The following is a 56,402-nucleotide window of genomic DNA, read 5'->3' on the forward strand; positions in this document are numbered from 1 at the left end:
TTTATCGCGGCTATGCCTGGGCGCTGCGGCTGGACAAACGTCCGCGTTAGTCTTGCCAAGCGTCGCGCGGTCTGCTCCTTTCGCGCGGGAGGCGCGATGACCGATATGATCTTGCCGGCAGGGCCTGCCGAACTGCCATCGATCATCGAAACGCTGGCGCAAGCGTTCCAGACCGACCCCGCGCTGTCGTGGATCTTGCCCGACCCGGATCATCGCGCCCGCGCGCTCCGCAGCCTGTTTCGGGTTCTCGCCCCCGCCGATGCCCGTGCCGGGGTGGCGCTCCGCTCGCCGGGCGACGAGGCGGCGGCGCTATGGCGTGCTCCGGGGCAGGCGCATAGCGGCACGCTCGAATTTCTGCGCACCGTCATCCCGCTCGTCGCGACCTTCGGCACCGCCTTGCCGCGCGGCTTGAAGGTGCAGGGCAGCATCGACGCGCACCGCCCCAAAGGGCGTTTCTGGTATCTCCATTATGTCGGCGTGCGCCGGGAACATCAGGGCAAGGGGCATGGCGGTCGGATTATCCGGGCGCAGACCGCCGTCGCGGATGCCGAAGGGCTGCCTTGCTGGCTCGAGACCGCGACGCCCGAGAATGTTCCGCTCTACGAGCGGCTGGGATTTGTTACGCAAGTCGGGTGGGACGTACCCGGCGGCCCGCATTTCTGGGGCATGATGCGCCCATCTTCCTGATCGATCAGGACGCCGGGCGCGTGGCGTTGAAGGAAAAGGCGACATCCACCGCGGCGGCGATCGCGTCGGTTGCGGCCCATTCGCCTTGGCCAACGCCAAAGACGGTGCGGTCGATGCGCGCGGTTCCGGCAACGCGCGCGCGGTCGCCGTCGATGCGCAGCGTGAAGCGCAGCGTCGCGGGCTTGCCGGCGCCGCGCAGGTCGAGCGTGCCGCGCGCCTCATATCTGTCCCCGCCGAGGTGGCGGATGTCGCGCGCGGTAAAGACCGCGCTCGGATGCGCGCCAACATCGAAGAAATCGCTGCTCTTCAATGAATCGTCGCGCTGTCCGTCGCCAGTGTCGGCCGAGGCAAGGTCGACCGTGACGCGAATGGCCGACTTGGCGAGCTCGTCGGGACTGAACCGGATCGCGGCGCGCCAGCGATCGAACCGGCCATCGACCGCCTCGCCGTTCCAGCGCGCGGTGAAGCCGAGCCGCCCGCCGGATGCCACCGTCCAGTCGGCGAGCGGCTGGGCCGTATCTTCGGGCGCTTCCTCGGTCGCGTCGATAGCCGTTCTTTCGTCATCCTTCGCCGCGGGAATGATGGCCGCCGTGGTCGGCGCGGCGACCGGAGGCGGCGAAGCTTTTTCCGCACTGGGCCGGGGCCGTTCGGGATAGATCGTCTGGCCCGCGACAAAGGCTGCGCCGACGAGGGCCAGCGCGCCGATAGCGACTCCCGCCGCCTTGCCGCGCGCAAAGGGGATCATCCGTTGGAGTTCGGGTTTGCCGAGCAGCCACTGGTGACGAAGCGCGCCGGCGATATGGAGGGCGAACAGTCCGATCGCGAGCCACGCCATCGCGCCGTGGATCGATTCCGCGGGCTCATGCCAGCTCCGGCCAACGGGCAGGTGCGGCCAGGGGATGAGGCCGTAGAGCAGCGTAGGGACCTGAACGCGTGCGGTCGAAACGAGGAGCCAGCCGGTGATTGGCCCCAGGATCATCACGAGATAAAAAAGCCAGTGCACCGTGCTAGCGAGCGCGCGCGTCCATGCCGGGCCGTCGGACACGGGCGGACGCGGTGTGAACAGGCGAGCGGCAAGGCGGGCGAGACTGAGCAGCAGGATCGTGATGCCGATCGACTTGTGCAGCTGATACCGCGCGAACAATTCGGGGCTGTTGTTTCCTTCGAGCGCCCAGCCGAGCGCGATCTGGAAAGCGAGCAGCAGCGCGATGAGCCAGTGAAGCGTGATCGCGGTATAGCTATAACGCTGTGTTGGCATGACAATCTTTCGTGACCGGGGAGGGGATTCGCCAACGATCCTATCGGATCGTGCCGACCTTGTCGAAGGCGTCAACGTTTTCTGCCATATCCCCAATATAGTGCTTGATCTCTATTTGTTCTTTTTGTAACTTCGGCAGTTCAACCGAAAGGAACCAAGTATGGGAATAAAGGCGGGAGATGTTGTGCAGCTGAAGTCAGGCAGCGAGTTTATGACGGCGAAGTGGGTAGAAGGAATCGAAGCATACTGCGAGTGGATGGTTAAGGGTGAAATGAAGGGCCATGCTTTTGCGCTTGCCCAATTGGAACTTGTCAAAGACTAAACGGCCGTTCCAACCACATTTGCGCGGCTTCAATCCTCGAAACCGACGAAGCGCACCGCGTCATCGACGCTCTTGCGGTTCGATACCACCGAATTGGCCGGAAAATCGACGTCGGGCCAGCCCATCGCGACGCAGATCATGATGACCTGATCGTCGGGGATGCACGCATGTTCGCGCACGACGGGGCTTTGCATGATCCCTTGGCTGTTGATGACACAGCCGAGCCCGCGCGACCATGCGGCGTTGACCAGCGCGTTGGTCACCGCGCCGCAATCGAACGGCGCGATGTCGCTGCCGAGCAGCACACGGTCATAGGTGACAACGACGCTGACCGGCGCATCGAATTGACGGAAACCGCGAAGCACCCAGTCCTGCCGTCCATCCTTGTCGTCGCGCGCGATGCCCATCGCGCCGAAAAGCTGCTTGGCAATCTCGATCTGGCGGCCGCGATGATCGTCGGCGATGCCATCGAAGCGGCGGAATTCGCGACTGTCAGGCTTGCCCGCGAGGATGCCGTCGGTGTTGCCCCGGCGGATCGCGGCAAGCGGCTCACCGCTGATGACCGAGAAGTTCCAGCACTGATTGTTGAACGACGAAGGCGCACGCATCGCGACCTCGAGTATCTCGGCGATCAGCGATTCGGTACGGGCTTGTCGAGGAAGCCGCGGATCGAGCGGCGTCCGACGACGACGTCATCGAAACCGGGTGCGCCCGTCACGCCGCCTTCTGAAGCTGCAGTTCGAGCCGGTCCCAGATTTCGACGAGCGCCTCTGTCAACTCGCGCATCATCGCCTCGTCATGCGCCGGACCCGGGGTGAAGCGCAGGCGTTCGGTGCCGCGCGGCACGGTCGGGAAATTGATCGGCTGCACATAGACGCCATATTCGGCGAGCAGGATGTCGCTGATCTTCTTCGCACGAACCGGGTCGCCGACCATCAGCGGGACGATATGCGTCGTCGAATCCATCACCGGCAGGCCCGCATCGCGGAAACATTGCTTGAGATAAGCGGCGGCTTCCTGTTGCGCCTCGCGCTCGACGCTCGATGCTTTCAGGTGACGCACGCTGGCGAGCACACCCGCGACGAGCACCGGCGACAGGCTGGTCGTAAAGATGAAGCCCGGCGCATAGCTGCGGATCACGTCGATGATATTCTTGTCGGCGGCGATATAGCCGCCCATCACGCCGAACGCCTTGCCCAGCGTACCCTCGATGATGGTGAGGCGATCGGCCGCCTCGTCGCGGTCCGAAATGCCGCCGCCGCGCGGGCCGTACATGCCGACGGCATGGACTTCGTCGCAATAGGTCAGCGCGTTATATTTGTCCGCAAGATCGCAGATCGCATGGATCGGGGCGACGTCGCCGTCCATCGAATAGACGCTTTCGAACGCGATCAGCTTCGCCGCGTCGGGGTCGTCGGCGGCGAGCAGTTCCTCGAGATGCGCAAGATCATTGTGGCGCCACACGCGCTTTTCGCAGCCAGAATTGCGGATGCCCGCGATCATCGAGGCGTGGTTGAGTTCGTCCGAATAGATGATGCAGTTCGGCAGCAGCTTGCCGAGCGTGCCGAGCGTCGCCTCGTTCGAAATATAGCCCGAGGTGAAGAGCAGCGCGCCATCCTTGCCGTGCAGGTCGGCGAGCTCATGCTCGAGATCGATGTGATAGTGGGTGTTGCCGCCGATGTTGCGCGTACCGCCCGAACCCGCGCCGACGTCGTGCAGCGCGCTTTCCATCGCCTCGATCACCTTGGGATGCTGGCCCATCGCGAGATAGTCGTTCGAGCACCAGACGGTAATCGGCTTCGGCCCGTTGTGGCCCGCAAAGCACCGCGCATTGGGGAACGAACCCCGATTGCGCAGGATGTCGATGAAGACGCGGTAGCGCCCTTCTTCATGCAGCCGGTCGATTGCCCGAGCGAAAATATCGTTATAGTTCACGTTTCAGCCCCGCAGTCAGGTGCTAGTGCAGCTCTGGAGCCGCTCCCTCCGGCGGCATTAACAGGCGGGCCAATAACGCCGAATCCGGCTGAAATCCAGTGCGAACGATTCGCAATTCACGGGACAAATTGTCCTATCAGATCGTCTCGATCGACCCGATGCCATAGGGCGCCAGCGCGGCCAGCGGCGGCGGCGGACGGTCTTCGCTGCGCGTGAAGACCGCAATGCCGGGGGCGGCCACGGCGGGCCAAGGCTGGCCTTGGGTCAGATGGGCGATGCGCCGGGCGATACCCGCGGCGCCGTCGATCAGCATCACTCCCGGGCCCGCCGCAGCCTGCAATTCGTCCTGCAATAACGGAAAATGCGTGCAGGCGAGGACGATCACGTCGATCCGGTCGCCGCTGCGCTGGTCGCGCAGGCCCGCGATCGCACGTGTGATGGTGTCGGGATCGATCGCCTCGCCGCGCAGCTTCGCCTCGGCCCCGGTAACCAGACCCGGGCTGCCGTGGCGCAGCACAATCTTGCCGCCCGCGAACTTTGCGCCGAGGTCGTCAACATAGGGCTGGCGGACCGTCGCCTCGGTGCCGAGCACGCCGATCACGCCGCTTTTGGTCAGCTCGGCGGCGGGCTTGATTGCCGGCACCGTCCCGACAATCGGCAGGTCGAGCGCGGCGCGGACGTGGGCCAATGCGATCGTCGAGGCGGTGTTGCACGCGATGACCGCGAGCCGCGGCTGGTAGCGTTCGACAAGGCGGCCGAGTAGCGCGGGGACCCGCGCGGCGAGTTCCTCGTTGCTCTTCTTGCCATAGGGCAGCCCGGCATAGTCGGCGGCGTAGACGATCGGCGCGGTCGGCAGCAGCGCGCGCGTCGGCCCGAGCACGGTCAGCCCGCCGAGGCCGCTGTCGAAGAAGAGAATGGGGGCATCGGGCGCGGGAGCGTTCATGGGCTTTCGCCTAGCAGCGACGGCATGGGCACTCAATGGTCGCCGAGTTCGTCCAATTCGGTTGCCACTCTTGCCGAATCCATTGATTGATTTCGGTAACGGCGCCACATTGATCCAAAGCGAGCGGGGAGCGTCATGACTTTATATTTGCTGATTGCCGCGGGGTATCTGTTGGGATCGATCCCGTTCGGCGTGATCCTCACGCGCATGTTCGGCGCGGGCGACCTGCGCCAGATCGGGTCGGGCAACATCGGCGCGACCAATGTGCTGCGTACCGGGCGCAGGGGGCTGGCGGCGGCAACGCTGATCCTCGACGCGGCAAAGGGCGCGGTAGCGGTGCTGCTCGCGCGGCATTTCGTTCCCGAACTCGGCGACCACGCCGCGATGATTGCGGGCGCCGCGGCGATGATTGGTCATTGCTATCCGGTTTGGCTGAAATTTCGCGGCGGCAAGGGCGTTGCGACCTTGCTCGGCCTCGCACTCGCGCTCGCCTGGCCGATCGGGCTGGTGTTCGCCATTGTGTGGCTCGGCACCGTCTTGCTGCTCCGCATCTCGTCGCTTGGCGGGATGCTCGGCGCGGTGTCGGCGCCGCTCGTCGCTCTCGCGCTGGGTCATCAGATCTATGCCATCGGCCTCGCGGGCCTCGCGGTGATCGTGCTGTGGCGCCACCGCGAAAATATCGCGCGACTGCGTGCCGGGACCGAGCCGCGCGTCGGCGGAAAGAAAGACACCCCTGAAGGAGCCGGCGGAGCGTGACCCATGCCGAGCGGCTGGCGCGGCTGCGGCTGATCCGCACGCCGCACGTCGGCCCGGTGAGCTGGCACCAGCTCATGCAGCGCTTCGGATCGGGCGAAGCCGCGCTCGATGCGTTGCCCGACCTCGTTCTGCGCGGCGGGGCGGGGAAGGCGCGCATCGCACCGGTCGAGATCGCCGAGCGTGAGATCGAGCGCGTGGCTCAATTGGGCGCACGCCATATTTTCAGCGACCAGGACGACTATTCGCCGATGCTGAGCGAGGTCGAGGGCGCGCCGCCCGTCGTCGTGGTGCGCGGCGATACCGCGATGCTGCGGCGCCCATGCGTCGCGATCGTCGGCGCGCGCAATGCCTCGGCGATCGCATGCCGCTTCGCGCGCCAACTCGCAGCCGATCTGGCGGCGCGCGACGTGACGGTGGTCAGCGGGCTGGCGCGCGGGGTCGACACCGCGGCGCATATCGGCGCGCTCGGCGGCGCGACGGTGGGCGTGATCGCCAGCGGGATCGACATCGCCTTTCCGCCGGAAAACGCAGCGCTGCAGGAAAAGATTGCGAGCGACCAGCTGCTGATCGCCGAACAGCCGCCGGGGACCGAACCGCTTGCGCGTCACTTCCCGTCGCGCAACCGCATCATCGCCGGGATCGCGCACGGGACGGTGGTGATCGAGGCGGCGCCGAAATCGGGGTCGCTGATCACCGCGCGGCGTGCCGGCGACTATGGCCGCGAAGTAATGGCGGTGCCGGGCTCGCCGCTCGACCCGCGCGCGCAAGGCTGCAACCTGCTGATCCGTGAAGGCGCGACACTGATCCAGACGGTCGACGACGTGCTCGAAGCGGTCGGACCGATCGACGCGCGAATGGTGCGCGAACCGGTGCAACGCTATGCCGCCGCTCCCGCGCCGGTGGACGCGGGCGACGGCGAACGCCGGTCGCTGATCGACCTGCTCGGCCCGACGCCCGTCGCGGTCGATGAATTGGTGCGGCAGTCCGGGCACGACGCCTCGACGGTGCAACTCGTCCTGCTCGAACTCGAGCTTGCGGGGCGCGTCGAGCGCCATGCCGGGGCAAAAATTTCGCTCGTGTGACCGCCCGCACAGCCGGCCTACTTTCGACAATCCAACGCCTCGTCGCGGTTCAGCCACGGTTCAGCGGTCCGACCGCAGGATGATGATATTACATCACATGGCGGGGGAATTTGTTGATGCGAAGCCGGTTTCTGACGGGTGTCACGATGATTGCAGTGCTGGCTTCGGCGCCCGCCCCGATCCCGCTTGCCATGGCGCATTCCAGACGCGCGCCCGACCAGGGCTTCTGCCGCAACGCCGCGCCTTTGCCACAGCTCGATCCCGAGGTACGGCTGCAGCCGCAGCAAGTGAATGGCAGCATCAAGACACGGGGGAGCGAGAAACGCGATCGCGAAGAGGCGATGGCCGTCGAGGCCGCCCCGCCGCCTCCGCCGCCTCCTCCGCCTCCGCCCCCTCCGCCAATGGCTCCGCCACCGCCGTCCTATGCCGGCGATGCTGCCGAAGTGCTCGTGACCGGATCGCGAGCGGGCGCCGGCTCCAGCGACGCCTCGGCCGAGGCGCTTCCGCCGCCGCCCGCTTCGGGCGCGCCGACCACAGGCTCATCGTCTGACTTCTCGCGCGTCGGCCCGGGCATCGTGCCTCCGCGGCCCTATCCGCGCCCGCAACCGCAACCGCAATCGGGGATATTGACCGCGGGCGAGCATGACGATCTGCTCAACCCCGAACTTTACGCCTCCTATGTCAACCGCAGCAGCGATCTGGGGCAGGAGGTGCGGAACCTGCCGCGCGTCGACACGACGCGCGTCGTGACGGTGAAGATCAACGACCGCAGCGGCCAGCCGGTGCCGTTCGCCGACGTGATCGTGACGTGCAGCGACGGCAACAGCATCACCATGGCAACACAGGCCGACGGCAGCGCGGTCTTCTTTCCCGGGCTCGACCGGCTGAGCGAGCGGATCACGGTTTCGGCGCGAAAGGCAGGTCGCACGATCGCCGACGCGCGGCCGGTACTGGTCGCCAACGCCTCGGGCGGGCAGCTCATTGGCCTGACCGCGAACCAGGCGACAACGAAAGCCACCAAGCTCGACCTGATGCTCGTCGTCGACACGACGGGCAGCATGGGCGACGAGATCAACTATTTGCAGGCCGAACTCCGCTCGATCATCAGCGCGATCGCCGCGAAGCACCGCGACCTCGACATCCGCATCGGCTTTGTCTTCTACCGCGATCTCGGCGACGATTATGTCACGCGCACTGTCGCCTTCGACCGCGACATCGGGCGCGTGCAGGGCGCGCTGGCGCGGCAGGACGCGAACGGCGGCGGCGACTATCCCGAGGCGATGGATCAGGCGATGGTCCGCGCGGTGGGGCAGGACTGGCGCCCCGATGCGGTCAAGTCGCTGCTGCTCGTCGCCGACGCGCCGCCGCACGACGACAAGTTTGGGCGCACGTGGGCGGCTGCCGAGGCCGCGCGCGCCAAGCGCATCCATGTCACGCCGGTCGCTGCATCGGGCGTCGCCGACAAGGCCGAATATGCTATGCGCGCGATGGCGGCGGCGACCCAGTCGCGCTACCTGTTCCTGACCGACGACAGCGGCGTCGGCAATCCGCACGCGCCGCCGGCGATCGACTGCTATCTGGTGACGAAACTCGACGCCCTCGTCCGCCGCGTCGTCGACAGCCAGATCAGCGGCCGCCGGATCGAGCCCGAGGATCAGGAAATCATTCGCAGCGTCGGCAAATATGACGCGGGCAAATGCATCCTGCCCGCCGACTTCAAATGGCAGAATGGATAAGAAAAAATCCGGCTTGACGGAATCAAGCTATCCCCGCCACCCTCGCGCGTACATGTGAGAGCCGGTGACGGGGATAGTTTTTTAATGCAATTGGTAATCGTGGAATCGCCCGCAAAGGCGAAAACGATCGAGAAATATCTCGGTCGCGACTTCAAGGTTCTGGCCAGCTATGGCCATGTTCGTGACCTGCCGCCCAAGGACGGGTCGGTCGATCCCGACGACGGCTTCGCCATGCAGTGGCTGTTATATCCCGACAAAGCGAAGCGGATGAAGGAAATCCAGGACGCGGCAAAGACCGCCGACCGATTGATTCTCGCGACCGACCCGGATCGCGAGGGCGAGGCAATCAGCTGGCACGTGCAGGAATTGCTGCGCAGCAAGAAGGCACTGCCAGCCGAGGTCGATCGCGTCACGTTTAACGCGATCACCAAGGACGCGGTCCTGACCGCGATGGCGCATCCGCGTGCGCTCGACGAAGATCTGATCGACGCGTATCGCGCCCGCCGTGCGCTCGACTATCTCGTTGGTTTCACGCTGTCGCCGGTGCTGTGGCGCAAGCTGCCCGGCGCCAAATCGGCGGGTCGCGTCCAGTCGGTCACGCTGCGGATGATCGTCGAACGCGAGCGTGAGATCGAGGCTTTTGTTGCGCAGCAATATTGGTCGGTGACCGGGCTGTTCGAAATGTCGGGCACGCCGTTCAAGGCGCGCCTCGCGCGCTGGCGCGGCGACAAGATCGAGCGGCTGACGATCACCAGCGAAGCCGATGCACGCGCTGCCGAGGCTGATGTGAAGGCGGGTCATTTCTCGGTCGATCTGGTCGAGACCAAGCCGCTGACGCGGAATCCGCCGCCGCCGTTCACGACCTCGACGCTGCAACAGGAAGCCGCGCGCAAGCTCGGCTTCTCGGCCAGCCACACGATGCGGATCGCGCAGGGCCTCTATGAGGATGGCGCGATCACCTATATGCGTACCGACGGCGTCCAGATGGACGGCAGCGCGATCAGCGCGGCGCGCAAGGCGATCGCGACGCGCTACGATGGCGGCTATGTTCCCGACCAGCCGCGGCAATATCAGACCAAGGCGAAGAATGCGCAGGAAGCGCACGAGGCGATCCGCCCGACCGATTTCAGCAAAGACAAGACCGGTGGCGGCGATCATGCGCGGCTGTACGAACTGATCTGGAAGCGCGCGATGGCGAGCCAGATGGCCTCGGCGCGGCTCGAACGCACAAGCCTCGACCTGACCGACGGCACCGGCAAGACGATGCTGCGCGCGACGGGACAGGTGGTAAAATTCCCGGGTTTCCTTGCGCTCTATGACGAGAGCCGCGACGATGCGGCGGATGACGATGATGCACGCCTGTTGCCCGCGATGGCGAAGGGCGATGCCCCCGCCAAGACCGGGGTCGATCTTGAAAGCCACGAAACCCAGCCTCCGCCGCGCTATTCCGAAGCCAGCATGGTCAAGAAGATGGAAGAGCTTGGGATTGGGCGTCCATCGACCTGGGCGGCGATCCTGCAAGTGCTCAAGGATCGTGCCTATGTGACGGTCGAAAAGAACCGCTTCAGACCCGAGGAAAGCGGGCGTTTGCTGACGGCGTTTCTCGAACGCTTCTTCGAGCGTTATGTCCAATATGACTTCACCGCCGGCCTCGAGGAAGAGCTCGACGACGTGTCGGGTGGCCGCGCGCAATGGCAGGCGGTTCTCGAACGTTTCTGGCGCGACTTCAAGCCGCGGACCGGCGAAGTGATGGAGCAGAAGCCGTCAGAGATCACCGCGGAACTCGACATATTCCTCGGCCCCTATCTCTTCCCCGACAAGGGCGACGGCAGCGACCCGCGCATCTGTCCCAATTGCGGCACCGGCAAGCTGGCGCTGCGCGGCGGCAAGTTCGGACCGTTCATCGCGTGCAGCAACTATCCCGACTGCAAGTTTACACGGAAATTTGCGCAGCCGGGTGGCAGCGACGGGGCTGATACTGGCCCCGAGACGATGGGCAACGATCCCGACAGCGGGCTAGAAGTGACCAAGCGCAGCGGGCGCTTCGGTCCATACATCCAGCTCGGCGATGGCAAGGAGGCGAAACGCTCGTCGATCCCGAAGGATATCCCGGGCGAAGATTTCGATCTCGATTACGCTCTGCGGCTGCTCAGCCTGCCGCGCGAAGTCGGGACGCATCCCGAAAGCGGGAACGTCATTTTGGCGGGACTCGGGCGTTACGGTCCGTATCTGCTGCACGACGGCAAATATGCGAAGCTGACCGGTACCGCCGAAATCTTCGACATCGGCATGAACGCCGCGGTCGTCCGCATCGCCGAAGCCGCCGCTGGCGGTGGACGCGGGCGTACCAAGGCGGAGCCGCTCAACACCTTCGGCCCGCACCCGACGAGCGCCGGCGAGATGAAGCTGATGGAGGGACGTTTCGGTCCGTACGTCACCGACGGCACGACCAACGCGACCTTGCCGAAAAGCGCCGACCCGGCAACGCTGACCCTCGAAGAGGCGATCGCGCTGATCGACGCGCGCGCAGCGAAGGGTCCCGCGAAGGGCAAGAAGAAGGCGGCGCCAAAGAAAAAGGCTCCGGCAAAGAAGCCCGCAGCCAAGAAGGCGCCAGCGAAGAAGAAGGCAGCCAAGGAATAAGGAATCACGTCATCCCGGCCTCCGCCGGGATGACGTTCCTGTTTTGACATGGTAAGGCGGCGCATCAGGGAGACTTGCTCATGCGCCATCTGTTTGCCGCCGTCCTGCTCGCCATCCTGTCTGGGCTCTCGCTGCCCGCCGCGGCACAACAGCCGCGCTATCTGATCTCCGCCCAGCCGATGACCGACACGCCGCCCGGCGTGCAAGCATGGCGCGTGCAATATTGGACGACCAACGGCAGCGGCACGCGCTTCGCCGTCACCGGCATCGTTGCCGCGCCAATGGAGGCGATCCCGCAGCGTCCGCGCCGCGTCATCGCATGGACCCATGGCGCGTGGGGTGTCGCCGAAAAATGCGCGCCGTCGCTCAGTCCCGACTTCTTTGCCTACACAGCAGGGATGGACGCGGTCCGTAGCGGCTATGTCGTCGCCGCGCCCGATTATATCGGCCTGGGCAGTCCGACCATGCACCCGTTCCTCGTCGGGCAGGACACGGCGAACGCGGTGCTCGATGCCGTCCGCGCGGCGCGCGAAATCCCCGGCGCGGCCGCCGGCAGCAGCTTTGCGGTCTGGGGTGAATCGCAGGGCGGCCACGCCGCGCTGTGGACCGCGACCGCCGCGCGCTCCTACGCGCCCGACCTGACGCTCGTCGCCACCGCCGTCGCCGCGCCGCCGACCGATCTCGGCGCCAATTTGCGCGAGGGCAGCGACAAGAATGCGCGCGCGTTATTGCTGTCGTTCGCGCTCGACAGCTGGTCGAAGCTCTACGGCTTCCCACTCGATGGCGTCGCGAACCGGACGAATCAGGGCATCATCCGCCGACTGGCCGAAAACAACTGCGTCGCATTCAACAAGAAGCCGAAGCTCGGTACGATCCTCGGCATTCTGACGATCGCCCGTGCGACAAAGGGCAAGGATATCGAAAAGATCGAGCCCTTCGGCTCCTTCGAGCGCGCCAACAGCGTCGATCCGGCGCGCGTGCCCGGCCCGTTGCTGATAGCGCAGAGCAGCAAGGACACGATCGTCGCACCCGCGATCACGCGCAAGTTCGCCAAGGCGGTGTGCAAGCGCGGGACGCCACTGCGCTGGATCGACATGACGGGTGATCATGGGGCGAGCGCGCGCGACAGTGCGCAGGAAACGATCGGCTGGATTACTTCGCGCTTCGACGGCAACCCGCCGCCGAACGATTGCCGGCGGATATAGCGACTAGCGGAAAGTGTCCGGATCGACGGGAGGCTTGCGGTTGAACCACGCGATGGAATCGGGGCGGAACAGCATGTAGATCGCTGCGCCTTGAATGAGGGTGATGACAAGCGCCACGCCCAGCGAGACACCCTGCGGCCCCAGCGGGTTGTTGAGGTTGCTCAACATCGAAAGCAGGCCGATCGCGAAAAAGGCGGTCAGGATCCATTTGGCAATTTTGCTCGCCCGCGCCGAAATGAAATACCAGATGATCAGGTTGATGATCATGCCGACGGCGAATGATGCAATGAGAAAGCCCGTTCCAAAGCCGGTAGCTGCGAATTCTGGTGAGCTTGTGAGCTTGACCGACGTATCGCTCCACGCGAACATGAAGTTCAGCACACCGAGCACCAGCGCCCCCAGGAAAAGGCGATCAAAAAATATGATGGAATCGGGTTTGGTCATTTTCTAGCCCCCTCACGTCTTTCTCAATCGACCCAGTCGAGCCCCATGTCGCGATAGACGCTGCGATCCTCGTCCCAGTTCGCCTTCACCTTGACGTGGAGGAACAGGTGCACTTTGCGCCCCAATAGTTCGGCGAGCTCGGCGCGCGATTTGCTGCCGATTTCCTTGATCCGCTCGCCCTTGTGGCCGAGGATGATCGCGCGCTGGTTGTCGCGGGCGACGAGGATCTGCTGGTGGATTTCGGCGCTGCCGTCGGGGCGCGTGGTAAATTTCTCGGTCTCGACGGTCGACTGGTAGGGCAGTTCTTCGTGGAGCTGGCGGTAGAGCTGCTCGCGCGTGATTTCGGCGGCGAGTATGCGTTCGGGGGCGTTGCTCACTTCATCCTCGGGAAAATGCCATGGTCCCTCAGGCATCAGCGCCGACAGCGTCGCTTTGAGTTCGGGGACACCGTCGCCGGTGCTCGCCGAAATGAAGAAGGTTTCGTCGAAAGCGACCCGCTCATTGAGCGTCGTTGCGATCGTCAACAGCTTGTCCTTCTTGGTCAGGTCGACCTTGTTGAGGATAAGGAATTTCTTCTCGGGACGTCCCTCGATCCCCTGCAGGACGCGTTCGGCACGCTCGCCGAGTTTGGCGGCGGCGTCGATCATCACCAGGATCGCCTCGGCCTGGTCGAGGCTGTTCCACGCCGCCGCGACCATAGCGCGGTCGAGCCGGCGGGTAGGGGCAAAGATGCCCGGCGTGTCGATCAGCACGATCTGCGTTTCGCCGTCCATCGCGACGCCCATCAGCCGCGTGCGCGTCGTCTGCGCCTTCGGGCTGACGATCGCGACCTTCTGACCGACGAGGGCATTCACGATCGTCGATTTGCCCGCGTTGGGTGCGCCGACGACGGCGACAAATCCGCAGCGGTGGGTCATTCTTTTTGTCCTTCGAGTTCGACGAGCAATGCCGCCGCCGCGGCCTTTTCGGCCGCCTGTTTGCTGGTGCCCTCGGCCTCGGCACGCGCGAGCTTGCCGATGCTGACGGCAACACGGAAACGCGGCGAGTGGTCGGGGCCTTCGCGCGCGACGATTTCATATTCGGGCGGACGGCGTTTGCGCGCGAGCGCCCATTCCTGCAGCGCTGCCTTGGGGTGCTTGGGCGCGGCCTTTTGCCCGTCGATCATCTCGCCCCAATGAGCAAGAATGAAGGCACGCGCAGCGTCGATACCCTGATCGAGATAGAGCGCGCCGATCAGCGCCTCGATCGCGTCGGCGGCGATATTGTCGCTATAGCGCCCACCGTCATTGCGTGCCTGAGCGCCGAAGCGGACAAGGTCGGTAAGCTTCAGCCGCTGCGCGATCGCGGCACAGGTGGCACCCGACGCAAGCACATGCAGCCGCGACGACATCTCGCCCTCGCTGGCGGTTGGAAAGCGGTTGTACAGTTCCGACGCGATGACGAGACCGAGCACGCGGTCGCCGAGAAACTCCAGTCGCTGGTAATCGGCGCGGCCGGTGCTGCCATGCGTCAACGCCAGATCGTACAGCGCCAGATCGCCCGGGGTGCCGCCGATGATCTCGGCGAGCGCCCCGGTATTCAGCGGATCGTTCAAAAACCGTCCCCGATGCGGCTCCAGCGCGCCGCGGTGAACCAGCTGATCGGGTTGATCCAGCTTGCCGATCCATCGGTCGAGAACATGCCGACGAGCGCGTGGCCGACCAGATTTTCCTCGGGGACGAGGCCGATGCCCTGATTTTCCATCGCGCGGAAGCGGCTGTCGGCGCTGCGGTCGCGGTTGTCGCCCATCAGGAACAAATGGCCTGCGGGTACGACGACCAGCGGCGTGTTATCCTCGGGGATCGTGGTGATGTCGAGGATCGCATAGCTTTTACCGCTCGGCAGCGTTTCGCGGAACTGCTTGTAGCGACACTGGCGCTGGCCGTCGGCGGTGACTTCCTCGAACTCGGGCGAATAGCAGGGCAGGGTGCCCGTCATACGCGACGCTTCGACCATGTTCGGGGTCACCGGGATGACGAAATCGGCGATGGCTTCGCGCTTCAGCGGCTTGCCGTTCAGCCAGACGATGCCGTCCTTCACCTGAACGCTGTCGCCAGGCAGGCCGACGACGCGCTTGATATAATCATTGTCGGCGACCGGCGGGGCCTTGAACACGACGACGTCGCCGCGCTCGGGGGTGCGCGCAAAAATGCGGCCGGGGATCAACGGCACGCTGAACGGCAGGCTGTATTTAGAATAGCCATAGGCCATTTTATTGACGAGCAGATAGTCGCCGATCAGCAGCCGCGGCTGCATCGATTCCGACGGGATGTTGAAAGGCGACAGGAAAAAGCTGCGGAAAATCAATACCGCGATCGCGAGCAGCGCGAGGAAACGGACCGTGTCGACCGCCTCTTCCTTGGCGGACACCGGCGCCGGGGTGGGGGACGACGGCGCGGGCCCGGTCGGGGGCGTCACATCGGCGGTAAAGCTGGCATTGGTCATGCCGCGCATTGGCGATGAATAGGTTGCCACGTCAAGCAAATATCGGTGGACGACACTGGCGCGCGGGTGGCGGCAGGCTTAGAGAAAGTCCGCGATTCACTCCCCTTCGAGGACAATAGACGATGACAACCGCATCCGACGCCTGGCAGGCCCTTTCGAACTGGCAGCCGCAGAAGCTGACCGATCTGGTCGCCGCCGACCCCGAAACGCGCCTGCAGGCGCTGGTGCGCAGCGTCGCCGACATCCGCTTCGACTTTGCCAAGACGCACCTCGATGCGGCGGCTGTCGGCATTCTCTCGGGTCTCGCCGACGCACAGGATTTCGCGGGCCGGCGCAAGACGCTCTTCTCCGGCGGCATCGCCAATCCGACCGAAGACCGCGCCGCCGAGCATAGCGCCGAACGCGGCGATGGCGCACCCGAGTCGGTCCACGCCGCGCAGGCGCTGCACCAGCGGATGCGGATGATGATCGACGCGATCGAGGCGGGTGCGTTCGGTGAGATCCGCCACCTGCTCCACATCGGCATCGGCGGATCGGCGCTCGGTCCCGACCTGCTGATCGATGCGCTCGGCCGTCATAGCGACCGTTATGACGTCGCCATCGTATCGAACGTCGATGGCGCGGCGCTCGACGAGGTATTCGTCAAATTCAGTCCCGAACATACGCTGGTCGCGGTCGCGTCGAAAACCTTCACCACCACCGAAACCTTGCTCAACGCCAATTCGGCGCTGCAGTGGCTCGAAGAGGCCGGCGTCTCCGATCCGCTTGGCCGCTTTATCGCGCTGACCGCGAAGCCCGAGCGCGCGATCGAGTGGGGCATCGACGAAACGCGCATCCTGCCGTTCAACGAAAGTGTCGGTGGCCGCTATTCGCTCTGGTCGTCGATCGGCTTTCCCGCCGCGCTCGCACTCGGCTGGGACGCCTTTGCCGATCTGCTCGAAGGGGCTGCCGAGATGGATCGCCATTTCCGGCTGAGCGATGGCGCCGACAATGTCTGCCTGCTCGCCGCCTTCGCCGACCAGATTTATGCGAACCGCCTCGGCTGTCAGACGCGCGCGGTCTTCGCTTATGACGAGCGGCTGCGCCTGCTCCCCGATTATCTGCAGCAGCTTGAGATGGAATCGAACGGCAAATCGGTCACGCTGGGCGGCCAGCCCGTCGGCCGCGAGAGCGCGCCGATCACCTGGGGCGGCGTCGGCACCGACGCGCAGCATGCGGTGTTCCAGCTGCTGCATCAGGGCACGCGCCTGACGCCGGTCGAGTTTGTCGTTGCACGCGAACCCGATCATCTGCTCGACGAGGCGCACCACGAAACGCTCGTTGCGAACTGCATCGCGCAGGGCGCGGCGTTGATGACGGGACGTGCGAGCGCGGATGGTGCGCGCAACTATCCGGGCGATCGGCCCTCGACGACGATCCTGCTCGACCAGGTGACGCCGTGCACCCTCGGCGCGCTGATCGCTTTCTACGAGCATCGCGTCTTCGCCAATGCCGTGCTGCTCGGCATCAATCCGTTCGACCAGTTCGGGGTCGAACTCGGCAAGGAAATGGCCAAAGGTCTTGCCGAAGGGACGGTCGAGTTCGATCCTGCAACGCAGGCGCTCATGCAGGCCGCACTCGGCGAGAGAACCTCTGCTCCATCACTGTGACCGCAAAATTCGATTGGCATCAAGGACCGGCGTAACCACATAGGCCGCCGACGCGAATATCACGCGACCACAAAAGATCAGGGGTTTTGAATGAGCGAGTTTGATTTCGACCTGTTTGTCATCGGCGCCGGGTCGGGCGGGGTTCGCGCCTCGCGCATCGCCGCGTCGCACGGCGCGCGCGTTGCCGTCGCCGAGGAATATCGGGTCGGCGGCACGTGTGTCATCCGCGGCTGTGTGCCCAAGAAGCTGCTCGTCTACGGAGCGCATTTCGCCGAGGATCTGAAGGACGCGCGCAAATTCGGCTGGGACGTCCCCGACTGCAAGTTCGACTGGAATCGCCTCCGCGACAATGTCCTCGCCGAAGTCGACCGGCTCGAGGGCCTCTATGGCCAGACGCTCGACAATCACAAGGTCACGCTGTTCAAGACCCGCGCGACCGTCATTGGCCCGCAGAAGGTCCGGCTCGCCGACGGGCAGGAAATCAGCGCCGCGCATATTTTGATCGCGACCGGTGGTTGGCCGCACGTCCCGGAATTTCCGGGCAGCGAACATGCGATCACCTCGAACGAGGTTTTCCATCTCGAAACGCTGCCGAAGCGCGTCGTGATCGCGGGCGGCGGCTATATCGCCAACGAGTTCGCCGGTATCTTCAACGAATTCGGCAGCAAGGTGACGATCGTCAACCGCGGCGACACGATCCTGCGCGGCTATGACGAACAGATCCGCGACCGCTTGCTCCAGATTTCGATGACCAAGGGCATCGAGTTCAAGTTCAACGCGCCGTTCCGGTCGATCGACAAGAATGATGACGGCTCGCTGACGGTCCATCTGGAGAATAGCGACCCGATTCAGGCCGATGCGGTGCTGGTTGCTGCCGGGCGTGTTCCCAACACCAAGGGGTTGGGTCTCGAAGACGTCGGGGTCGAACTCGACAAGGACGGCGCAATCAAGGTCGACGAGACCAACCAGTCGTCGGTGCCGAGCATCTATGCCGTCGGCGACGTCACCAACCGCATCCAGCTCACTCCCGTCGCGATCCGCGAAGGCCAGGCATTTGCCGACAGCGTGTTCGGCGGCAAGCCGACGGTCGTCGACTATGCCAATGTGCCGAGCGCGGTGTTCAGCCATCCGCCGATCGGCGCGGTCGGGATGACCGAGGCCGAGGCGCGCAACAAGCTCGGTTCGATCCGTGTCTACACCAGCGATTTCCGCGCGATGAAGAATGTCCTCGCGGGTCGCAACGAGCGCGCGCTTTACAAGATGATCGTCAACGCGGCGACCGATCAGGTGGTCGGGCTGCATATGATCGGTCCCGATTCCCCCGAAATCCTGCAAGCCGCGGCGGTCGCGGTAAAGGCAGGGCTGACCAAGGCCGATTTCGACGCCACCGTCGCGCTGCACCCGAGCATGGCCGAGGAACTGGTGCTGCTGAAATAAGGCTTGATCCCCGGCGAAAGCCGGGGCTCATGCGACCGCCATGGACCCCGGCTTTCGCCGGGGAACACGGAGTGCTAAACTAGCCTGCAAAGCAGGAGGGGCGCATGACGGGAACGGCATTGGTCACCGGGGGCAGCGGCTATATCGCGGGCTTCCTGATCCGGCAGCTCATCGATAGTGGCTGGACGGTTCATACGACCGTCCGCAGCCTAAAGCGTGAACCCGAGGTGCGCGGCTGGCTGGGTGTCGACAACGACCGCTTGAGTTTCTTTTCGGCAGACCTCGAACATGACGCGGGCTGGGCCGAAGCGGTCGTCGGATGCAGCCATGTCGCGCACGTCGCTTCGCCCTTTCCGCTCGGCGTTCCCAAACATGCCGACGAACTGGTCGTCCCCGCGCGCGAAGGCGCACTTCGCGCCTTACGGTTCGCGCGGGCGGCGGGCGTGAAGCGCTTCGTCCTCACCTCGTCGATGGCGGCAATCGCCTACGGTCATGGCAAGGGCCGCGACATCTATAGCGAAGCCGACTGGACCAATCTCGATAACCCCGAGGTCATGCCCTATCCGCGCTCCAAAACCGTCGCCGAACGCGCCGCGCGCGACTGGGTGGCGGCCGAGGGCGGCGATATGGAATTCGCCTCGGTCAACCCCGCCGCGGTGTTCGGACCGTTGCTCTCGGACGATCTGTCGACCTCGATCGAGCTGGTCAAGCAATTGCTCGAGGGCAAGGTCCCGATGTGCCCCGACATCGGCTTTGGCATCATCGACGTCCGCGACGTGGCCGATCTTCATTATCGCGCATTGACCGCGCCCGGCATCCGCGACGAGCGCTTTGTCTGTTCGGGACCGTTCCTGAAGATGATCGATGTCGCGCACCTGCTGCGCGCGAACCTTGGCGAGCAAGCACGGAAAGTGCCGAAGCGGAAGATGCCCGACTGGCTGCTCAAACTCTTCGCGCTGGCGCGGCCCGAACTCAAGCAGCTCGTCGCCGAACTCGGCAACGTCCGCGGCGGCGACAGCGGCCATGCGATGAAGACGCTCGCTTGGACGATGCGCACGCCCGAGGAAGCGATCCTCGCGACGGCGCATAGTCTGATCGAGCGGGGGATCGTGAAGGTGTGAGAGAAACCCCTCCCGCAAGCGGGAGGGGCAGCGAGACTTGCGAGCTTGCTCGCTAGTCGCAGCGGGGTGGGCCATGCGGCGTGGCTGCCCACCCCCCAACCCCTCCCGCAAGCGGGAGGGGAGCCATTGTCACGCAATCGTCGGCACAATCCCACCCTCGGCACGAATCGCGGCCCCATTGGTCGCCGCGGCGAGCGGGCTCGCGAGATAGGTCACCATCGCGCCGATCTCGTCGGCTTCGATCAGGCGGCGGATCAACGACAGCGGGCGCAGTTCCTCGAAAAACGCCTTTTCGCGTTCGGCCTCGGGCGCATCGGGGTTCGACACCACCGAGCGGATGAAGTCGGTGATGCCTTCCGAGCGCGTCGGCCCCGGCAGCACGCTGTTGACGGTGACGCCGGTGCCCCTGGTCTGCTCGGCGAGCCCGCGCGCGATCGTGAGCTGTGCGGTCTTGGTCATGCCGTAGTGGATCATCTCGGCGGGCGGCAGCAGACCGCTTTCGCTCGCGATAAAGATCACGCGGCCCCAGTTTTTTTCGAGCATCTTCGGGAAATAGTGCCGCGACAGGCGCGCGCCGCTGACGACATTGACCTCGAAGATATTGTGCCAGTCGGCGTCGCTGATCTCGGCAAAGGGCTTGGCTTCATAGATGCCGAGATTGTTGACGAGGATGTCGACCGCAGGAACCGCGGCGATCAGCGCCTCGGCACCCTCGGCAGTCGCGGGGTCGGCGAGCACCGCGCGGATCGGGCCCGACTGCGCCAGTTCGGCGGCTGCCTCGTCCAGCTTCTGCTGGTTGCGGCCGGTGATGGCGACGTCGACGCCTTCGTCGGCGAGGCGCTTGGCGATCGCGAAACCGATGCCGGCGGTCGATCCGGTTATGAGGGCGGTCTTGCCTTTGAGTTTGAGGTCCATGAACGGTCTCCTTCCTTGGTGCAATTCGATGATCCGAAGATAGCGCGCCGAACGATTGTTGATTAGAATGCGCCTCATCACTTCAGTGGTGACTCAAAATCAGGAATGGTGATGGACAACCGGTTCGGCGATATCGAAACCTTTCTGGCAGTGGCGAATGGCGGCAGCCTCGCGTCCGCGGCGAAGGCGCTGCGGCTGACGCCCTCCGCCGTCAGCCGCAGCATAGCACGACTTGAGCAGCGGCTCGGTGTCACGCTGATGCGCCGGACGACCCGCTCGCTCGCGCTGACCTCCGAAGGCACCGCCTATCGCGACCGGATGAGCGTACTGCTTGCCGATATTCAGTCGGTCGAAGCGGGGCTGGGGCAGGAACAACAGGGGCCGCGGGGCTTGCTCCGCATCAACGCATCGCCATCGATCGGGGCGATGGGCATCCTGCCGATCCTGCCGCGCTTCACCGCGCGCTACCCCGACATCACCGTCGATCTCGCGCTGTCCGATACGATCGTCGACCTTGTCGAGGAACGCGCCGACGTCGCGATCCGCATCGGCCCGCTGCGCGACACACGCCTGCGCGCGAAGAAGCTGGGGCACAGCCGGATGGTGCTGATCGCGAGCCCCGACTATCTCGTCCGTCGCGGGACGCCGCAGACCCCCGACGATCTCGACGCGCACGACTGCCTGCGCTTCAGCTTCCGCCGCTCGGTCGACAGCTGGCCCTTCCGTATTGGCGGCAAGACCGTGCAGCGCCCCGTTCACGGTAGCTTTTTCGGCAATTCGGGCGAGGTGGTGCGCCAGATGGCGGTCGCGGGCGGCGGTATCGCGCGGCATGGGCGCTTTCACGTCGCGCAGGATATGGCGGCGGGGCGGCTCGTCGAGGTGCTGCCCGATTTCAACCCCGGTGACGGCGAGGACATTCACGCGCTTTACGCTCCCGAAGACCGGGCGGCCGCCCGCATCCGCGCCTTTCTCGACTTTCTCGACGGGGAACTGGTGATCGGGGGCTAACCGATCCGGTACGGCACGATGTCGCGCCGGTCGGGATCGACCAGGATCGGGCGGTCGCTCGGCGGAAAGGCGCGCTGGTCGCAATCGTCGCGCGGGCAGATGCGGCAAGACAGGCCGATCCGTGTCGCGGCTTGCGGCGCGGCGACATCGACGCCGTCGGCATAGACGAAATCACCGGCATATTGCGCCTCGCACCCCAGCGCGACGGCGTAGCGGCGCGGGCTGCGCGCATAGCTGCCCGACGGCTTCACCAGCCCCTTCGCCATCGACACATAGCGCAGGCCATCAGGCGTCTCGGCGAGTTGGAACAATATGCGGTCGGGGATCGCGGCGGCTTCGTGGACGATCCACAGCGGGCAGGCGCCGCCGAAACGCGCGAATTGCAGGCGTGTAGCCGAATGGCGCTTGGTGATATTGCCTGCCATGTCGACGCGGCAGAAGAACATCGGGATGCCGCGCGCCCCGGGGCGCTGAAGCGTCGAAAGGCGGTGGCACGCCTGTTCGAAGCTCACCCCATATTGCATCCGCAACCGGTCGATATCGTGCCGCACCCCGCGCGCGCTGGCGCGAAAGGGACCATAGGGCATCAGAACGGCCCCGGCGGCATAGTTGGCGAGGCCGACGTGGAGCAGTTGCCGCGCCGCCGCCGTGCGCAGCGGCGATGCTTCGACGACCGTGGCAATCTCGTTCGTCAGCGCCAGCGCGGCGAGTTGGTGCGCGAGCTGAAAGCGCCGGCTTTCGGCAGGCAGCGACGGGTCAATCACCAGATGCCGCATCGTCGCATCGAAATCGCGCAGCGCCTGGGTCTGGCCGTAGACGATCGAAATGCCGAGCGCATCGCGCAGCCGCCGCTCGATCGTTTCGATGGGCGGCGAGGGATCTCGCCCGCGCAGCTGGCCCGCCAGCGCCTCCGCCGCGCGGTCGATACTGTCGACATAATTGCCCGCGTCGTGGAACCAGTCGCGCACTTCTTCCCACGGCAGTCGGCTGCCCTCGGCGGTCCCGCCGGTCAGCGCCTCGTCGATGATCTGCAGCCGCTGTCCCGCGCGGCGGTAAGCGGCGTGGAGCGTGACGAACTGGTCGGCGAGGTGCGGCTGCTGCAGCGCGGCGCGTTCAAGCTGTTCGGGTGCGAGCGGCGAAGCTGCGAAGAGCGGGTCTGCCGCAGCTTCACGAAGGGCTCCCGCACGGCGGTCGCCGGCGTCCGCTGCGACTTCTTCCCATTCCAGCGGAAACAGTTTTTGCAGCCTGTCGAGCAGAGCAGGCGTGAGCGGGCGGTCGTCATGCTCGATCTGGCTGAGGTAGGAAATGGAGATGCCAAGCCCGCCAGCAAAATCGACCTGCTTGGCTCCCCGCGCGATACGGAGTTCCCTGAGCTTTGCTCCCGCAAAAATGCGCTGCCGTACCATCGAAAACGGGCTCCATTGCGATGGTGTCGAGCCGCCGCGGGGTTTAGGGAGGGGTATTGCGGCGCCTCGACAACCTTAAAACGATTCAGCGGACAATATACGGCGATTTGCAAAGTAACAATTTACAACTTTGCAAATTCACATTTGCGTGGACGGCGCAATCGGAGCAGACGACGCTCTTCCAAATCTGATGGAGAGCCATGTGTCCGCCAATATCGCCGAAATGGAACGTCGCCGCGCCGCCGCTGTCTTGGGCGGCGGGCAGAAGCGCATCGACGCCCAGCACGCCAAGGGCAAGCTGACCGCGCGCGAACGGCTCGACGTGCTGCTCGACGAGGGCTCGTTCGAAGAGCTCGATACTTATGTCGAGCATAATTGCACCGATTTCGGGATGGAGGATCAGATCGTTCCCGGCGACGGCGTCGTCACGGGTAGCGGCACGATCAACGGCCGCCTCGTCTATGTCTTTAGTCAGGATTTCACTGTCTTCGGCGGCTCGCTATCGGAACGCCATGCCGAAAAGATCATGAAGGTCATGGACAATGCGATGAAGGTCGGAGCGCCGATCATCGGCCTCAACGACAGCGGCGGCGCGCGCATCCAGGAAGGCGTTGCTTCGCTCGGCGGCTATGCCGAAGTGTTCCAGCGCAACGCGCTCGCATCGGGCGTGGTGCCGCAGATCAGCCTGATCATGGGGCCGTGTGCGGGCGGCGCGGTGTACAGCCCCGCGATGACCGACTTCATCTTCATGGTGAAGGACAGCAGCTATATGTTCGTCACCGGCCCCGACGTCGTGAAGACCGTGACCAACGAGGTGGTGACGCAGGAAGAACTTGGCGGCGCGATCACGCACACCACCAAAAGCTCGGTCGCCGACCTCGCGTTCGAGAATGACATCGAGGCGCTGCTCGCGGCGCGCGATTTCTTCGATTACCTGCCCGAAAACAACCGCAGCGGCGTTCCGGTTCGCCCGACGAGCGATCCCTATGACCGTGCCGAGGCGAGCCTCGACACGCTGATCCCGCCCAATGCGAACCAGCCGTACGACATGCACGAACTGATCCGCAAAACGGTCGACGAGGGCGATTTTTTCGAGGTGCAGCCGGCGCATGCGGGCAATATCCTCTGCGGTTTCGGCCGCATCGAGGGCCGCACGATCGGCATCGTCGCGAACCAGCCACTCGTGCTCGCCGGCGTGCTCGACATCAATTCGTCGAAGAAGGCGGCGCGTTTCGTGCGTTTCTGCGATGCGTTCGAAATCCCGATCGTCACCTTCGTCGACGTCCCCGGCTTCCTGCCCGGCACCGCGCAGGAATATGGCGGCATCATCAAACATGGCGCGAAACTGCTGTTCGCTTATGCCGAGGCGACGGTGCCCAAGATCACGGTGATCACGCGCAAAGCCTATGGCGGCGCCTACGACGTGATGGCGTCGAAACATCTGCGCGGCGATTTGAACTATGCCTGGCCGACCGCCGAAATCGCCGTGATGGGCGCGAAGGGCGCGGTCGAAATCATCTTCCGCAGCGACATCGGCGACCCCGAAAAGATCGCGCAACGCACGAAGGAATATGAGGACCGCTTTGCGAACCCGTTTGTGGCGGCATCGCGGGGGTATATCGACGAGGTCATCCATCCGCATAATACGCGCAAGCGGATCGCGCTGGGACTGCGGAAACTGCGAAACAAGCAGTTGGAGAACCCGTGGAAGAAGCATGACAATATTCCGCTGTAAGGAGGGTCATTATGAGCAGGGTCTATGGTGACGACGTTGAACTAACTTCCGCTGACGCGAGCATCGTCAAAGGAATGATTAAACGGGGCGACAAAAACGAAGCGATCGCTTCCTACTTCGGCGTAAATCAACGAGCGATTTCTAATATCCGATCGGGGAAAAAATTTGACGAGGTGGGAGTGGCTACTCACCTTCAGCTTCCTCCGCCCGGCCCTTATGGTGTTGATCCTGTTTACGTTCATTTTTATCGGACCATGGCGAAGGTCAACTCGCTTTGGGATGACAAGCGGCTTGGCGAAGCAAAGGCGCTGCTTGAAAAATCTCTCCTCGATCCAGCTCTGGTTGGTGATCTGGAAGAGACGGATAAGATATTTGCAGATTTGACTCGCGACGAGTTTGGACTGCTCAAAATTGAGTTTGATTGAGATGAAATTAGGCCGCCTCAACCATATCGGCGTTGCGACGCCGTCGATCGCCGACAGCATTGTCTTTTACCGCGACGTCATGGGCGCGACACAGATTCATGAGCCGTTCGACCTGCCCGAGCAGGGGGTGAAGGTGTGTTTCGTCGATACGCCGACCGACACCGGGCTCAACGGCACCCAGATCGAGCTGGTCGAGCCGCTGCCCGGCAACACCTCGATCGCGAGCTTCCTTGAGAAGAACCCGGCGGGAGGCCAGCATCATATGTGCTACGAAGTCCCCGACATCCACGCCGCCAAGGCCGCGTTCGAGGCGATGGGCAAGCGCGTGCTGGGCGAACCGCGGATCGGGGCGCATGGGACGCTGATATTCTTCCTCCACCCCAAGGATATGGGCGGGGTGCTGACCGAGATTATGGAGACGCCGAAAGCGGCGCATTGATTTTCTCCTCTCCCCTTGCGGGAGAGGAAAGTGGAGGTTGGGGACTTGTCCCCTACCGGAACTTGGAGAGGGGTGGTTAGCGAGCCTGTGGTTCGCGGCCCCTCTCCCAGCTACGACTAGGCGGCAAAGCGGCCGAGTCTTCACATCCCTCTCCAGCAAGGGGAGAGGGGAATAGGGATTGCAGAATGACCGACAAACCGACCATCGACCAATGGGCCGTCGCCGCCGACAAGGAAGTGAAGGGCAAGGACCTCACCTGGCACACCGCCGAGGGGATCGACGTCAAGCCGCTCTACACCGCCGAAGATGTGACAGTCGATCCCGGCATCCCCGGCTTCGCACCTTTCACGCGCGGCGTGCGCGCGTCGATGTATGCGGGGCGGCCGTGGACGATCCGGCAATATGCGGGCTTTTCGACCGCCGAGGAATCGAACGCCTTCTATCGCCGCAACCTCGCCGCGGGGCAGAAGGGCCTGTCGGTCGCCTTCGACCTTGCCACGCATCGCGGTTATGACAGCGACCATCCGCGCGTCGTCGGCGATGTCGGCAAGGCGGGGGTCGCGATCGACAGCGTCGAGGATATGAAAATCCTGTTCGACGGCATCCCGCTCGACAAGATGTCGGTCAGCATGACGATGAACGGCGCGGTCATTCCCATCCTCGCCTTCTTCATCGTCGCGGGCGAAGAGCAGGGGGTCGACCGCAAGCTGCTCGACGGGACCATCCAGAACGACATCCTGAAGGAGTTCATGGTCCGCAACACCTATATCTACCCGCCCGAACCGAGCATGCGGATCATCAGCGACATCTTCGGCTACACCAGCCGCGAGATGCCCAAGTTCAACAGCATCTCGATTTCGGGCTACCATATGCAGGAAGCCGGCGCGACGCAGGTGCAGGAACTCGCCTTCACGATCGCCGACGGCGCCGAATATGTCCGCTACGGCGTCGCCTCGGGCCTCGACATCGACAAGTTCGCCGGGCGCCTGTCCTTCTTCTTCGCGATCGGCATGAACTTCTTCATGGAAATCGCGAAGCTGCGCGCCGCACGCGTGCTGTGGCACCGCGTCATGACCAACCTCGGCGCCCAGGACGAGCGGTCGAAGATGCTGCGCACGCACTGTCAGACCAGCGGCGTCTCGCTGACCGAACAGGACCCCTATAACAATGTCATGCGCACGACGATCGAGGCGATGGCGGCGATGCTCGGCGGCACCCAGTCGCTCCACACCAACGCGCTCGACGAGGCGATCGCGCTGCCGACCGACTTCTCGGCGCGCATCGCGCGCAACACGCAGATCGTCATCCAGGAAGAGACTGGGATGACCAACGTCGTCGATCCGCTCGGCGGCTCCTATTATGTCGAGGCGCTGACGCAGGAGCTGGTCGACAAGGCGTGGGAGATTATCGAGCGCGTCGAGAAGGAAGGCGGGATGGCGAAGGCCGTCGCGGCGGGCTGGCCCAAGGCGATGATCGAGACCGCCGCCGCGGCGCGTCAGGCACGCGTCGACCGCGGCGACGATGTGATCGTCGGCGTGAACAAATATCGCCTGAAGGACGAGGATCTGCTCGAAACGCTCGAGGTCGATAACGCCAAGGTGCGCGAGGGCCAGATCGCACGGATCAACAAGACCAAGGCGAACCGCGATGAGGCCGTATGTCAGGCGGCGCTGAAAGCGCTGCGCGACGGCGCCGCCGGCCAGTCGAGCATCGAGAATAACCTGCTCGCGCTCGCGGTCGAAGCAGCGCGCGCTCGCGCAACGCTCGGCGAGATTTCGTCGGCGATGGAAGAAAGTTTCGAGCGCTACGGCACGCAGCCGACGCCGGTCAAGGGCGTCTATGCCGCGCCTTATGAAGGCGACAGCCGCTGGCAGCAGGTGCTCGACGGGGTGAAGGCGGTCGAGCGCCGCATGGGGCGCAAACCCAAATTGCTCGTCGCCAAGATGGGGCAGGACGGACACGACCGCGGCGCGAATGTCATTGCCTCGGCGTTCGGGGATATGGGGTTCGACGTCGTATCGGGCCCCTTGTTCCAGACCCCCGAGGAAACCGTCGTGCTCGCGCTCGAAGCGCAAGTCGACGTCGTCGGCGCGTCGAGCCTTGCGGCGGGGCACAAGACACTTATCCCCGAACTTATCCACAAGCTGAAAGAGGCGGGGCGCGGCGACATCAAGGTGATCGCCGGCGGGGTCATTCCGCCGCAGGACTATCAATATCTCCGCGACGCAGGCGTGCAGGGCATCTATGGCCCCGGCAGCAATGTGGTCGAATGCGCCGCCGATGTGCTGCGCCTGCTCGGCCATAATATGCCGCCGCTGGAGGATGCCGCTTGAACCGTTCGCTTCGCCTGATGATCGCCGGATTTGGCGCCATCGCGGCGGTTTCGGCGCACGCCGAACCCGCGAGCCGTCCGAGCGAGTTTCGCAAGGATGTCGCCGTCGAGTGGATCTACAAGCAGCAGATCGACGATGTCTATTTCACCAACTGGTACGGCCGTCTCGAAAAGAGCGACGGCGCGTGGCGCGACGTCTATTTCGAGACGAACGACAAATATGTGAACAAGGGGCTGATCCGCCTCAACTGCGACGATCCCGAAGCCGATATCGACTTCGCGCTTTATGGGGTCGGGGAATATCGCAGCGCCGAAACCGGACGGCAGGTGACGATCAGCTATGGCGATCGCCGGCCATGGGCGGACGGCAATTATCAGGACATGTTCGGCGAAACGCCGACGATCGAATTCTATGGCGCCGCGCTCGAGCGCTTCTGCAAATAACCACGAAGGGTCGACGATCATGAACCTCTCCCAAACTGCCCCGCAAGACGATCTGCCGCGCACCGACTGGACGCGTGAGGAAATCGCCGAACTGTTCGACCTGCCGTTCGACGAGCTGATGTGGGAGGCGCAGGGCGTCCACCGCCGCCATCACGCGCGCGGCGAGGTCCAGCTTTGCACGCTGCTCAGCATCAAGACCGGCGGCTGCGCCGAGGATTGCGGCTATTGCTCGCAGTCGAAGAGCGCCGACAGCGGGCTCAAGGCCACCAAGCTGATGGACGTGCGCGCGGTGTTGCAGGCGGCGGCGCAGGCGAAGGATTCGGGCTCGAAGCGCTTTTGCATGGGCGCCGCCTGGCGCAACCCCAAGGAGCGCGACATGCCCGCGATCGTCGAGATGGTCGAGGGCGTGCGCCAGATGGGCATGGAAACCTGCATGACGCTGGGCATGCTGACGAAGGAACAGGCGCAGACGCTCGCAGTCGCGGGGCTCGACTATTACAACCATAATATCGACACGAGCCCCGAGAATTACGAGAATATCATCTCGACCCGCACCTTTCAGGATCGGCTCGATACGCTTGAGGAAGTCCGCAATGCCGGGATCAACGTCTGCTCGGGCGGCATCGTCGGGCTGGGCGAGACGCGGGCCGACCGGGTCGGCTTCGTCCACGCGCTCGCGACCCTGCCCGAACATCCGGGCAGCGTGCCGGTGAACGCGCTGGTGCCGGTGAAGGGCACCGTGCTCGGCGACATGCTTGCCGATACCCCGCTCGCAAAGATCGACGACATCGAATTCGTCCGCACCATCGCGGTCGCGCGCATCACCATGCCGAAATCGATGGTCCGCCTGTCGGCGGGGCGCGAGAGCATGTCCGAGGCGACACAGGCGCTCTGCTTCATGGCGGGCGCGAACAGCATCTTCACCGGCGACAAGCTGCTCACCACCGGCAACCGCGGCGACAATGCCGACGCGGCGCTGTTCGCGAAGCTGGGGCTGCGCCCGATGGAGAGCGAAGAGCCGATGCGCGCGCAGATGGAAGCCGCTGAATGATCCTTTCCGCGCTCTTGGCTCTGGCCGCCGCCGCCCAGGATCCCGAGATCGATTGCGACAATGCGATGGCGCAGTTCGAGCTCAACGCCTGCGCCTACAAGGAGTTCGAGCGCGCCGACGCCGCGATGAACGCCCAGTGGAAGGTGACGGCGGCGCGCATGAAGGCAATCGACGCCAGCTTCGACCGCACGCAGGACAACCGTCCCGGCTATTTCGACACGCTTCTCGCCGCGCAGCGTGCGTGGCTGACCTACCGCGACAAGCAATGCGCGAGTGAGGGCTACACGATGCGTGGCGGCTCGGCCGAACCGATGGTGATCAGCGGATGTCAGACGCAACTTACCGACGCCCGCACCAAGCAACTCAAAGACCTGATTGAGGAATATTGAGACCGATGTTCAAGAAAATCCTGATCGCCAACCGCGGCGAAATCGCTTGCCGCGTCATCAAGACCGCGCGGCGCATGGGCATCGCGACCGTCGCCGTCTATTCGGACGCCGACGCGCGCGCGCCATTCGTCCAGATGGCCGACGAGGCGGTGCACATCGGTGCTTCGCCGGCGTCCGAATCCTATCTGATCGCCGACAAGATCATCGCCGCATGCAAGGCGACGGGCGCCGAGGCGGTGCATCCGGGCTATGGCTTCCTGTCCGAACGCACCAGCTTTGCCGAGGCGCTCGCCAAGGAAGGCGTCGCCTTTGTCGGCCCGCCGGCGAACGCGATCGCCGCGATGGGCGACAAGATCGAGTCCAAGAAGCTCGCGATGAAGGCGGGGGTCAATGTCGTTCCCGGCTTCGTCGGCGAGATCGACGATACCGAACATGCGGTGCGGATTTCGAACGAGATCGGCTATCCGGTGATGATGAAGGCGTCGGCGGGTGGCGGCGGAAAGGGCATGCGCCTCGCCTATGACGAAAAGGACGTCCGCGAGGGTTTCGAGGCGACCAAGCGCGAGGGGCTCAACAGTTTCGGCGACGACCGCGTCTTTATCGAGAAATTCATTCTCAATCCGCGCCATATCGAGATCCAGATCCTCGGCGACCAGCATGGCAACATCCTGTACCTCAACGAACGCGAATGCAGCATCCAGCGCCGCCACCAGAAGGTGGTCGAGGAAGCGCCGTCGCCCTTCGTGACCGAGAAGATGCGCAAAGCGATGGGCGAGCAGTGCGTCGCACTGGCGCGTGCCGTCGGCTATTACAGCGCGGGCACGGTCGAGCTGATCGTGTCGGGCGCCGACCCGACGGGCGAGAGCTTCTATTTCCTCGAAATGAACACGCGGCTGCAGGTCGAACATCCGGTGACCGAGGCGATCACCGGCATCGACCTCGTCGAGCAGATGATCCGCGTTGCGGCGGGCGAGAAGCTCGAGATGACGCAGGATGACGTCAGGATCGACGGCTGGGCGATCGAGAACCGCGTCTATGCCGAGGATCCCTATCGCGGCTTCCTGCCTTCGACCGGGCGGCTCGTGCGCTATCGTACCCCCGTTCCGGCGTGGGAAGGCGATGAGCGCGGCGTCGACGGCGTGCGCGTCGATGCCGGGGTCGAAGAGGGCGGCGAAGTGTCGATCTTCTACGACCCCATGATCGCCAAGCTGGTCACCTGGGGCGAAACGCGCGACGAGGCGGCCGACCTCCAGATCGCAGCGCTCGACCGCTTCGAAATCGAAGGGCTCGGCCATAATATCGATTTCGTCTCGGCGATCATGCAGCATCCGCGTTTCCGCTCGGGCGAATTGACGACGGGCTTCATCGCCGAGGAATATCCCGAGGGCTTCCACGGCGCGCCGACCGATGCGACGATCGCGCGCGCGCTCGCGGCGATCGCGGGTTTCATGGCGAGCGCCGAGGCCGACCGTGCGCGCCGCACCGACGGCCAGCTCGGCGACCGGCTGGAGCCACCTGCGAAATGGCAGGTGTCGATCGATGGCGCGCCGTACAAGGTCAAGATCGGCGAGAAGCATATCAAGGTCGAGGGCGACCGGATCGACATCGCGCTCGAATATACGCCCGGCGACCGGCTGGTCGTCGCCGAGATCGACGAAACCGAACTCGCGGTAAAGGTCGCGAAGACGCGCACGGGCTGGCGCATGACGACGCGCGGGCACATCCATGACGTCCGCGTGCTGCCGTGGCATATCGCGGCGCTGACCCAGCATATGATCGAAAAGATCCCCCCCGATCTGTCGAAATTCCTCATCTGCCCGATGCCGGGCCTGCTCGTCACGCTGCACGTCGGCGAGGGCGACAAGGTCGAGGCGGGCCAACCGCTCGCGACGGTCGAGGCGATGAAGATGGAAAACATCCTCCGCGCCGAAAAATCGGGCACGGTGAAGAGTGTCAACGCCTCGCAGGGTGACAGCCTCGCGGTCGATGCGGTGATTTTGGAAATGGAATAGCTTTTCTGCACTTCGTCATTGCGAGGAGCGAAGCGACGAAGCAATCCAGTGCGGCGTAGCCCCGCTCTGGATTGCTTCGCTTCGCTCGCAATGACGGATTCAAGAAATGCACCTCAATCACGACAATGACGCTCCGGCAGCCGATCCCATCGCCTTCGACGATTTTCTCCGCGTCGACATCCGCATCGGCACGATTATCGAAGCCGAGCCCTTTCCCGAGGCCAACAAACCGGCATTCAAGCTGAAGATCGACTTCGGCCCCGCGATCGGGGTGAAGAAAAGCAGCGCGCAGATTGTCGACCGCTATGCGCTCGAAGATCTGGCGGGGCGTCAGGTCGCCGCGGTCGTCAACTTCCCGCCGCGCCAGATCGGCAAGTTCATGTCGGAGGTGCTGACGCTCGGCTTTGCCGACGAGGACGGCGCAGTGATCCTCTTTGCGCCTGACCATCCCGTACCGAACGGCTCGCGCCTCTTCTGATTCCTCTCTGCTGTTGCTCCCGCGCCTTTCGCCGCTAGGCTGGCGCAAAGAACAGAGGGAGAGGGGATGATGACCTTGCTGAAAGCTGCCTTCGCCGCGGCTGCCTGCGCTATGCTGCTGCCCATATCGGCCGCGGCCGAGGTGGACGTCAAGCGCGACTATGATGTCCAGCTGACCCGCAATCTCGTCTATGGCCGCGCCGAGATCAGTGCCTCGCAAAATCGGCCGCGGACACGCGACCTGCTCCTCGACGTCTATCGCCCGGTCGCCGACGGCAAGCCACTCGCGAACCGCCCCGCGGTCATCATGGCGTTCGGCGGTGCCTTCCATCGCGGCAGCAAGGGCGAGGAGCGCTTTATAGAGGATGGCGCACAGGACAGCTCGATGGCCGACTATTGCCGCCGCTTCGCGCGCGATGGTTATGTCTGCTTCTCGATCGATTATCGCCTGACGCAGGAGGACCCCGGCCTCGCGAAACCCGTCGACGAAAAGAAGCTGATTCCAAAGTCGGCCAACCTGTCGCCCGCGGCGCTCGCGCGTATCGAGATCGTGCGCCAACGCATGGGGCTGCCGCCGCTCGACGATGCGACGCGCGACCAATATTGGCGCAGCATCCTTGGCGCGGCGGAAGATATGGCAATGGCGACCGAATTCATCCGTCGCCATGCGGGCAAGTTTGGGGTCGATACCGATCGGATCGCGCTCGGCGGCTTTTCGGCGGGCGCGATCACCGCGCTCAACACCGCTTATGGCATCGGCACGCCGGTCAAGGCGGTCTTCGCGCTATCCGGCGGGGTGAGCGGCTACAACCTCTTCGAAACCGTCCAGCCGGGCATGCCGCCGGCGCTCTTCTTCGTCGCCCAGAACGACCTGGAGGGCATCCAGTCCGGAACGCGCTACGCGGCCAAGGCGCTGGCGGGCAAAGGTATCGCGGCCGAGACCGCGTGGGTGCCGGGCTTTGGCCATTTCTACCCGATGGGCGCGGTCAGCCTGGGCGGCGATGTCAGCCGCACGCCGGTCGAGATGCGCATCCTCGCGTTTCTCGAGGCCAAGCTCGGCAACAAGCCTCGCGAATAGCCAATCGGCGAACGACCGGCTAGGCTGGGCATGGGAAACAGGGGAGAGGGACAATGACTTTACCGGTAACCGCGTTCGTCGCGGCTATTTGCGCGCTGCTGCTGCTTGTCACCGCGATCGACACGGTACGCCAGCGACTGCGAGTAAAGGCGGCGTTCGGCGACCATGGCGATGCCAAGCTGATCAGCGCCAGCCGCGCGCATGGCAATCTGGCCGAATATGCGCCGATCACGATCATCCTGCTCGGCTTGCTCGAAACCGCGCGCGCCGATCATATGGGGTTGATGATCATCGGCGCGACCTTCCTGCTCGGCCGCGTCGCGCATGTCATCGGGCTCTATACGCCTTCCGAACCGGGGAAGGCACCGCTCGGACGCCAGGTTGGTGTCCTTGTAACCTTCGGCGCGTTGCTGGCGCTGGCCGGCTGGACGCTGTGGATTCTGGCGACGATGAACCTTTAGTCGACCAGCGCCACCGCACGTATCCACCCCGCGCTTGCGCGCTCGATCTTCACCGGGAAGCAGCTGAAGGTGAAGCCCGTTGCGGGTATCGCCGCCAGATTGGTCAGTTTTTCGATCTGGTAATAGGGGCGGATGCGCCCCGCCTTATGGCCTTCCCAGATGATCGACGGGTCGCGCGTCTCGGCCCAGCGCTTGGCGGTGTGGCTGAACGGCGCGTCCCAACTCCACGCGTCGGTGCCGACAACCTGCACGCCGCGCTTCGTCAGATAGAGCGTCGCTTCGGCCCCCATGCCGCAGCCCTGATCGGTGAAATTGTCAGTGCCATAGAGTGCGCCCGACTGGACAAGCACGATGTCGAACGGCTGGAGTGCGTGCCCGATCCGCGCGAATTCGGCCTCGACTTCGGCGCCGCTCACGACATGGCCATGCGCACGATCCGAAAAGTCGAGCTTCACCCCCGGACGAAAGAAGAGGTCGAGCGGCGCTTCGTCGATCGACGGGGCAGGGCTCGCGCCGCTGTCGGTCGTCGAATGATAATGCCACGGCGCGTCCATATGCGTGCCATTGTGGGTGCTGAGCGACAGCATCTCGACCGCCCAGCCTTCGCCGTCGGGCAAATCCTCGCGCGTCAGCCCGGGAAAGAACATCGCGATCTGCTCCCACGTATTCTCATGGGTCATATAGGTGATGTTGGGGCGCATCACCGGCGGGTCGGATATGACGTCGTTGGTGATCGGGATCGAAAGGTCGATGAACTGCATGGGGGCATCCTGCCACCGGAATGACGCCGCGCCAAGAAGGCTTGCGCGATGGCGCTTGCCCGGTAGAGAAGGGCCAAAGCCCCATGCAATGGGGCGGGGAGAGTGTATGACCGACAGTGCCGCCGTCGCCGACCATGGCGCGGCCTATCAGCCGAGCAAGAAAGACATCCGCATGGTCATCGCCGCCTCGTCGGCGGGCACCGTGTTCGAATGGTATGATTTCTTCATCTACGGCACGCTCGCGGCGATCATCGGCAAGGCATTTTTCCCCAGCGACAATGCGACGCTCGAAACTCTGCTCGTCTGGGCCGGGTTCGCGGTCGGCTTCGGTTTCCGTCCCTTGGGCGCCGTCCTCTTCGGTTTCCTCGGCGACCGGCTCGGGCGCAAATACACCTTCCTCGTCACCGTTACGCTGATGGGCATTGCCACCGCAGGCGTCGGCATGATCCCGTCGGCGGCGACCATCGGCATCGCCGCACCGATCATCGTCATCCTGCTCCGCATCCTGCAGGGGCTCGCGCTCGGCGGCGAATATGGCGGCGCGGCGGTCTATGTCGCCGAACATTCGCCCCCCGGAAAGCGCGGTTTCTACACCAGCTTCATCCAGGCGAGCGTCGTCGGCGGTTTCGTGCTCAGCCTGATCGTCGTGCTCGGCTGCAAGGCGCTGATGCCCGACGCGATCTGGGAAAGCTGGGGCTGGCGCGTGCCCTTCCTGCTCTCGATCATTCTGCTCGCCATTTCGCTGTGGATGCGCCTCAAGCTGTCCGAAAGCCCCGTGTTCCAGGCGATGAAGCAGCAGGGTGAACTCGCGAAGAATCCGCTGAAGGAAAGCTTCACTTACCCCGGCAACCCGCGCCGCATCTTCATCGCGCTGTTCGGCATCGCAGCGGGTCTCACCGTCATCTGGTACACCGCGATGTTCTCGGGCCTGTCGTTCCTCAAGGGGCCAATGAAGGTTGAGGACACCGCCGCCGAAATCATCGTCGGATGTGCCGCTGCGGTCGGCATGATCTTCTTCATCTGGGCGGGGCGTCTCTCGGATCGCATCGGGCGCAAGAAACCGATCGTGTGGGGCTATGCCGCGACGCTCGTGCTGCTGTTCCCGCTCTTCTGGTGGATGGGCAGCGTCGCCAACCCCACGCTGTCCGCCGCCGCCGGGCGCGCACCGGTGACCGTCACCGGATCGCAGTGCAGCTTCGATCCCTTTGCGCAGAAACAGGAAACCGTATGCGGCCGCTCGCTGGGCGAGCTGACGAAACTCGGCGTCCCCTATACAGTCGCTCAAACCGATAGCGGTTTTGACAGCGTCAAGATCCGTATCGGCAATCGCGAGGTCGCGAGCGAAGATCCCGCGCTGCTGCAGCCCGCGCTCGAAACGATGGGTTATGATTTCGCCAAGCAGATTCCGAGCGTCGGCAGCATCGTCATCATCTTCCTCGCGCTGCTCGGCCTCAGCGCGCTGTCGGGCTTCACTTATGGCCCCGTCGCGGCGCTGCTGTCCGAAATGTTCCCACCGCACGTCCGCTATTCGTCGCTGTCGATCCCCTATCACCTCGGCACCGGCTATTTCGGCGGCTTTCTGCCACTGATCGCAAGCTTCATCATAGCGAAGACCGGCAACGCCTATGCCGGGCTATGGTACACTTGGGGCGTGGTGTTCGTCGCTTTTCTCGTGACCGCCTTCATGCTCAAGGACCCGGTCGAAGGGCAGTGGGACAAGCCCGCCGCCCGCTGATCACCCCATTGGCGCAGCCTGCGAAGCTGTATAGGGGCAGGGCATGATCGAAGTTCCGTCGCCGCTCCGCCTCCGTCTCGACAGCCATGCCCTCATCGCCAACTGGCGCTGGCTGGCCAGCCAGAGCGGCGGCGCGGCGTGCGGCGCCGCGATCAAGGCCGACGGCTACAGCCTTGGCGCGCGCAGCGTCATGCGGCACCTCGCCGCCGCCGGCTGCCGCGACTTTTTCGTCGCGACCTGGGCCGAGGCGGCGGCGCTGATGCCCCTGCCCGAAGGCGTGTCGCTGTCGGTGCTGCACGGCGTCGGGGCTAGCGACATGGTCGCCGCGCGCATGCTTCCAGCGCGGCCGGTGCTGAACAGTCTCGAACAGGTCGCGCGCTGGCGCGAAGCCGGGGAAGGGCAGCCGTGCGACGTGATGGTCGATACCGGAATGAACCGCCTTGGCCTGCGCATCGACGAAGCTATGGGCGGCGCGCTCGACGGGCTTTCCATCGAAACCCTGCTCAGCCATCTGGCGTCGGCCGATGAGGATAGCGACCAGAATGCGCGGCAATTGGCGGCATTCCAGGCAATCCGGCAGGCTGTTCCCGCGCGGCGATACAGCCTCGCCAACAGCGCCGGCATCTGCCTTGGCCCCGACTACGCGTTCGACCTGACGCGCACCGGCATTGCGCTTTACGGTGGAACTCCGCGACATGAGGCGCAGGGTCATATTCGCCAGGTCGTTTACCCCGAGACGCGCGTGCTGCAACTACGCACGGTGCGCGAGGGTGAGACGGTGGGTTATGGCGCGACCTGGACCGCAGGCCGCGATAGCCGGATCGCCGTCGCCAATTTGGGCTACGCCGACGGCTATCTGCGATGCCATGCGGGAATGGGCGGCGGTGCGGCATGGCAGGGACACGCGCTGCCGCTGATCGGCCGCGTGTCGATGGACCTCACCGCATTCGATGCCAGCGACGCGGGCGCGATCGACGAGGGCGACTGGCTTGCGCTCGATTATGACCTGCCAGCGACCGCTGCGCGCAGCGGACTGTCGCAATATGAGTTGCTGACCGGTCTTAGCGCCCGGTTCGAACGGATGTGGAGCTAGATTCCCGGGCGATAAGTCCACGGATCATAGCTGGCCTCACGGATCCACCGCGTCGCGATCCACTTGACGCCCCGAATGACGGGCAGGCCGGCGTGGCGCGATACGGGATCGGGCGATCCATCGCTTTTGACATTGTCGAAGACGATGGCGTCGCCCTGTCGCCCGGCGATTCTCGGGCCGTACTCGAACAGCGTTTCGCCGCCTTCATAGCCGTGGTTCAAATAGATGATGGCGGTCTTGATCCGCTGGTTGTTCGTGCCCGACAGCGCGTCGATATGCATCCGGTATTGCTGCGAGATGTCATAACGCATGACCGACAGCGGTTCGCCCTGTTCGGTCGCCGTGCCGGTGACCGCGGCAAGGCGGTGGTTGATCGCACGAATGACAAGATCTTCGTTTGCAGGCCCGATGACGGCGGCCATCGCCGTGCGGATCGGATGCGGGCGGAGTTGACCGCCGGCATCGACGATCGCGGACGGTTCGAGCATCGGTCCCGCCACCGCCGCGACGCGTGCGCATTCCCCGGGCGAGAGCAACGAAGGATAGCGGATGACATGGGGGGTGTCGGAAAGCGGTTCGGCGCGCGGGAGCACCGCAGGTCGGCCTTGTCTATCGAGGGACATGCGTTCGACCAGCGCAAGCTGCTCCGCGGCGACCGGATCGCCGCGCGCCGCTATTCGCAACAAAGCCAGCGCGCCGGCCCAGTCGGGATGCGCTTGGCCCGATCCATTCGCGACCAGTGCGACTTCCATCAACGCGCCGTCGACATGACCGATTTCGACCGCGCGCCGTAACCACTCGCGGCCGCGGCGCAGATTTCGGGGAGTGCCGTGGCTTCCTGTCAGATCGAGAACGGCGAGCTGCATCAGCGCATCGACGTCGCCGCCTTCGCCGGCTTGCGTCAACAGCACGACCCCTTCTTCACTTCGGCCTTGCGCGAAGAGCCGGTTTGATTGTTCGATGATCGATCCGTCCGCCATCGCTGAACTGTAACGGCCTCGACCACAAAAAAAAGGGGGCCAGATCGCTCCGGCCCCCCCCCGTAATTTTCGTAATCGCCGATTAGAACTTAGCGGTCACGCCGGCATAGAAGAAGCGCCCACGAACGTCGTAGATGCCGCTGCCTGCGCCGATACCCGTCAGGCCGAACGGCGGCTTCTTGTTCATGAAGTTGTCGACGCCAAGGTAGAACTGCGAGTTTTCCTTGAAATCGAAACCGATGCGCGCGTCATGATAGACGACCGACGGATACCACTGGGTATCTGCATAGTCGGCATCCTGCGGTGCGCGTCCCTGAACCGAGAAGATATCTTCATACTGGTTCAGAACCATCTTGCCGATGTAGCGCAGCTGGTAACCCACGGTGACCTGGCCCGACTTCACGTTGAAATCGAATTTGAACTCATCACGCGGATCGCCCAGCTCGTACAGCAACCGGTCGGCACGGCCAGCGTCGGACGGATTGAGGAACGTGTCGTTCTGCAGCACATGGGTGTAGTTCAGCTTGGCGCTGATCGTACCGAAGCCTTCAAAATTGTGTCGATAGGCGATCTCGGTGTCGATACCGCGAACCTTCAGCGCCGCATAGTTCAGCGGAATAACCAACAGGTCACCATCCAGAATCTGACCCGGATCTTCGTCTTCCGGACCCTGACCCGGTCCGGCATGACGATCGAACAGATCGCAGAACTGGTTGTTCAGATCCACCGCGTCATAACAGGCATTGACGATCTGCTGCGCACTCGGCGAGGTGATCACATCATCGACCTTGATGCTGTAATAGTCCACCGTGAGCGACAGGCCGGGCGCGAAGCTCGGCTGGTACACGCCGCCGATCGTCCACGAATCCGACTTTTCCTGCTTCAGAAGCTCGTTGCCACCGCTCCGGGTTTCGAGCGAATAGGCCGGAAGGTCGAAGCCTGCGAAATTGGCGCCCAGCGCGGCCTGGCAATTGGCCTGACGCGTCGCCGAACCGGCGCCGATGTTGGCCGGACGGCACGGATCCTGGAAGCCCGGCGCAAAATTCTGGCCAATCGACGATCCGGTCTCGGTCAGGTTCGGGGCGCGAACCGAGCGAGCATAGTTCACGCGGAGGCGCAAATCTTCGATCGGCTTCCATTCGGTGTTCAGATTGTAAGCGAACACCGTACCCGTCGTGCCCTTATAGTCGGCCACGCGGCCAGCCGCGCTAACCGTCAGTTCACGAACCAGCGGGACGTCGGAGAGCAGCGGAAGGCGAAGTTCGCCGAACAGTTCCTTCACTTCGAACGCCGGAGCCGAGAAGGTCGGCAGGGCGTTATAGAAGGTCATGCCATTTTCGACGAGCGGATCGGCCTGGAACTTCAGCTTTTCACGGCGATATTCACCACCGAATGCGAAGCCGACCGGGCCGCCGGGCAGTTCGAACCACTGGCTCGAATCGCCGCTCACGAACGCGCTCAGGATGAACTGCGTCTGCGTCGCACGCGAAATCGTGTCTTGAACGATATAGTCGCGCGCCGCGCTTACGTCGCCGCGTCCGAACGGATTGAGCGGAACGCAAGCCGTGATGTCCGCAGCAAGCTGGGCATCGGCGAAATCACCGCCGATGCCATCGCCGCCACCCGGACGGGGAGCGAACTGCGCACGGCAGCGAATCGTGTTCGTTACCGGGTCAAGGCCGGCGTCGATCGACAGCAGGAAGCGCTGGAGATTAACGTTGCCAAGAACCTTGGTATCTTCCTTGAATTCGCCGTAGTTCGCCGAAACTTCATACTGCCAATCTTCGTTGAACGTGCCACGAAGGCCGGCAACGGCACGGAAGGTGCGGCGATCCGAATCTTCGTTACGAACGCCCAGATCGGTGAAGTTCTTGCGATACGCCACCCGGAAGGTGCCCGCGTTGATCGAGGCGATCTGCGCAGCGGTGAGCGGGGTCGGCGTGGTCAGGTTCGGATTGACGCCCGAAGCAAGAATCTGCTGCGTAATCAACGTGCGCATCTGCGGCGTCAGGAACGGGTTGTCGAGACGAATACGCTCACGGTCGGCGTCGATCGAGCTGCCCTGCACGAATGCCGGGCCGCTCGAGCGACCCTGCGCGCGAGTCTTCGTATATTTCACTTCGACGAAGGGCTCGAGAGCGTCCGTGATCGTGTAGTGCGCGAGCAGGTTGGCGCTGTAGCGGTTGTAGTTCGGATAGAGAACCATCAGGTTCTCTTCACGGTTGCTCGGGCCGTTGCCGCCGATGAACACGCCGTTCGGGCCGAAACCTGCACGCGTACCGGTCTGCGGCGTCAGCGTGCGCCCATCGTCGGTCACGAGGAAGTTACAGTTGTAGGCTTGCTGCGACGATCCCGGATTGGTGCCGAGACCGCAACGCGCGTTGGCGACGGGATTGACGAACGAGAACATGCCCGCGCTCGCAATGGTCGACCCGCGGATGTCGCGGAAAAAGATGCGGTCGGGATTGCCATCGCTGCCGTTCGGCGTGCCGCCCGGATCCGAGTCGACCTGGACGAAGGCGTCGTTGCGCCGGATGTGCGGGCGCTGCGCGCCATACACGATGTCCTGATGCGCATATTCGCCGTGGAGCACGACATTGCCGCGGCCGTCGGCGAAGTTCTTGCCGATCATGCCGGCGACGACGTACGAACCTGCATCGCCATATTTGCTGAGGCCGCCCTGCGCGCGCAGGCGGGCGCCGTCGAAGTCCTTCTTGAGCTGGAAATTGACGACACCGGCGATGGCGTCCGAACCGTAAACGGCCGAGCTGCCGCCCGTCACGATTTCGACGCGCTCGATCAGATCCGCAGGAATGGTGTTGACGTCGACCGACACGCCGCTGGCGAGCGGATCGGCTGCGACGTGACGGCGGCCGTTCACCAGAACGAGCGTGCGTTCGGTGCCGAGGCCGCGAAGGTCGAGCAGATTCAGGCCGACGGTGCCAAGAAAGCGTCCGGCGTTCGACTGGCTGAACGTGCTGCGCAGAGCGGGAAGTTCGTTGAGCACGTCGCCAACGGAGGTCTGGCCGGTCTGGAAGAACTCTTCACCCGAAATGGCCGTAATGGGAACGGCCGATTCAAGGTTGGGGCTGCGAATGCGCGAGCCGGTGACGACGATCGTGCCTTCGTCCGCCGCTTCCGCCGTATCGTCTGCAGGAGCGACCTCCTGAGCCATCGCGGGCATTGCGCTGAACAAAGCAAGAGTCAGAGCGGAGCCCTGAACTAGCAGGCTAGTCTTCTTCATAGTGATTTTCCCCGGTTACCGTTCAAAAAGTGGGAGTGAACGGATTGCGCTCTAGAAAGACCGAAATTTTCGGGGGCACAAGCTTTTGATGAAGTTTTTCTGACAGTCAGCAGACTCCGATGCGTCGCTGTGGCATTTTCGCAACAGGTCGGTGCCGGATGACGGTGGGCCGTTTGAAATCAAAGTGCCCTTCCTTGAAACGAACAACCATCCCGCCCCCCTCATGGCACAAAAAATGCCATGGAAGTGATTTCTTTTGAAACGAAATTGCGTAAGGCAAGCGTGGCGGCTTGCAGAACCCCGTCGTTCGCCGAACCCACCTGCACGAGCCTCGTCGAAAGAGGCTCGTGCCATTCGGCCCATCGCGAATCGTTTCCATCACGCGAGCGGCCGCGAATCCGCGCATGTTGCGATGCATCATTATTTGATGCTAATGCGAGCGCTTCGAATGTCCGGGCGGCGCGATCGCCATTGTCCCTGAATACATTGTCCCTGAATACAAGGAGCGCAGGTCAAGATGGCGAAGTCCAGGACGGGGGCGACGGAAGATGGCGTCGTCACGATCAAGAAATACGCCAACCGGCGGCTCTATGATACCGAGCGCAGCTGCTACATCACGCTCGAGGATCTGGGCACCATGGTCCGCGACGGCCGCGATTTCCGGGTCGTCGACGCCAAGAGCGGCGATGACATCACGCACAATGTCCTGACGCAAATCATCATGGACGAGGAAACGCGCGGCGAAACGCTGCTGCCGGTCAATTTCCTGCGCCACCTGATCGGCATGTACGGCGACAAGATGCAGTCGATGGTGCCGCAATATCTCGAAGCCTCGATGACCGCGTTCCGCAAGAACCAGCAGGACGTCCGCTCGGCGCTCGAAGGCGCTTTGGGATCGAACCCGCTCGCCGAACTGACGCGTCGCAATATGGAGATGTTCCAGCAGGCGGCAGGGGCGTTCATTCCAGGCGCGGTCGGCAGCAAGGCCAAGGATGCCGAAATCGCCGCGCTCAAGGCCGAAGTCGCCGAACTCAAGGCCGCGCTCGCCAAGAAGAATTAATCGGGCCGCCACGGCGCCCCAGCTACGGAAAATACGGAATATCATGGTCAAACATGCGCTCAGCGTCACCCGGCAGGCCGACTTCGCGGCCTGGTATCAGGATGTCATTGCCGAAGCCGATCTTGCCGAGGAATCGGGCGTACGCGGCTGCATGGTCATCAAGCCGTGGGGCTATGGCATCTGGGAACGCATCCAGACCGTGATGGACGCCGCGATCAAGGATGCCGGGGTCCAGAACTGCTATTTTCCACTCTTCATTCCCTTGAGCTTCTTTGAGAAGGAAGCCGACCATGTCGATGGTTTTGCGAAAGAAATGGCGGTCGTCACGCACCACCGACTGATTCAGGACGGCAAGGGCAAGCTAATCCCCGACCCCGAAGCGAAGCTTGAAGAGCCGCTGATCGTCCGTCCGACGTCGGAAACCGTCATCGGTGCCGCGATGAGCCGCTGGGTGCAGAGCTGGCGCGACCTGCCGCTCAAGGTCAACCAGTGGGCGAATGTCGTGCGCTGGGAGATGCGCACGCGCATGTTCCTGCGCACCAGCGAATTCCTGTGGCAGGAAGGCCATACCGCACACGCCGACAAGGCCGACGCGATGGCCGAGACGCTGCGCGCGCTCGAAATGTATCGCAGCTTTGCCGAGGATGTGCTCGCGATGCCGGTGATTGCGGGTGAAAAGCCCGAGAATGAGCGCTTCCCGGGCGCCGTCGCGACCTATTCGATCGAGGCGATGATGCAGGACGGCAAGGCGCTGCAGGCTGGCACCTCGCATTATCTCGGCACCGGTTTCGCCGAAGCGGCGAATATCCGTTACCAGGACAAGGACGGCGGCCACAGCCTTTGCCACACGACGAGCTGGGGCACGTCGACGCGCATGATCGGCGGCGTCATCATGACGCATGGCGACGACGACGGCCTCCGCTGTCCGCCGCGCATCGCGCCGCACCAGATCGTCATTGTGCCGATGCTCCGCGACAATGAAGAGGATCAGGCGATCCTCGACTATTGCCGCGATCTCGAAAGCCGGCTGAAGGCGCTCAATGCGTTTCGCGAGCCCGTGCGCGTGTTGCTCGACGCGACCGCCAACAAGGCGCAGACCAAGCGCTGGGGCTGGGTCAAGAAGGGCGCGCCGATCATCGTCGAAATCGGGCCGCGCGACGTCGCCGGCGGCAATGTCGCGGTGATCCGCCGCGACCGGCTGTACAAGGACGACGGCAAGCTCAATTCGGCGTTCGTCGCCAAGGGCGACTTCGTGGCCGAAGCGGTGGCGACGCTGGAGAATATCCAGTCGAACCTTCATGCCGAGGCGAAGGACCGTCTGCATGCGAATATTCGCCGCGACGTCACCGACCTGAAGGCGCACTTCGCCGGCGACGACAAATTCGTCGGCTGGGCCGAGGTGCAGTGGTCACGGCCGAGCGGTGCGGCGCTCGACGGCATCGTTGCCCAGCTCAAGGCGCTCAAGCTGACGATGCGCAACACCCCGCTCGATGCCGCACCGGCGGACGGCGTCTGCTTCTTCACTGGCGAACCGGCGGTGGAGCGTGTGCTGGTCGGGCGGACCTATTGAGCCCGGTCGCCCTTGCACCAAGGGCGCCGCGCCTTTAACCTTCGCGCCGAGGGGCTCGAAGGAGACTGTCGATGCGCTTTTCCTTATTGATCGCGGCTGCGACGCTTGCCTTCGCCGCGCCTCCCGCCGCGGCCCACCATGGCTGGTCGTCCTATGACGAGACCAAACCGGTCACCCTGACCGCGTCTTTCACCGAATTGTCATGGGGAAACCCGCATGGCAGCGCGAAGATGCCTTGGAAGGGCAAGGTCTGGGACGTCATCTTGGCGCCGGTCGGCCGCATGGAAGCGCGCGGGCTGACGCGCGCGGAGATCGAGCCCGGCAAACGCTTCCGCCTGACCGGCTATCTTCGGCGCGACGGCACCGCCGAAATGCGGGTCGAGCGCGTGATGGTCGGCAAGAAGACAGTCGAGCTGCGCTGAGGGAGGCCGCATGGAGCCCGTCCTGACCGCCGCCGCGGCGTGGCTCGACATGGTCGGCATCGGGCCGTGGTCGCGCGGATCGGCGCTGGTCTATCCCGTTGCCAATACGCTGCATCTCCTGGGCCTTGTTATGCTGGTCGGCGGAATCGGCGTCGTCGACCTGCGGATCATGGGTTTATGGCAGAGACTGCCGGTGGCGGAACTGTCGCGAGCCCTGACGCCGGTTGCCGTCGCCGGACTGATCCTCATGGTGGCCAGCGGCTTAATCCTGTTCGCCGCCGACGGCGCGGCGCTGGCACGGTCGGCCATTTTCGAACGAAAATTGATCATTATCACCGCGGCGCTGGCGAACGCGGCCGCCTTTCGACGGGTCTGGAACACGCACATGACGCACTGGACGGATGGGGCGCCTCGCGCCGCACGGGTGATGGCGGGGGCATCGCTGCTCCTGTGGCTCGCAGCGGGTGCGTCGGGCCGCTGGATCGCCTATGGCTGATGCAAAGCCGCGGCTACCGGATGGAAAAGTTCAAGGACGGCGGACAATATTGGTGGAACGACGACACCGACACGTGCGTGCGCGTCGTAATCGCCAATGGCCGCTACGCCAGCGTCGACAAGGTAGGGGCAGGTGAATGCGGCCACGGCGGTTGAGGCGGCAATGCAGCCGCAGCCGTTGGCGCGATTGCCGCCGTCGGCCTGATCGCGGCGCTCGCCAGTCACAAGAAGAAGCATGGCGATGGCGACGCGAACCACGACAGCGAATATTCGCGCGGCTATAATGACGGTCTTTATGGCGGGCGAAGCGGAAGCGTCCAATCGCCGCGCAGCAAACCGCAGCTATGCCCGCGGCGGGCCCGACGCGGCCCGCGCCGCATGCGAGCGCCGCGCGGATCAATATCAGAACGCGCCCGGCGGCAGCCGCGTCGCGGTCAGCCAGCGCGGCGGACGCGGCGGCAATTATACCTTCACGATGGCGACCGGCCATTATCGCTCGACCTGCACGGCTTCGTCGAACGGTCAGGTAATCGACATTTCGCCCTATTGATCCGCACATGGAGGTGAGGGGGGTGACGGACCGCCCGTTACCCCCTATCCGCAGACAATGGCCCGCAAACAATATCATGGACTGCCGACGCCCGAGCAGATCCTTCGCTTCATCGAAGAGAGCAAGGACGCCGTCGGCAAGCGCGAGATCGCGAAGCATTTCGCGCTCCACGGCAATGACAAGATCGCGCTGAAGGCGCTGCTCAAGGACATGACCGACGAGGGGCTCGTCGATCTGGCGCCCGGACGCGCGTTCCACAAGCATGGCGGGCTGCCGCGCGTGACTGTGCTGCGCGTCGCGGCGATTGATGGCAGTAACGTCTGGGCGGTGCCCGAACGCTGGGAAGCTGCAACGCCGGCACCGAGGCTCCGCGTGATCGAACAGGGACGCAAGGGCGCGCTCGGCGTCGGTGACCGCATCCTCGCGCGCACCGAGGAACGCGGCAGCGGCCATGTCGCGCACCCGATGAAACGGCTCGAAGCCGGCGGCGAGACGGTAATCGGCGTGCTCGTCGAGGATATGGGACCGGGCGGCAAGCCGATCCTGTGGCTGCGCCCCGCCGACAAGCGCGCGCGCTACGACTTCGCGATCGCCGACAAGGGCGATGCCAATGTCGGCGATCTCGTCCGCGCCGAACTGACCGGACGCGGCCCCGCGATCAAGGCGAAGGTCGTCGAGCGCCTCGGCGATCCCTTCGCACCGCGCGCCTTGAGCATGATCGCGATCGCACGCCACGAAATCCCGCATGTCTTCGGCGCCGAAACGCTCGCCGAGGCCGAGAAGGCGGCGAAGCTGCCGCTCACCCCCGAGGGCCGCGAGGACTTGCGCGACCTGCCGATCGTCGCGATCGACCCGATCGACGCGCGCGACCATGACGATGCCGTCTGGGCGATCCCCGACACCGAGGGTCCGAACAAGGGCGGCTTCCGCGCGATCGTCGCGATCGCCGACGTCAGCTATTATGTCCGTCCCGACGGCGATCTCGACCGCGAGGCGCGGCGGCGCGGCAACAGCGTCTATTTCCCCGACCAGGTCGTGCCGATGCTCCCCGAAACACTTTCGGCGGGTGTTTGCTCGCTGAAAGCGGGGCAGGATCGCGCCGCGATGGCATGCCACCTCGTCATCGACAAGCACGGAAAAGTGACGTCATGGCGTTTCACGCGCGCGCTCGTCCGGCTGCGCGCCAACATCGCCTATGAACATGCGCAGGCCGCCTATGACGCCGACGCACCGCGCGAAGAATGGGACGCCGATGTGCTCCCGACGCTCAGGTATCTCTGGGCCTGCTGGGCGCTGCTCGCCAAGGCGCGCGCGGCCCGCGCGCCGCTCGATCTCGATCTGCCCGAGCGTCAGGTCATTCTCGACGAGCAGGGCGGCATTGCCGAAATCCGCGTCCGCGACCGGCTCGATTCGATGCGGCTGATCGAGGATTATATGATCGCGGCGAACGTCGCGGCGGCGAAGGCGCTCGAGGCGAAGAAGTCGCCGGTGATGTACCGTATCCACGAGCCGCCGAGTCGCGAAAAGCTCGTGAGCCTCAAGGACTATCTCGAAACCTTCGAACGGAGCTTCGCGCTCGGGCAGGTGATCACCCCCGCGGTCTTCAACCGCCTGATCGACGGCTTTTCCGAAGACGACCGGTTGCCCGAGATCATGCAGGCGATCCTGCGCAGCCAGACGCAGGCTTATTACGGCCCCGCCAACGCCGGACATTTCGGCCTCGCGCTCGGCAGCTACGCGCATTTCACTTCGCCGATCCGCCGCTACGCCGACCTGGTCGTCCACCGCGCGCTCGTCGACAGCTACAAACTCGAAATGCCCGGCAAGCCCAAGGATCTGCCCGCGCGCACCGGGCTGGGCGAAGCCGACGCCAAAGGTCTGTCCCGCATCGGCGAGACGATCAGCGCGCTCGAACGCCGCGCGATGGAGGCCGAACGCGAGACCGTCGACCGCTATGTCGCCGCGTATCTGTCGACCAAAAAGGGCGAGATCGTGCAGGCGCGCATCACCGGGGTACAGCCCTTCGGCTTCTTCGCCACCGTCGACGGTCTCGGTGGCGACGGGCTGGTGCCGGTATCGACGCTCGGCAGCGAACGCTTCTTCTACGACGAAGCCGCGCGCAGCCTCGACAGCGAACATGGCCGCGTCAGTTTTACGACCGGCCAGCGACTCGACCTCCGGCTGATGGACGCCAATCCGATCAGCGGCGCGCTGCGCTTCGAGCTTCCCGATGCACCCGAAGGCGGCTTTCGCAACCGCCCCCCGCGCCGCGACGGGGTGAAAGGGAAGGGCACTGGGAAAGACGGCGCCAGCAAGCATATGGTCGGGAAGCGCGGGCGACCAGCGAATATCAAGCACAAGGGCAAGCGGCGCTAACGCATCCCTTCGTCATTCCCGCTTTCGCAGGGGCACCTTTATTATAACTCGCTGGAGGTGGCTATTTGAACCTTTTGCCGAGCGGAACAATGGCAGCTTTGCGCCTCATGCACTAACCAGCTTCGCGGGACGGGTGCATGGACTGAGGCGGCGGGTGACGCAGGGACGTTGAGCAAGACGGGCAGGGACGTTGAGCAAGACGGACAGTAAGCAGATGATCGAGCTCCTTCAACGAAGAGGAGCCTGCCATGACTATCGTTACGACCGACGCCCCCGTCACCCCGCTGCGCCAGCGCATGCAGCACGATATGATGATGCGCGGGCTGAGGCGGCACACCCAGCATGATTATATCCGCCACGTCCGACGCTTCGCTGCATTCCTTGAACGCCCGCCCGATACGGCAACGGCAGAGGATATTCGGCGTTTTCAGTTGTGCCAGCACGAGCGCGGCGTGAGCGCCTCGACCATCAACGGAGCCGTCTCGGCATTACGCTTCCTGTTCACCGCGACGCTCGGGCGGCGCGATCTGACGCGTTCGCTTGTCGTGACCCGTAATCCGCGCAAGCTGCCCGAGGTGCTCAGCGTCGAGGAAGCGGCGCGGCTGCTCGAAGCGGCGCCGGGGATCAAGTACAAGGCCGCACTCGGCGTTACCTATGGCGCGGGCCTGCGCGTGTCGGAGGTCGCGCACCTCAAGGTCGACGATATCGACAGCACCCGCATGCTGATCTGCGTCGAATAGGGCAAGGGAGGCAAGGACCGCAATGCCATGCTCTCGCCGTAGCTGCTTCGGATGTGGTGGCGCGAGGGCAAGCGGCGCAACGTCATGCTTCCCCATGGCTGGCTGTTTCCGGGGCGCAGCTACACCGATCCGATCTCGGCCCGGCAGCTACACCGCGCGGTTCAGGAAGCCGCGGAGGTCGCCGGCATCCGCAAGCGAGTTAGTCCGCACACATTGCGCCACAGCTTTGCCACGCACCTGCTCGAGCAGGACGTCGATATCCGCGTGATCCAGGATGATCGTCATCGAGGTGTTTGTTCGATGGCGCCAACCTCGCGCCCCGCCCAGTGCCGCCGCGCCGATCCGGGAGATCGCGTCATGACCCGGCATGGATCATCCGTAATAATGGCCGCGCGACACTGGCCGGGCCGTCCTGCGCCCGCCACCTTAGTGGCAGGCGCAATGCGTGCCCGGAAAGGACAGATCGAGATTCCTGACCTCGATTATGCTGGCCGAGCTCGTCCCCAGCTCCTTCGCCGCGGTCGTCTCGCAACCGCGCACGGCAGCCTCCCGACCACACCAAAGCACAAATCCCCATAGCTCGGTCCCGGAGCCCACGCGGGTTCCTGCATGAGAGGCTTTCGTACGCTCACGCGCCCGAAACCCTTCACCATTTCAGACATTGCGCCGTGCCGGGATCCATCTCGAAAGCAGCCGTCGCGCGGTGCCGTCCGGCGATGGCGCGAGCTTGAATCCTCTAGCTTAACCCGGAGCCGCCATCCGCATCGTCTCGAAATAGCCTGACCGTACCTCCATCCGGTCAAATATACCGCTATTCATAAGCAGGCGATGGAGCGTCTTCAAACGATAGCATGGTACATACAGCATGAAATGATGCTCGGCGTGATAGTTAACATAGTAGGGCGCGAGAAGGGTGCGGGCGATCCAGCCGGCCCGCGTCGTTCGCGCAACCTGCCAGGGATCGGCGTGGGGCAGCACCGCGTGCTCGGCGATATTGCGGATGCGCGTGACCGCTTGATACCAGGTCAGAAGCGGGACGAGCCAAAGGGCTATATAGAGCCACCAATAGCCCATGGCGGACAGCAGGCCGAACAGCAGCAGGTTGACGAACAGCGGCCTCCCAAGTTTTTCGAGAAACGAGCGAGCCCGCGCCGCGACGGGTGCGTCGGCGTGGCCCAGTGCCGCGACGATTTGCGCACGTCTTTGTTTGAAACCGGTCTGCCCGGTCAGGTCGCGGACGATTTTGCGGCGCATGCTGGCGCGCGTCGTCGGAAAGGGGGCCGACAGGATGATGTCGGGATCCTTTGCGGTCTGGGCATGCGCGTGATGCTCCATGTGATAGTGTCGATAGGCGATCGTTTCGGCAAAAACGGGAAAGGCGCAGAACCATTGGCTGAGCCAGAGGTTGAGTTTCTGGTTCACCGCGAGCCCGCCATGCGCGCCTTCGTGCATCAGAATGGACAGGCCCAACTGACGCGAACCGATCACCATCATCGCGAACAGGATGGTGACCGGATTAGGCAAGAAGGCAACCAGTGTCATTGCTGCGGCGATCACGCCCCAGCAGTGCAGGATCATGCCGATACCGTGCAGCGTCGAGCGCTGACGCACCGCGTGGATTTGTTCGCGCGTGAGGTGACGGTGGAGGTTGATCCGCGGCATCTCGGCGGGGGGCCGGGTTCTGGTCATTGTCATCCTTTCCCGTTTTCGAATGTACCGCTGCGGCCGGCGCCGTCCGCAAAGCGTTTTGCGCCGCGGGATGCCTCTTCGCGCAGCGGTGCCAATCCGCCGCGCCCTTCAGCCATCAACGCTTCGCCAAGCGGCAAATCCCATTGTTCATAGGCCGAGGCACGGTCGGCGCGCAGGCAGGTCTGCGGAAATGCTGCGATGTCCCGGGCGAGCGCTTTTGCAGCCTCCAGCGCCTCCCCCGCGGGAACCAGCCGGTCGGCCAGCCCGATCGTCATGGCTTCCTGTGCGGCAACCGGACGGCCGGTGAGGATCATGTCGAGCGCCCGGCCCTGGCCGACGATGCGCGGCAGGCGCACCGTTCCGCCATCGATCAACGGCACGCCCCAGCGGCGGCAGAATACTCCGAAGACGGCCGTTTCGGATATGATCCGCAGATCGCACCAAAGGGCCAGTTCCAGCCCGCCGGCCACGGCATGTCCCTCGATCGCTGCCAGGACAGGTTTGGTCAGCAGCATCCGCGTGGGGCCCATCGGGCCGGGACCTTCAGCTTCATAACGCGATGTGCCGTCGCCCACGCGGGTCAGATCGAATCCGGCACAGAAATGCCCGTCCGAACCCGTCAGGATGGCGACCCGCAAATCGGCGTCGACGTCGAACGATGCAAAGGCGTCGCGCAGCGCAATCGCGGTTTCGGGATCGACCGCGCCGCGCCGCTCGGGCCGCACGATGGCGATCGTCCGGATCGCGCCCTCGTCGGTGATGCGAACGGTCATCCGGCCCGGTCCTCGGTCGGCATCCGTCGCGACACCTGCGATGCGATCGGGTCGCCGCTGTCGCGTTCGGCCACCGCCTGTTTGAAACCGACTTCCTGCGCGCGCTCGCGAAACCAGATGCCCTCGGGCGTATGCCGCGATACGCCGTCGAAAAAGGTCGCGAACATCTGCGTGTTGTTGAGGCCCATATTGTCATAGGCTTGGTTGACGACCGTCTTGGTCATCATCAGCTGGTTGCGGGGAACGCCCCGCAGCCTGCCAGCCAGCCGCTCTACCGCCGCATCCAGATCATCCTCGGGCACGGCTTCCAGCGCCAGCCCGATCTGCACCGCCTCGCGGCCATCGATCAGGTCGCCGGTCATCATCATCCGCTTGGCCATCTGGGGGCCAAGCCGGTACACCCACATCGCCGGGGTCGGCACCCCCCATACACGCGCTGGCGGATAACCAATGCGCGCATCCTCGGCCATGATCAGGAAGTCGCAGCACAGCGCGATATCCGATCCGCCCGCCACGGCCGCACCATGCACCTGCGCGATCGTGGGCTTGCTTGCACGCCACAACGACATGAAATCCTGCGTGTTGCGCCACATCATCTGAAAATCGAGCGTCGGATCCCAGGGCATGTCCTGCGAACCGCTGATCGCGCCCTTGCGCTCGGCATAATGTTTCAGGTCGTAGCCGCCGCAAAATCCGGGGCCATCGCCGCGCAGCACGATCACATGGACGTCCTGATCGGCCTCTGCTTGCTCGACTGCGGCACGGATTTCGCGCGGCATCCCGTCGGCGATGGCATTGAAACGGTCGGGACGCGACAGGGTTATCGTCGCGGTGCGGTTTGCGGTTTCATAACGTAGCGTCTGGAAGGTCATCTTTGTCACTCCGGGGCAGTGTGGGCGATGCGGGATTCGAACAGGGCGTCGATCTCGGCGGAATCAAATCCATGCTCGGCGAGAACGGCGCGGGTCTCGGCACCGACGGCCGAAGCGGGCACGGCCATGCGGCGGAAACCGTCGAAGCGCGCCGCAGGAAGCGGCGTTGTCACACGGCCGAGGCGGTCGTCGTCGGCTTCGACAAGAAATCCGTCTTCGGTCAGCTGGTCGATGTCGCGCAGCATCGCCGATGTATTGGCGATGCCGCAAGGCACGCCAGCGGCGCGCAGCTGTTGGACCGCTTCCTTGGTCGACATGGCAGAAAGAGCTGCTTCGCCCAGTGCGCGAACCCTGTCCCAGTTGAGGAAACGCGCGGTCATGTCCTTGAAGCAAGGATCATCAAGCCGGTCGCCTGCGCCGACCACCGCGGCCCAACCTGCGAACTCGGCGTCAGACAGCATCACGATCACCACCCATCCGTCGCGGGTCGGCCACGGGCGATAGACGGCGGCGATGTCCGGCTGCGGGCGCACCGCCTCGGCAAAAGTCTCGTTTGAATGGATGTCGATCCATCCGAAGGCCACGGCCGCCTCGAGCATCGAAATGTCGACGACCGTCGCCTTGCCCGTCCGCGCATAAGCCGCGACCGCCGCGGTGATCGCCTGCGCCGCGTACAGGCCGGTCGTCTTGTCGCATATATATTGCGGCGCGAGGCGTGGCTCGCCCGCCTCGTTACGGACCGTCATCGCCGCTTCGGCCTGGACGATCGGATCATAGGCGCGTTCGCCCGACAAAGGGCCTGTCTGCCCAAAGCCGGTGATCCGCGCGATGATCAGATCGGGGCGGATCGATCGCAGCGTTTCGACCGGCAAGCCAAGCCGTTCCATCACGCCGGGACGGAAATTGTGGACGAGTATGTCAGCGCGCTCAACAAGCCGCAGGAGTGCCGCGACACCTGCCGCCTTGCCAAGATCGAGCGAGACCGATTGCTTGCCGGCGTTCAGTGTGACGTGGACGGAACTGAAACCCGGTGCCACTATCGCACCCAACATGCGCGCCCGGTCTCCTTCCTTCGGTTCCACCTTGATGACGCGGGCGCCCTGCTGCGCGAGCAATTGTGTCGCCAGCGGTCCGGCGACCACGCTGGTCAGATCGATAACCACCAAGCCATCCAGGGGTCCCATCATCCTCAACCTTTCCTATTTGTTTCTCATATTGGCTCAATTCGCTATTTTGTGCAACAATAAGTGATGGACACGCCGATATCTGCGCGCATCGTGGTGCTCGACCTGTTCGCAACCGGCGAGAAGGCGAGCTATTCGACCGCGCAACTCGTCCGGGCTGGTGCCGCCTTTGCAATTGGCGCCGCCGGGATGCGAACCGCAATCACGCGCCTGAATGCCGAAGGACACATCCGCCAGATCGAACGGGGGATCTATGCCGGGGGTCATGCCAGCGAGCCGCTGCAACGCCGGCTGCGCGATTGGCGTAACGTCCTTTCCCGGCGGGTTGAATGGAATGGAGCATGGCTCTTGGCGGTCGTGGGGGCGGCGGACCGCGCCGACCGCAATCTGTGGCGCCGGACATTGCGGGCCTTTGACTTCAATGGATTTGCCGAGGCCGAGCCCGGTTTGTGGGTCAGACCCGACAATCTTGTCGGCGGCGCCCAAGCGGCGCGCGAGCGCCTGTCTGATTTCGGCTATGGCGACCGTCTGTTCGTGGCCAGCGCAACCGGACTCGATCGCGCGCGCGATGAACAATATCGCGGGTTGTGGGACGCCAAAGCGACGACGCTGCCCCTCGTCCGTGCTGCGCAAGATCTTGCGCAGCACGGAAAGCAGATCGCTGCTGAAACGCCGGCGCAGACCGCTGCGGCGACTTTGTCCTATGGCCGTGCCGCGATCCGCGCGATTGTTCACGACCCGCTCCTGCCGGATGTGCTCTGCTCGCCCGCGCCGCTGGCACAACTGATCGCCGAGATGGACGCCTATGACCATATCGGACGGCAGGCATGGCAAGCCTATCTGGGTTTTGATGATCGCTTGCCGTCATGACCTGGCGGACGCGGACGGTGGGTGGGGTCGGCAGGGGAAAATCGCCATCGTCAGCTTCGGGTAGTTTTATGCGCCCGGCCTTTCAGTCGGTGGTCGGGGACGATCGCCAATTCGATCGTCTCAGGTTGATCCCGGCGCGCGATGCGCGCCGGGATGGCGATCAAATTCGGCTCGAATCGAGCTGTTCATGCTCAGTGGCAACTTGCTGTGCCCTGGCGTAACTTTCGATCAGGAGCTGATAGGGCGGGAAAATCTTCGTATAGATTTCGGCCCATTTGTCGGCGTCGTCGCGGTGCCATGTTTTCTGGATTTCCGACGCGACGGCAGCGGTATCCATCGGCACGACACCGGCCTGCACGACACGCGCAAGCGTGATCTCCTGAGCCATTTTCGAATAGGTTCCCGACGCATCGACCACGGCGAACACCTTATAGCCGTCATATACAGCGCTGATGGAAGGAAAAGCCATGCAGACGCTGGTGATCGTTCCCGCGATGATCAGGGTCCCGCGGCCGGTCGCCTTTACCGCCGCGACGAAATCCGGGTTGTCCCATGCGTTGATCTCGCCCTTGCGTGCGACATATTTGGCATGCGGGGCGTTGGCATGGATTTCGGGGATCAGCGGTCCGTTCGGACCTTGCGGAACCGAAGCGGTGGTGATCACCGGGATGTTGGCGAGCGTCGCGATCGACGCAAGCACCCCGGCGCGGGCGCGCAATTCGGTCATCGGCATGTCGCCAACGGTCTGGAACAAACCGCTCTGATGGTCGATCAGCAACATCGCAGCGTCATCGGGATCGATGACGGGACGGGCGCCGTTGAAATTGGCGATGGTATTCGGGATGGTCATTTCTCTATCTCCTGGTCGAAGGGTTGCGTCCGAAGTTGCCTAGCTGGCTTCTTCCATCGCTTTTTCGACATTGAAGCCGTCGAAATTGTCGAACACGCCCATGAAACCGGGAACGGTGTCCTCGCGGTTCCAGTCACGCTGGAGTTCGCAATAAAGCTGGACGCGGCTGATCAGCTTGACGCCAGCCTGCTCGAGCCGGCGCAGCGCGGTTTCGTGCGCCGCGGCCGAAGTGCCTCCCACCGCATCGGCGACGGCATAGACTTCATAGCCTTCAGCGATGGCGTCGAGCGCGGGGAAGGTCAGGCAGGCCTCGGTCCACAAGGCAGTCATGATCAGCTTCTTTCGCCCGGTAGCTTCCACTGCCTTCTTGAATTCGACATCTTCCCAGCTGTTGATCGAGGTCCGGTCATAGGTCGGATAGTCGCCGAGGATGTCCATCAGCGGCTGGATCGGCGGCTTGTTGCGTCCCGTCGCGACGTTCACTGTGGAGTGGACGATCGGCAGCCCGTAATTGACCGCCGCCTTGGCGGTGCTGACGATGTTGAACACCAGTTCGTCGCGATCCATCGACCGGATCGAACTGACCTGGATCGGTTGATAATCGATGACGATGAAAGCCGAATTCTGCGGCGTGAGCAGATGATCGGTCGCGGGATCGCGGATTGGTTCGCTGGACATGATGCTATTCCCTTCTGTCGGTCGGTTGGCGCTCGTCAGGGTTCCGCGCGGAATATATTCCGGCGGTGCGAGGACGGTGCGAGCTGTCGCCGTCCCGATCTCGATAGGAAAAGGCCCCGGTCGCTGACCGACCGGGGCCTTTTCCTTATGCTGCGATCCGCGCGAAGCGGCCGCTGTTATAGTCGTCGACAGCCTGGCGAATTTCCGCCTCGCTGTTCATCACGAACGGGCCGTGGCCAAAGATGGGCTCGTCGATCGGTTCCCCCGTGAGAACCAGAAGTGTCGCTTCGCCATCGGCGTGGATCGCGACATCGCTGCCTTTGCGGTCGAGCAGAACCATTTCCGCCTCACCGGCTTCCTGTGTACCGCCAACCGTGACGTGCCCGGTCAGGACGATCAGCATCGCCGTATGACCCTCGGGCAGGTCGAGCGTGATATCGGCATCGCGGTTCAGCCGGACATCCCAGACGTTGATCGGCGTAAAAGTCCGCGCCGGCCCTTTCGCACCGCCATATTCGCCCGCGATGATCCGGGCCGTTCCGGCGTCGCCGGGCAGGTCGATGACGGGAATGTCGGCCGACACGATGCC

General features: G+C 64.0%; 52 protein-coding genes and 2 pseudogenes (2 of these 54 running past the window's edge). 34 read left to right on the top strand and 20 right to left on the bottom strand.

Going from position 1 to position 56,402, the window contains the following annotated elements; all coding sequences use genetic code 11:
* Both ACREBX_RS07335 and ACREBX_RS07340 read left to right on the top strand, forming a co-directional pair.
* Positions 1-50 carry the final stretch of a class I SAM-dependent methyltransferase gene (locus tag ACREBX_RS07335; protein ID WP_431561094.1) on the top strand. Its footprint begins 610 nt before the window's first position, so the window shows 50 of its 660 coding nt (coding positions 611-660); its start codon lies beyond the left edge, outside the window; its stop codon occupies positions 48-50.
* A 46-nt stretch (positions 51-96) separates the two neighbouring features.
* The gene (locus ACREBX_RS07340) at positions 97-687 is read left to right on the top strand and encodes a GNAT family N-acetyltransferase (RefSeq protein WP_431561095.1); all 591 of its coding nucleotides are present in this window, start codon (positions 97-99) and stop codon (positions 685-687) included.
* Between the two features lie 4 nt (positions 688-691).
* Here the strand turns inward: ACREBX_RS07340 and ACREBX_RS07345 are convergent, their stop codons facing one another.
* Positions 692-1,945: a YceI family protein gene (locus ACREBX_RS07345; protein WP_431561096.1), complete on the bottom strand. Its 1,254-nt coding sequence runs from the start codon at positions 1,943-1,945 to the stop codon at positions 692-694.
* A gap of 160 nt (positions 1,946-2,105) precedes the next feature.
* On the opposite strand from ACREBX_RS07345, the gene ACREBX_RS07350 reads away from it, so the two are divergent.
* Positions 2,106-2,267, top strand: a complete 162-nt coding sequence (locus ACREBX_RS07350) for a DUF2158 domain-containing protein (RefSeq protein WP_431561097.1) — start codon at positions 2,106-2,108, stop codon at positions 2,265-2,267.
* 29 nt (positions 2,268-2,296) lie between these two features.
* On the opposite strand, the pseudogene ACREBX_RS07355 reads toward ACREBX_RS07350, so the two are convergent.
* From ACREBX_RS07355 to murI, 3 genes and pseudogenes are all read right to left on the bottom strand, one after another.
* Positions 2,297-2,985, bottom strand: a pseudogene (locus ACREBX_RS07355) (nitroreductase).
* Positions 2,982-4,202 (bottom strand): 5-aminolevulinate synthase, encoded by a 1,221-nt coding sequence (gene hemA / locus ACREBX_RS07360; RefSeq protein ID WP_431561098.1) that lies wholly within the window; start codon positions 4,200-4,202, stop codon positions 2,982-2,984. The pseudogene ACREBX_RS07355 and the gene hemA overlap by 4 nt, the downstream one beginning before the upstream one ends.
* A gap of 136 nt (positions 4,203-4,338) precedes the next feature.
* The gene (murI, locus tag ACREBX_RS07365; protein ID WP_431561099.1) at positions 4,339-5,145 is read right to left on the bottom strand and encodes a glutamate racemase; all 807 of its coding nucleotides are present in this window, start codon (positions 5,143-5,145) and stop codon (positions 4,339-4,341) included.
* A 135-nt stretch (positions 5,146-5,280) separates the two neighbouring features.
* Here murI and plsY point away from each other — a divergent pair, with 135 nt between their 5' ends.
* From plsY to ACREBX_RS07390, 5 genes are all read left to right on the top strand, one after another.
* Positions 5,281-5,901 (top strand): glycerol-3-phosphate 1-O-acyltransferase PlsY, encoded by a 621-nt coding sequence (gene plsY, locus ACREBX_RS07370; protein WP_431561100.1) that lies wholly within the window; start codon positions 5,281-5,283, stop codon positions 5,899-5,901.
* Entirely contained in the window at positions 5,898-6,983 is a 1,086-nt protein-coding gene (dprA, locus tag ACREBX_RS07375) for a DNA-processing protein DprA (protein WP_431561101.1), read from the top strand. Before plsY ends, dprA begins: the two co-directional genes overlap by 4 nt.
* 116 nt (positions 6,984-7,099) lie before the next feature.
* Complete coding sequence (locus tag ACREBX_RS07380; RefSeq protein WP_431561102.1) at positions 7,100-8,719, top strand: vWA domain-containing protein; 1,620 nt, start codon at positions 7,100-7,102, stop codon at positions 8,717-8,719.
* 84 nt (positions 8,720-8,803) lie between these two features.
* Positions 8,804-11,359 carry a type I DNA topoisomerase gene (gene topA, locus ACREBX_RS07385; RefSeq protein ID WP_431561103.1) on the top strand — a complete coding sequence of 852 codons (2,556 nt, stop codon included), beginning with the start codon at positions 8,804-8,806 and terminating at the stop codon, positions 11,357-11,359.
* 80 nt (positions 11,360-11,439) lie between these two features.
* Positions 11,440-12,564: a lipase family protein gene (locus ACREBX_RS07390; protein ID WP_431561104.1), complete on the top strand. Its 1,125-nt coding sequence runs from the start codon at positions 11,440-11,442 to the stop codon at positions 12,562-12,564.
* A gap of 3 nt (positions 12,565-12,567) precedes the next feature.
* Here ACREBX_RS07390 and ACREBX_RS07395 read toward each other — a convergent pair whose 3' ends face one another.
* From ACREBX_RS07395 to lepB, 4 genes are read right to left on the bottom strand one after another with little or no spacing between them, the layout of a single operon-like run.
* Positions 12,568-13,008 carry a hypothetical protein gene (locus ACREBX_RS07395; RefSeq protein WP_431561105.1) on the bottom strand — a complete coding sequence of 147 codons (441 nt, stop codon included), beginning with the start codon at positions 13,006-13,008 and terminating at the stop codon, positions 12,568-12,570.
* Between the two features lie 23 nt (positions 13,009-13,031).
* Entirely contained in the window at positions 13,032-13,925 is an 894-nt protein-coding gene (era, locus tag ACREBX_RS07400) for a GTPase Era (RefSeq protein ID WP_431561106.1), read from the bottom strand.
* On the bottom strand, positions 13,922-14,602 hold the full coding sequence (gene rnc, locus ACREBX_RS07405) for a ribonuclease III (protein ID WP_431561107.1): 681 nt from the start codon (positions 14,600-14,602) through the stop codon (positions 13,922-13,924). Before rnc ends, era begins: the two co-directional genes overlap by 4 nt.
* A complete protein-coding gene (gene lepB, locus ACREBX_RS07410; RefSeq protein ID WP_431561162.1) occupies positions 14,599-15,417 on the bottom strand; it encodes a signal peptidase I in 819 nt (272 codons plus the stop codon). Before lepB ends, rnc begins: the two co-directional genes overlap by 4 nt.
* Positions 15,418-15,614: 197 nt before the next feature.
* Here lepB and pgi point away from each other — a divergent pair, with 197 nt between their 5' ends.
* The 3 genes from pgi to ACREBX_RS07425 all read left to right on the top strand — a co-directional run bounded on the left by pgi (position 15,615) and on the right by ACREBX_RS07425 (position 19,699).
* Entirely contained in the window at positions 15,615-17,141 is a 1,527-nt protein-coding gene (pgi, locus tag ACREBX_RS07415) for a glucose-6-phosphate isomerase (RefSeq protein ID WP_431561108.1), read from the top strand.
* 90 nt (positions 17,142-17,231) lie between these two features.
* Positions 17,232-18,578: a glutathione-disulfide reductase gene (gene gor / locus ACREBX_RS07420; RefSeq protein WP_431561109.1), complete on the top strand. Its 1,347-nt coding sequence runs from the start codon at positions 17,232-17,234 to the stop codon at positions 18,576-18,578.
* Positions 18,579-18,682: 104 nt separating this feature from the next.
* Positions 18,683-19,699: an NAD-dependent epimerase/dehydratase family protein gene (locus ACREBX_RS07425; RefSeq protein ID WP_431561110.1), complete on the top strand. Its 1,017-nt coding sequence runs from the start codon at positions 18,683-18,685 to the stop codon at positions 19,697-19,699.
* A 129-nt stretch (positions 19,700-19,828) separates the two neighbouring features.
* Here ACREBX_RS07425 and ACREBX_RS07430 read toward each other — a convergent pair whose 3' ends face one another.
* Positions 19,829-20,614, bottom strand: coding sequence for an SDR family NAD(P)-dependent oxidoreductase (locus ACREBX_RS07430; RefSeq protein WP_431561111.1), 786 nt, complete (start codon positions 20,612-20,614; stop codon positions 19,829-19,831).
* A gap of 111 nt (positions 20,615-20,725) precedes the next feature.
* On the opposite strand from ACREBX_RS07430, the gene ACREBX_RS07435 reads away from it, so the two are divergent.
* Entirely contained in the window at positions 20,726-21,622 is an 897-nt protein-coding gene (locus ACREBX_RS07435; protein ID WP_431561112.1) for a LysR family transcriptional regulator, read from the top strand.
* Here ACREBX_RS07435 and ACREBX_RS07440 read toward each other — a convergent pair.
* Positions 21,619-23,028, bottom strand: coding sequence for a helix-turn-helix domain-containing protein (locus ACREBX_RS07440; RefSeq protein ID WP_431561113.1), 1,410 nt, complete (start codon positions 23,026-23,028; stop codon positions 21,619-21,621). The two genes, ACREBX_RS07435 and ACREBX_RS07440, sit on opposite strands and share 4 nt — an antisense overlap.
* A gap of 202 nt (positions 23,029-23,230) precedes the next feature.
* On the opposite strand from ACREBX_RS07440, the gene ACREBX_RS07445 reads away from it, so the two are divergent.
* The 11 genes from ACREBX_RS07445 to ACREBX_RS07495 all read left to right on the top strand — a co-directional run bounded on the left by ACREBX_RS07445 (position 23,231) and on the right by ACREBX_RS07495 (position 33,871).
* Positions 23,231-24,763 (top strand): acyl-CoA carboxylase subunit beta, encoded by a 1,533-nt coding sequence (locus ACREBX_RS07445; protein WP_431561114.1) that lies wholly within the window; start codon positions 23,231-23,233, stop codon positions 24,761-24,763.
* Between the two features lie 11 nt (positions 24,764-24,774).
* Positions 24,775-25,188, top strand: a complete 414-nt coding sequence (locus ACREBX_RS07450) for a hypothetical protein (protein ID WP_431561115.1) — start codon at positions 24,775-24,777, stop codon at positions 25,186-25,188.
* A gap of 1 nt (position 25,189) precedes the next feature.
* A complete protein-coding gene (gene mce / locus ACREBX_RS07455) occupies positions 25,190-25,627 on the top strand; it encodes a methylmalonyl-CoA epimerase (RefSeq protein WP_431561116.1) in 438 nt (145 codons plus the stop codon).
* Between the two features lie 185 nt (positions 25,628-25,812).
* The gene (gene scpA, locus ACREBX_RS07460; RefSeq protein WP_431561117.1) at positions 25,813-27,960 is read left to right on the top strand and encodes a methylmalonyl-CoA mutase; all 2,148 of its coding nucleotides are present in this window, start codon (positions 25,813-25,815) and stop codon (positions 27,958-27,960) included.
* Complete coding sequence (locus ACREBX_RS07465; RefSeq protein ID WP_431561118.1) at positions 27,957-28,403, top strand: hypothetical protein; 447 nt, start codon at positions 27,957-27,959, stop codon at positions 28,401-28,403. Before scpA ends, ACREBX_RS07465 begins: the two co-directional genes overlap by 4 nt.
* A gap of 19 nt (positions 28,404-28,422) precedes the next feature.
* Positions 28,423-29,454 (top strand): biotin synthase BioB, encoded by a 1,032-nt coding sequence (bioB, locus tag ACREBX_RS07470; RefSeq protein WP_431561119.1) that lies wholly within the window; start codon positions 28,423-28,425, stop codon positions 29,452-29,454.
* Entirely contained in the window at positions 29,451-29,843 is a 393-nt protein-coding gene (locus ACREBX_RS07475; protein WP_431561120.1) for a lysozyme inhibitor LprI family protein, read from the top strand. The genes bioB and ACREBX_RS07475 overlap by 4 nt, the downstream gene beginning before the upstream one ends.
* Positions 29,844-29,848: 5 nt before the next feature.
* Positions 29,849-31,855 carry a biotin carboxylase N-terminal domain-containing protein gene (locus ACREBX_RS07480; RefSeq protein ID WP_431561121.1) on the top strand — a complete coding sequence of 669 codons (2,007 nt, stop codon included), beginning with the start codon at positions 29,849-29,851 and terminating at the stop codon, positions 31,853-31,855.
* 106 nt (positions 31,856-31,961) lie between these two features.
* Entirely contained in the window at positions 31,962-32,333 is a 372-nt protein-coding gene (locus ACREBX_RS07485; protein ID WP_431561122.1) for a tRNA-binding protein, read from the top strand.
* A gap of 66 nt (positions 32,334-32,399) precedes the next feature.
* Entirely contained in the window at positions 32,400-33,410 is a 1,011-nt protein-coding gene (locus ACREBX_RS07490) for an alpha/beta hydrolase (protein ID WP_431561123.1), read from the top strand.
* Between the two features lie 53 nt (positions 33,411-33,463).
* Complete coding sequence (locus ACREBX_RS07495) at positions 33,464-33,871, top strand: MAPEG family protein (protein ID WP_431561124.1); 408 nt, start codon at positions 33,464-33,466, stop codon at positions 33,869-33,871.
* Here ACREBX_RS07495 and ACREBX_RS07500 read toward each other — a convergent pair.
* A complete protein-coding gene (locus ACREBX_RS07500; protein ID WP_431561125.1) occupies positions 33,868-34,632 on the bottom strand; it encodes a cyclase family protein in 765 nt (254 codons plus the stop codon). The two genes, ACREBX_RS07495 and ACREBX_RS07500, sit on opposite strands and share 4 nt — an antisense overlap.
* A 106-nt stretch (positions 34,633-34,738) precedes the next feature.
* Between ACREBX_RS07500 and ACREBX_RS07505 the strand changes: the two genes are divergently transcribed.
* Positions 34,739-36,367 (top strand): MFS transporter, encoded by a 1,629-nt coding sequence (locus ACREBX_RS07505; protein WP_431561126.1) that lies wholly within the window; start codon positions 34,739-34,741, stop codon positions 36,365-36,367.
* A gap of 43 nt (positions 36,368-36,410) precedes the next feature.
* Positions 36,411-37,460 carry an alanine racemase gene (alr, locus tag ACREBX_RS07510; RefSeq protein ID WP_431561127.1) on the top strand — a complete coding sequence of 350 codons (1,050 nt, stop codon included), beginning with the start codon at positions 36,411-36,413 and terminating at the stop codon, positions 37,458-37,460.
* Here the strand turns inward: alr and ACREBX_RS07515 are convergent.
* Positions 37,457-38,371 (bottom strand): 2OG-Fe(II) oxygenase, encoded by a 915-nt coding sequence (locus ACREBX_RS07515; protein ID WP_431561128.1) that lies wholly within the window; start codon positions 38,369-38,371, stop codon positions 37,457-37,459. The two genes, alr and ACREBX_RS07515, sit on opposite strands and share 4 nt — an antisense overlap.
* Positions 38,372-38,522: 151 nt before the next feature.
* Positions 38,523-41,684, bottom strand: a complete 3,162-nt coding sequence (locus tag ACREBX_RS07520) for a TonB-dependent receptor domain-containing protein (RefSeq protein ID WP_431561129.1) — start codon at positions 41,682-41,684, stop codon at positions 38,523-38,525.
* Between the two features lie 517 nt (positions 41,685-42,201).
* On the opposite strand from ACREBX_RS07520, the gene phaR reads away from it, so the two are divergent.
* From phaR to ACREBX_RS07560, 8 genes and pseudogenes are all read left to right on the top strand, one after another.
* A complete protein-coding gene (phaR, locus tag ACREBX_RS07525; RefSeq protein ID WP_431561130.1) occupies positions 42,202-42,744 on the top strand; it encodes a polyhydroxyalkanoate synthesis repressor PhaR in 543 nt (180 codons plus the stop codon).
* A gap of 43 nt (positions 42,745-42,787) precedes the next feature.
* A complete protein-coding gene (gene proS, locus ACREBX_RS07530; protein ID WP_431561131.1) occupies positions 42,788-44,314 on the top strand; it encodes a proline--tRNA ligase in 1,527 nt (508 codons plus the stop codon).
* Positions 44,315-44,385: 71 nt separating this feature from the next.
* Positions 44,386-44,736, top strand: a complete 351-nt coding sequence (locus ACREBX_RS07535; protein ID WP_431561132.1) for a DUF6152 family protein — start codon at positions 44,386-44,388, stop codon at positions 44,734-44,736.
* 10 nt (positions 44,737-44,746) lie between these two features.
* A complete protein-coding gene (locus ACREBX_RS07540) occupies positions 44,747-45,232 on the top strand; it encodes a DUF6644 family protein (RefSeq protein WP_431561133.1) in 486 nt (161 codons plus the stop codon).
* Entirely contained in the window at positions 45,232-45,387 is a 156-nt protein-coding gene (locus tag ACREBX_RS07545) for a hypothetical protein (RefSeq protein WP_431561134.1), read from the top strand. Before ACREBX_RS07540 ends, ACREBX_RS07545 begins: the two co-directional genes overlap by 1 nt.
* A gap of 85 nt (positions 45,388-45,472) precedes the next feature.
* Positions 45,473-45,781: a hypothetical protein gene (locus ACREBX_RS07550; RefSeq protein WP_431561135.1), complete on the top strand. Its 309-nt coding sequence runs from the start codon at positions 45,473-45,475 to the stop codon at positions 45,779-45,781.
* A 57-nt stretch (positions 45,782-45,838) separates the two neighbouring features.
* Positions 45,839-48,157, top strand: coding sequence for a ribonuclease R family protein (locus tag ACREBX_RS07555; protein ID WP_431561136.1), 2,319 nt, complete (start codon positions 45,839-45,841; stop codon positions 48,155-48,157).
* Positions 48,158-48,405: 248 nt separating this feature from the next.
* Positions 48,406-49,170, top strand: a pseudogene (locus tag ACREBX_RS07560) (tyrosine-type recombinase/integrase); the annotation flags it as partial.
* Positions 49,171-49,638: 468 nt separating this feature from the next.
* Here the strand turns inward: ACREBX_RS07560 and ACREBX_RS07565 are convergent.
* The 4 genes from ACREBX_RS07565 to ACREBX_RS07580 are packed head-to-tail and all read right to left on the bottom strand — an operon-like array spanning position 49,639 to position 53,418.
* Positions 49,639-50,586 (bottom strand): fatty acid desaturase family protein, encoded by a 948-nt coding sequence (locus ACREBX_RS07565; RefSeq protein ID WP_431561137.1) that lies wholly within the window; start codon positions 50,584-50,586, stop codon positions 49,639-49,641.
* Positions 50,587-50,588: 2 nt separating this feature from the next.
* Entirely contained in the window at positions 50,589-51,359 is a 771-nt protein-coding gene (locus tag ACREBX_RS07570; protein WP_431561138.1) for a crotonase/enoyl-CoA hydratase family protein, read from the bottom strand.
* Positions 51,356-52,231: a crotonase/enoyl-CoA hydratase family protein gene (locus tag ACREBX_RS07575; protein WP_431561139.1), complete on the bottom strand. Its 876-nt coding sequence runs from the start codon at positions 52,229-52,231 to the stop codon at positions 51,356-51,358. The genes ACREBX_RS07570 and ACREBX_RS07575 overlap by 4 nt, the downstream gene beginning before the upstream one ends.
* 5 nt (positions 52,232-52,236) lie before the next feature.
* Positions 52,237-53,418: a CaiB/BaiF CoA transferase family protein gene (locus ACREBX_RS07580; protein WP_431561140.1), complete on the bottom strand. Its 1,182-nt coding sequence runs from the start codon at positions 53,416-53,418 to the stop codon at positions 52,237-52,239.
* Between the two features lie 63 nt (positions 53,419-53,481).
* Between ACREBX_RS07580 and ACREBX_RS07585 the strand changes: the two genes are divergently transcribed.
* Positions 53,482-54,285, top strand: a complete 804-nt coding sequence (locus tag ACREBX_RS07585) for a hypothetical protein (RefSeq protein ID WP_431561141.1) — start codon at positions 53,482-53,484, stop codon at positions 54,283-54,285.
* A gap of 160 nt (positions 54,286-54,445) precedes the next feature.
* On the opposite strand, the gene ACREBX_RS07590 is transcribed toward ACREBX_RS07585, so the two are convergent.
* The 3 genes from ACREBX_RS07590 to ACREBX_RS07600 all read right to left on the bottom strand — a co-directional run.
* The gene (locus ACREBX_RS07590) at positions 54,446-55,135 is read right to left on the bottom strand and encodes an isochorismatase family protein (RefSeq protein WP_431561142.1); all 690 of its coding nucleotides are present in this window, start codon (positions 55,133-55,135) and stop codon (positions 54,446-54,448) included.
* A gap of 39 nt (positions 55,136-55,174) precedes the next feature.
* A complete protein-coding gene (locus ACREBX_RS07595; RefSeq protein WP_431561143.1) occupies positions 55,175-55,813 on the bottom strand; it encodes a hydrolase in 639 nt (212 codons plus the stop codon).
* Between the two features lie 145 nt (positions 55,814-55,958).
* Positions 55,959-56,402, bottom strand: partial view of a pirin family protein gene (locus ACREBX_RS07600; RefSeq protein ID WP_431561144.1) — the 3' portion only. The gene runs 426 nt beyond the window's last position; 444 of the gene's 870 nt are visible here — the last part of the coding sequence; its start codon lies beyond the right edge, outside the window; its stop codon occupies positions 55,959-55,961.

This window comes from Sphingopyxis sp. (genome assembly GCF_050725655.1).
Classification (GTDB): Bacteria; Pseudomonadota; Alphaproteobacteria; order Sphingomonadales; family Sphingomonadaceae; genus Sphingopyxis.

What these genes read in the sequence shown, in the direction of transcription:
- ACREBX_RS07340 (WP_431561095.1), top strand. Translation starts at nt 97, where the DNA reads ATGACCGATATGATCTTGCCGGCAGGGCCTGCCGAACTGCCATCGATC.
- ACREBX_RS07345 (WP_431561096.1), bottom strand. Translation starts at nt 1,945, where the DNA reads ATGCCAACACAGCGTTATAGCTATACCGCGATCACGCTTCACTGGCTC.
- ACREBX_RS07350 (WP_431561097.1), top strand. Translation starts at nt 2,106, where the DNA reads ATGGGAATAAAGGCGGGAGATGTTGTGCAGCTGAAGTCAGGCAGCGAG.
- murI (WP_431561099.1), bottom strand. Translation starts at nt 5,145, where the DNA reads ATGAACGCTCCCGCGCCCGATGCCCCCATTCTCTTCTTCGACAGCGGC.
- plsY (WP_431561100.1), top strand. Translation starts at nt 5,281, where the DNA reads ATGACTTTATATTTGCTGATTGCCGCGGGGTATCTGTTGGGATCGATC.
- ACREBX_RS07380 (WP_431561102.1), top strand. Translation starts at nt 7,100, where the DNA reads ATGCGAAGCCGGTTTCTGACGGGTGTCACGATGATTGCAGTGCTGGCT.
- topA (WP_431561103.1), top strand. Translation starts at nt 8,804, where the DNA reads ATGCAATTGGTAATCGTGGAATCGCCCGCAAAGGCGAAAACGATCGAG.
- ACREBX_RS07390 (WP_431561104.1), top strand. Translation starts at nt 11,440, where the DNA reads ATGCGCCATCTGTTTGCCGCCGTCCTGCTCGCCATCCTGTCTGGGCTC.
- ACREBX_RS07395 (WP_431561105.1), bottom strand. Translation starts at nt 13,008, where the DNA reads ATGACCAAACCCGATTCCATCATATTTTTTGATCGCCTTTTCCTGGGG.
- era (WP_431561106.1), bottom strand. Translation starts at nt 13,925, where the DNA reads ATGACCCACCGCTGCGGATTTGTCGCCGTCGTCGGCGCACCCAACGCG.
- pgi (WP_431561108.1), top strand. Translation starts at nt 15,615, where the DNA reads ATGACAACCGCATCCGACGCCTGGCAGGCCCTTTCGAACTGGCAGCCG.
- gor (WP_431561109.1), top strand. Translation starts at nt 17,232, where the DNA reads ATGAGCGAGTTTGATTTCGACCTGTTTGTCATCGGCGCCGGGTCGGGC.
- ACREBX_RS07425 (WP_431561110.1), top strand. Translation starts at nt 18,683, where the DNA reads ATGACGGGAACGGCATTGGTCACCGGGGGCAGCGGCTATATCGCGGGC.
- ACREBX_RS07430 (WP_431561111.1), bottom strand. Translation starts at nt 20,614, where the DNA reads ATGGACCTCAAACTCAAAGGCAAGACCGCCCTCATAACCGGATCGACC.
- ACREBX_RS07435 (WP_431561112.1), top strand. Translation starts at nt 20,726, where the DNA reads ATGGACAACCGGTTCGGCGATATCGAAACCTTTCTGGCAGTGGCGAAT.
- ACREBX_RS07440 (WP_431561113.1), bottom strand. Translation starts at nt 23,028, where the DNA reads ATGGTACGGCAGCGCATTTTTGCGGGAGCAAAGCTCAGGGAACTCCGT.
- ACREBX_RS07450 (WP_431561115.1), top strand. Translation starts at nt 24,775, where the DNA reads ATGAGCAGGGTCTATGGTGACGACGTTGAACTAACTTCCGCTGACGCG.
- mce (WP_431561116.1), top strand. Translation starts at nt 25,190, where the DNA reads ATGAAATTAGGCCGCCTCAACCATATCGGCGTTGCGACGCCGTCGATC.
- scpA (WP_431561117.1), top strand. Translation starts at nt 25,813, where the DNA reads ATGACCGACAAACCGACCATCGACCAATGGGCCGTCGCCGCCGACAAG.
- bioB (WP_431561119.1), top strand. Translation starts at nt 28,423, where the DNA reads ATGAACCTCTCCCAAACTGCCCCGCAAGACGATCTGCCGCGCACCGAC.
- ACREBX_RS07475 (WP_431561120.1), top strand. Translation starts at nt 29,451, where the DNA reads ATGATCCTTTCCGCGCTCTTGGCTCTGGCCGCCGCCGCCCAGGATCCC.
- ACREBX_RS07480 (WP_431561121.1), top strand. Translation starts at nt 29,849, where the DNA reads ATGTTCAAGAAAATCCTGATCGCCAACCGCGGCGAAATCGCTTGCCGC.
- ACREBX_RS07485 (WP_431561122.1), top strand. Translation starts at nt 31,962, where the DNA reads ATGCACCTCAATCACGACAATGACGCTCCGGCAGCCGATCCCATCGCC.
- ACREBX_RS07490 (WP_431561123.1), top strand. Translation starts at nt 32,400, where the DNA reads ATGATGACCTTGCTGAAAGCTGCCTTCGCCGCGGCTGCCTGCGCTATG.
- ACREBX_RS07495 (WP_431561124.1), top strand. Translation starts at nt 33,464, where the DNA reads ATGACTTTACCGGTAACCGCGTTCGTCGCGGCTATTTGCGCGCTGCTG.
- ACREBX_RS07500 (WP_431561125.1), bottom strand. Translation starts at nt 34,632, where the DNA reads ATGCAGTTCATCGACCTTTCGATCCCGATCACCAACGACGTCATATCC.
- ACREBX_RS07505 (WP_431561126.1), top strand. Translation starts at nt 34,739, where the DNA reads ATGACCGACAGTGCCGCCGTCGCCGACCATGGCGCGGCCTATCAGCCG.
- alr (WP_431561127.1), top strand. Translation starts at nt 36,411, where the DNA reads ATGATCGAAGTTCCGTCGCCGCTCCGCCTCCGTCTCGACAGCCATGCC.
- ACREBX_RS07520 (WP_431561129.1), bottom strand. Translation starts at nt 41,684, where the DNA reads ATGAAGAAGACTAGCCTGCTAGTTCAGGGCTCCGCTCTGACTCTTGCT.
- phaR (WP_431561130.1), top strand. Translation starts at nt 42,202, where the DNA reads ATGGCGAAGTCCAGGACGGGGGCGACGGAAGATGGCGTCGTCACGATC.
- proS (WP_431561131.1), top strand. Translation starts at nt 42,788, where the DNA reads ATGGTCAAACATGCGCTCAGCGTCACCCGGCAGGCCGACTTCGCGGCC.
- ACREBX_RS07535 (WP_431561132.1), top strand. Translation starts at nt 44,386, where the DNA reads ATGCGCTTTTCCTTATTGATCGCGGCTGCGACGCTTGCCTTCGCCGCG.
- ACREBX_RS07540 (WP_431561133.1), top strand. Translation starts at nt 44,747, where the DNA reads ATGGAGCCCGTCCTGACCGCCGCCGCGGCGTGGCTCGACATGGTCGGC.
- ACREBX_RS07545 (WP_431561134.1), top strand. Translation starts at nt 45,232, where the DNA reads ATGCAAAGCCGCGGCTACCGGATGGAAAAGTTCAAGGACGGCGGACAA.
- ACREBX_RS07550 (WP_431561135.1), top strand. Translation starts at nt 45,473, where the DNA reads ATGGCGACGCGAACCACGACAGCGAATATTCGCGCGGCTATAATGACG.
- ACREBX_RS07555 (WP_431561136.1), top strand. Translation starts at nt 45,839, where the DNA reads ATGGCCCGCAAACAATATCATGGACTGCCGACGCCCGAGCAGATCCTT.
- ACREBX_RS07565 (WP_431561137.1), bottom strand. Translation starts at nt 50,586, where the DNA reads ATGACCAGAACCCGGCCCCCCGCCGAGATGCCGCGGATCAACCTCCAC.
- ACREBX_RS07570 (WP_431561138.1), bottom strand. Translation starts at nt 51,359, where the DNA reads ATGACCGTTCGCATCACCGACGAGGGCGCGATCCGGACGATCGCCATC.
- ACREBX_RS07575 (WP_431561139.1), bottom strand. Translation starts at nt 52,231, where the DNA reads ATGACCTTCCAGACGCTACGTTATGAAACCGCAAACCGCACCGCGACG.
- ACREBX_RS07580 (WP_431561140.1), bottom strand. Translation starts at nt 53,418, where the DNA reads ATGATGGGACCCCTGGATGGCTTGGTGGTTATCGATCTGACCAGCGTG.
- ACREBX_RS07585 (WP_431561141.1), top strand. Translation starts at nt 53,482, where the DNA reads ATGGACACGCCGATATCTGCGCGCATCGTGGTGCTCGACCTGTTCGCA.
- ACREBX_RS07590 (WP_431561142.1), bottom strand. Translation starts at nt 55,135, where the DNA reads ATGACCATCCCGAATACCATCGCCAATTTCAACGGCGCCCGTCCCGTC.
- ACREBX_RS07595 (WP_431561143.1), bottom strand. Translation starts at nt 55,813, where the DNA reads ATGTCCAGCGAACCAATCCGCGATCCCGCGACCGATCATCTGCTCACG.